The organism is Candidatus Omnitrophota bacterium (genome assembly GCA_021735655.1).
Classification (GTDB): Bacteria; Omnitrophota; Gorgyraeia; order Duberdicusellales; family 4484-171; genus JAHKAJ01.
Map to the genome: position 1 here is coordinate 1 of JAIPGM010000002.1, position 56,889 is coordinate 56,889.

General features: G+C 41.2%; 66 protein-coding genes and 1 pseudogene (1 of these 67 only partly in view). 66 read left to right on the forward strand and 1 reads right to left on the reverse strand.

The window, feature by feature from the left end; genetic code table 11:
• The 30 genes and pseudogenes from K9L86_00935 to K9L86_01080 form a co-directional block, all read left to right on the forward strand.
• A partial coding sequence (locus K9L86_00935; protein ID MCF7907433.1) for an MEDS domain-containing protein occupies positions 1–2,180 on the forward strand: 2,180 nt, incomplete at its 5' end.
• The gene (locus tag K9L86_00940; protein MCF7907434.1) at positions 2,177–2,806 is read left to right on the forward strand and encodes a response regulator; all 630 of its coding nucleotides are present in this window, start codon (positions 2,177–2,179) and stop codon (positions 2,804–2,806) included. The genes K9L86_00935 and K9L86_00940, both read left to right, overlap by 4 nt.
• 64 nt (positions 2,807–2,870) lie before the next feature.
• A complete protein-coding gene (locus tag K9L86_00945; GenBank protein MCF7907435.1) occupies positions 2,871–3,254 on the forward strand; it encodes a response regulator in 384 nt (127 codons plus the stop codon).
• An 8-nt stretch (positions 3,255–3,262) separates the two neighbouring features.
• Positions 3,263–3,679, forward strand: coding sequence for a hypothetical protein (locus tag K9L86_00950; GenBank protein MCF7907436.1), 417 nt, complete (start codon positions 3,263–3,265; stop codon positions 3,677–3,679).
• Position 3,680: 1 nt separating this feature from the next.
• On the forward strand, positions 3,681–3,821 hold the full coding sequence (locus K9L86_00955; protein MCF7907437.1) for a hypothetical protein: 141 nt from the start codon (positions 3,681–3,683) through the stop codon (positions 3,819–3,821).
• Positions 3,822–3,855: 34 nt separating this feature from the next.
• Positions 3,856–4,239: a class II SORL domain-containing protein gene (locus K9L86_00960; protein MCF7907438.1), complete on the forward strand. Its 384-nt coding sequence runs from the start codon at positions 3,856–3,858 to the stop codon at positions 4,237–4,239.
• 11 nt (positions 4,240–4,250) lie between these two features.
• On the forward strand, positions 4,251–4,439 hold the full coding sequence (locus K9L86_00965; protein MCF7907439.1) for a ferredoxin: 189 nt from the start codon (positions 4,251–4,253) through the stop codon (positions 4,437–4,439).
• 16 nt (positions 4,440–4,455) lie between these two features.
• Positions 4,456–4,881, forward strand: coding sequence for a ferritin-like domain-containing protein (locus tag K9L86_00970; protein MCF7907440.1), 426 nt, complete (start codon positions 4,456–4,458; stop codon positions 4,879–4,881).
• Between the two features lie 11 nt (positions 4,882–4,892).
• Positions 4,893–5,096, forward strand: coding sequence for a hypothetical protein (locus tag K9L86_00975; GenBank protein MCF7907441.1), 204 nt, complete (start codon positions 4,893–4,895; stop codon positions 5,094–5,096).
• 8 nt (positions 5,097–5,104) lie between these two features.
• A complete protein-coding gene (locus tag K9L86_00980; protein ID MCF7907442.1) occupies positions 5,105–6,769 on the forward strand; it encodes a 2-oxoacid:acceptor oxidoreductase subunit alpha in 1,665 nt (554 codons plus the stop codon).
• Positions 6,766–7,617 (forward strand): 2-oxoacid:ferredoxin oxidoreductase subunit beta, encoded by an 852-nt coding sequence (locus K9L86_00985; GenBank protein ID MCF7907443.1) that lies wholly within the window; start codon positions 6,766–6,768, stop codon positions 7,615–7,617. Before K9L86_00980 ends, K9L86_00985 begins: the two co-directional genes overlap by 4 nt.
• A 16-nt stretch (positions 7,618–7,633) precedes the next feature.
• Positions 7,634–7,843, forward strand: a pseudogene (locus K9L86_00990) (dodecin family protein).
• Complete coding sequence (locus K9L86_00995) at positions 7,820–8,059, forward strand: rubredoxin (GenBank protein MCF7907444.1); 240 nt, start codon at positions 7,820–7,822, stop codon at positions 8,057–8,059. The pseudogene K9L86_00990 and the gene K9L86_00995 overlap by 24 nt, the downstream one beginning before the upstream one ends.
• A gap of 1 nt (position 8,060) precedes the next feature.
• Positions 8,061–8,915: a thiol peroxidase gene (gene tpx, locus K9L86_01000; protein MCF7907445.1), complete on the forward strand. Its 855-nt coding sequence runs from the start codon at positions 8,061–8,063 to the stop codon at positions 8,913–8,915.
• Positions 8,915–10,201 (forward strand): dienelactone hydrolase family protein, encoded by a 1,287-nt coding sequence (locus tag K9L86_01005; GenBank protein ID MCF7907446.1) that lies wholly within the window; start codon positions 8,915–8,917, stop codon positions 10,199–10,201. The genes tpx and K9L86_01005 overlap by 1 nt, the downstream gene beginning before the upstream one ends.
• Positions 10,198–10,713 (forward strand): type 1 glutamine amidotransferase, encoded by a 516-nt coding sequence (locus tag K9L86_01010; protein MCF7907447.1) that lies wholly within the window; start codon positions 10,198–10,200, stop codon positions 10,711–10,713. The genes K9L86_01005 and K9L86_01010 overlap by 4 nt, the downstream gene beginning before the upstream one ends.
• Positions 10,714–10,747: 34 nt before the next feature.
• Positions 10,748–11,497, forward strand: coding sequence for a DUF438 domain-containing protein (locus K9L86_01015; protein ID MCF7907448.1), 750 nt, complete (start codon positions 10,748–10,750; stop codon positions 11,495–11,497).
• Between the two features lie 193 nt (positions 11,498–11,690).
• Positions 11,691–12,629, forward strand: a complete 939-nt coding sequence (locus K9L86_01020; GenBank protein ID MCF7907449.1) for an FAD-dependent oxidoreductase — start codon at positions 11,691–11,693, stop codon at positions 12,627–12,629.
• 281 nt (positions 12,630–12,910) lie between these two features.
• The gene (locus K9L86_01025; protein MCF7907450.1) at positions 12,911–13,402 is read left to right on the forward strand and encodes a hypothetical protein; all 492 of its coding nucleotides are present in this window, start codon (positions 12,911–12,913) and stop codon (positions 13,400–13,402) included.
• Positions 13,403–13,862: 460 nt separating this feature from the next.
• Positions 13,863–14,816 (forward strand): bifunctional oligoribonuclease/PAP phosphatase NrnA, encoded by a 954-nt coding sequence (locus tag K9L86_01030; GenBank protein ID MCF7907451.1) that lies wholly within the window; start codon positions 13,863–13,865, stop codon positions 14,814–14,816.
• Positions 14,813–15,427 (forward strand): TIGR04282 family arsenosugar biosynthesis glycosyltransferase, encoded by a 615-nt coding sequence (locus K9L86_01035; protein ID MCF7907452.1) that lies wholly within the window; start codon positions 14,813–14,815, stop codon positions 15,425–15,427. The genes K9L86_01030 and K9L86_01035 overlap by 4 nt, the downstream gene beginning before the upstream one ends.
• A complete protein-coding gene (locus K9L86_01040; GenBank protein MCF7907453.1) occupies positions 15,424–16,098 on the forward strand; it encodes a TIGR04283 family arsenosugar biosynthesis glycosyltransferase in 675 nt (224 codons plus the stop codon). Before K9L86_01035 ends, K9L86_01040 begins: the two co-directional genes overlap by 4 nt.
• Before the next feature lie 3 nt (positions 16,099–16,101).
• Positions 16,102–17,532, forward strand: coding sequence for an FAD-dependent oxidoreductase (locus tag K9L86_01045; protein ID MCF7907454.1), 1,431 nt, complete (start codon positions 16,102–16,104; stop codon positions 17,530–17,532).
• Position 17,533: 1 nt separating this feature from the next.
• The gene (locus K9L86_01050; GenBank protein MCF7907455.1) at positions 17,534–18,205 is read left to right on the forward strand and encodes a TVP38/TMEM64 family protein; all 672 of its coding nucleotides are present in this window, start codon (positions 17,534–17,536) and stop codon (positions 18,203–18,205) included.
• 9 nt (positions 18,206–18,214) lie between these two features.
• Entirely contained in the window at positions 18,215–20,224 is a 2,010-nt protein-coding gene (gene arsS / locus K9L86_01055; protein MCF7907456.1) for an arsenosugar biosynthesis radical SAM protein ArsS, read from the forward strand.
• A 393-nt stretch (positions 20,225–20,617) separates the two neighbouring features.
• On the forward strand, positions 20,618–21,583 hold the full coding sequence (msrB, locus tag K9L86_01060; protein ID MCF7907457.1) for a peptide-methionine (R)-S-oxide reductase MsrB: 966 nt from the start codon (positions 20,618–20,620) through the stop codon (positions 21,581–21,583).
• Between the two features lie 10 nt (positions 21,584–21,593).
• Positions 21,594–22,235: an HAD-IA family hydrolase gene (locus K9L86_01065; protein ID MCF7907458.1), complete on the forward strand. Its 642-nt coding sequence runs from the start codon at positions 21,594–21,596 to the stop codon at positions 22,233–22,235.
• 44 nt (positions 22,236–22,279) lie between these two features.
• Complete coding sequence (locus K9L86_01070; protein MCF7907459.1) at positions 22,280–23,329, forward strand: 2-hydroxyacid dehydrogenase; 1,050 nt, start codon at positions 22,280–22,282, stop codon at positions 23,327–23,329.
• Complete coding sequence (locus K9L86_01075; protein MCF7907460.1) at positions 23,268–24,095, forward strand: sigma-70 family RNA polymerase sigma factor; 828 nt, start codon at positions 23,268–23,270, stop codon at positions 24,093–24,095. Before K9L86_01070 ends, K9L86_01075 begins: the two co-directional genes overlap by 62 nt.
• A 64-nt stretch (positions 24,096–24,159) precedes the next feature.
• On the forward strand, positions 24,160–24,546 hold the full coding sequence (locus K9L86_01080; GenBank protein ID MCF7907461.1) for a DUF3568 domain-containing protein: 387 nt from the start codon (positions 24,160–24,162) through the stop codon (positions 24,544–24,546).
• Positions 24,547–24,548: 2 nt separating this feature from the next.
• On the opposite strand, the gene K9L86_01085 is transcribed toward K9L86_01080, so the two are convergent.
• Positions 24,549–26,684, reverse strand: a complete 2,136-nt coding sequence (locus K9L86_01085; protein ID MCF7907462.1) for an MMPL family transporter — start codon at positions 26,682–26,684, stop codon at positions 24,549–24,551.
• 112 nt (positions 26,685–26,796) lie between these two features.
• Here K9L86_01085 and K9L86_01090 point away from each other — a divergent pair, with 112 nt between their 5' ends.
• The 36 genes from K9L86_01090 to K9L86_01265 all read left to right on the forward strand — a co-directional run.
• Entirely contained in the window at positions 26,797–28,194 is a 1,398-nt protein-coding gene (locus tag K9L86_01090) for a PEGA domain-containing protein (GenBank protein MCF7907463.1), read from the forward strand.
• A gap of 13 nt (positions 28,195–28,207) precedes the next feature.
• On the forward strand, positions 28,208–29,854 hold the full coding sequence (locus K9L86_01095; protein MCF7907464.1) for a glycosyltransferase family 2 protein: 1,647 nt from the start codon (positions 28,208–28,210) through the stop codon (positions 29,852–29,854).
• Between the two features lie 2 nt (positions 29,855–29,856).
• Positions 29,857–30,900, forward strand: a complete 1,044-nt coding sequence (locus tag K9L86_01100) for a beta-galactosidase (GenBank protein MCF7907465.1) — start codon at positions 29,857–29,859, stop codon at positions 30,898–30,900.
• Between the two features lie 61 nt (positions 30,901–30,961).
• Positions 30,962–31,330 carry a rhodanese-like domain-containing protein gene (locus K9L86_01105; GenBank protein MCF7907466.1) on the forward strand — a complete coding sequence of 123 codons (369 nt, stop codon included), beginning with the start codon at positions 30,962–30,964 and terminating at the stop codon, positions 31,328–31,330.
• A 16-nt stretch (positions 31,331–31,346) separates the two neighbouring features.
• Positions 31,347–31,655: an Hsp20 family protein gene (locus tag K9L86_01110; GenBank protein MCF7907467.1), complete on the forward strand. Its 309-nt coding sequence runs from the start codon at positions 31,347–31,349 to the stop codon at positions 31,653–31,655.
• Between the two features lie 232 nt (positions 31,656–31,887).
• Positions 31,888–32,214, forward strand: coding sequence for a hypothetical protein (locus K9L86_01115; GenBank protein ID MCF7907468.1), 327 nt, complete (start codon positions 31,888–31,890; stop codon positions 32,212–32,214).
• Positions 32,215–32,323: 109 nt separating this feature from the next.
• The gene (locus K9L86_01120; GenBank protein MCF7907469.1) at positions 32,324–32,584 is read left to right on the forward strand and encodes a DsrE family protein; all 261 of its coding nucleotides are present in this window, start codon (positions 32,324–32,326) and stop codon (positions 32,582–32,584) included.
• A gap of 14 nt (positions 32,585–32,598) precedes the next feature.
• On the forward strand, positions 32,599–32,958 hold the full coding sequence (locus K9L86_01125; GenBank protein MCF7907470.1) for a TSUP family transporter: 360 nt from the start codon (positions 32,599–32,601) through the stop codon (positions 32,956–32,958).
• A 78-nt stretch (positions 32,959–33,036) separates the two neighbouring features.
• Positions 33,037–33,423 (forward strand): fluoride efflux transporter CrcB, encoded by a 387-nt coding sequence (gene crcB, locus K9L86_01130; GenBank protein MCF7907471.1) that lies wholly within the window; start codon positions 33,037–33,039, stop codon positions 33,421–33,423.
• Between the two features lie 14 nt (positions 33,424–33,437).
• On the forward strand, positions 33,438–33,770 hold the full coding sequence (locus tag K9L86_01135; protein MCF7907472.1) for a DUF190 domain-containing protein: 333 nt from the start codon (positions 33,438–33,440) through the stop codon (positions 33,768–33,770).
• Between the two features lie 16 nt (positions 33,771–33,786).
• Positions 33,787–34,269, forward strand: coding sequence for a tRNA (N6-threonylcarbamoyladenosine(37)-N6)-methyltransferase TrmO (gene tsaA / locus K9L86_01140; GenBank protein MCF7907473.1), 483 nt, complete (start codon positions 33,787–33,789; stop codon positions 34,267–34,269).
• A gap of 144 nt (positions 34,270–34,413) precedes the next feature.
• Positions 34,414–35,013 carry a DUF6088 family protein gene (locus K9L86_01145; protein ID MCF7907474.1) on the forward strand — a complete coding sequence of 200 codons (600 nt, stop codon included), beginning with the start codon at positions 34,414–34,416 and terminating at the stop codon, positions 35,011–35,013.
• A 7-nt stretch (positions 35,014–35,020) separates the two neighbouring features.
• A complete protein-coding gene (locus K9L86_01150) occupies positions 35,021–36,046 on the forward strand; it encodes a nucleotidyl transferase AbiEii/AbiGii toxin family protein (GenBank protein ID MCF7907475.1) in 1,026 nt (341 codons plus the stop codon).
• Positions 36,047–36,167: 121 nt separating this feature from the next.
• Positions 36,168–37,316, forward strand: a complete 1,149-nt coding sequence (gene miaB, locus K9L86_01155) for a tRNA (N6-isopentenyl adenosine(37)-C2)-methylthiotransferase MiaB (protein ID MCF7907476.1) — start codon at positions 36,168–36,170, stop codon at positions 37,314–37,316.
• Positions 37,309–38,046, forward strand: coding sequence for a tetratricopeptide repeat protein (locus tag K9L86_01160; GenBank protein MCF7907477.1), 738 nt, complete (start codon positions 37,309–37,311; stop codon positions 38,044–38,046). Before miaB ends, K9L86_01160 begins: the two co-directional genes overlap by 8 nt.
• Before the next feature lie 3 nt (positions 38,047–38,049).
• Positions 38,050–38,967 carry a tRNA (adenosine(37)-N6)-dimethylallyltransferase MiaA gene (gene miaA / locus K9L86_01165; GenBank protein MCF7907478.1) on the forward strand — a complete coding sequence of 306 codons (918 nt, stop codon included), beginning with the start codon at positions 38,050–38,052 and terminating at the stop codon, positions 38,965–38,967.
• Positions 38,960–40,228 carry a GTPase HflX gene (gene hflX, locus K9L86_01170; GenBank protein ID MCF7907479.1) on the forward strand — a complete coding sequence of 423 codons (1,269 nt, stop codon included), beginning with the start codon at positions 38,960–38,962 and terminating at the stop codon, positions 40,226–40,228. Before miaA ends, hflX begins: the two co-directional genes overlap by 8 nt.
• A 94-nt stretch (positions 40,229–40,322) precedes the next feature.
• Positions 40,323–40,673, forward strand: a complete 351-nt coding sequence (locus K9L86_01175) for an HPF/RaiA family ribosome-associated protein (GenBank protein MCF7907480.1) — start codon at positions 40,323–40,325, stop codon at positions 40,671–40,673.
• A gap of 85 nt (positions 40,674–40,758) precedes the next feature.
• The gene (locus K9L86_01180) at positions 40,759–41,499 is read left to right on the forward strand and encodes a hypothetical protein (protein ID MCF7907481.1); all 741 of its coding nucleotides are present in this window, start codon (positions 40,759–40,761) and stop codon (positions 41,497–41,499) included.
• Entirely contained in the window at positions 41,496–42,068 is a 573-nt protein-coding gene (gene grpE, locus K9L86_01185) for a nucleotide exchange factor GrpE (GenBank protein ID MCF7907482.1), read from the forward strand. Before K9L86_01180 ends, grpE begins: the two co-directional genes overlap by 4 nt.
• A gap of 2 nt (positions 42,069–42,070) precedes the next feature.
• Positions 42,071–43,978: a molecular chaperone DnaK gene (gene dnaK / locus K9L86_01190; GenBank protein ID MCF7907483.1), complete on the forward strand. Its 1,908-nt coding sequence runs from the start codon at positions 42,071–42,073 to the stop codon at positions 43,976–43,978.
• A 5-nt stretch (positions 43,979–43,983) separates the two neighbouring features.
• Positions 43,984–45,081, forward strand: coding sequence for a molecular chaperone DnaJ (gene dnaJ / locus K9L86_01195; protein MCF7907484.1), 1,098 nt, complete (start codon positions 43,984–43,986; stop codon positions 45,079–45,081).
• Positions 45,082–45,093: 12 nt separating this feature from the next.
• Positions 45,094–45,372 (forward strand): hypothetical protein, encoded by a 279-nt coding sequence (locus tag K9L86_01200; GenBank protein ID MCF7907485.1) that lies wholly within the window; start codon positions 45,094–45,096, stop codon positions 45,370–45,372.
• Between the two features lie 9 nt (positions 45,373–45,381).
• Positions 45,382–46,578, forward strand: a complete 1,197-nt coding sequence (locus tag K9L86_01205; protein ID MCF7907486.1) for a DUF1015 domain-containing protein — start codon at positions 45,382–45,384, stop codon at positions 46,576–46,578.
• Positions 46,579–46,580: 2 nt separating this feature from the next.
• Positions 46,581–47,411 (forward strand): acetyl-CoA carboxylase, carboxyltransferase subunit beta, encoded by an 831-nt coding sequence (gene accD / locus K9L86_01210; protein ID MCF7907487.1) that lies wholly within the window; start codon positions 46,581–46,583, stop codon positions 47,409–47,411.
• A 33-nt stretch (positions 47,412–47,444) separates the two neighbouring features.
• On the forward strand, positions 47,445–48,548 hold the full coding sequence (gene ugpC / locus K9L86_01215) for a sn-glycerol-3-phosphate ABC transporter ATP-binding protein UgpC (protein ID MCF7907488.1): 1,104 nt from the start codon (positions 47,445–47,447) through the stop codon (positions 48,546–48,548).
• 106 nt (positions 48,549–48,654) lie between these two features.
• Entirely contained in the window at positions 48,655–49,800 is a 1,146-nt protein-coding gene (locus K9L86_01220) for a sensor domain-containing diguanylate cyclase (protein MCF7907489.1), read from the forward strand.
• On the forward strand, positions 49,782–50,750 hold the full coding sequence (locus K9L86_01225; GenBank protein MCF7907490.1) for a GGDEF domain-containing protein: 969 nt from the start codon (positions 49,782–49,784) through the stop codon (positions 50,748–50,750). The genes K9L86_01220 and K9L86_01225 overlap by 19 nt, the downstream gene beginning before the upstream one ends.
• A 98-nt stretch (positions 50,751–50,848) precedes the next feature.
• Complete coding sequence (locus tag K9L86_01230) at positions 50,849–52,285, forward strand: hypothetical protein (GenBank protein ID MCF7907491.1); 1,437 nt, start codon at positions 50,849–50,851, stop codon at positions 52,283–52,285.
• Between the two features lie 16 nt (positions 52,286–52,301).
• Complete coding sequence (locus tag K9L86_01235) at positions 52,302–53,258, forward strand: phosphate acetyltransferase (GenBank protein ID MCF7907492.1); 957 nt, start codon at positions 52,302–52,304, stop codon at positions 53,256–53,258.
• A gap of 10 nt (positions 53,259–53,268) precedes the next feature.
• A complete protein-coding gene (locus K9L86_01240) occupies positions 53,269–54,375 on the forward strand; it encodes an acetate kinase (protein MCF7907493.1) in 1,107 nt (368 codons plus the stop codon).
• A complete protein-coding gene (locus K9L86_01245) occupies positions 54,372–54,734 on the forward strand; it encodes an aspartate 1-decarboxylase (protein MCF7907494.1) in 363 nt (120 codons plus the stop codon). The genes K9L86_01240 and K9L86_01245 overlap by 4 nt, the downstream gene beginning before the upstream one ends.
• On the forward strand, positions 54,697–55,227 hold the full coding sequence (gene def, locus K9L86_01250; GenBank protein ID MCF7907495.1) for a peptide deformylase: 531 nt from the start codon (positions 54,697–54,699) through the stop codon (positions 55,225–55,227). The genes K9L86_01245 and def overlap by 38 nt, the downstream gene beginning before the upstream one ends.
• Complete coding sequence (locus tag K9L86_01255) at positions 55,196–55,396, forward strand: DUF6485 family protein (GenBank protein ID MCF7907496.1); 201 nt, start codon at positions 55,196–55,198, stop codon at positions 55,394–55,396. The genes def and K9L86_01255 overlap by 32 nt, the downstream gene beginning before the upstream one ends.
• Before the next feature lie 5 nt (positions 55,397–55,401).
• Positions 55,402–56,334 (forward strand): FAD-dependent oxidoreductase, encoded by a 933-nt coding sequence (locus K9L86_01260; GenBank protein ID MCF7907497.1) that lies wholly within the window; start codon positions 55,402–55,404, stop codon positions 56,332–56,334.
• Positions 56,334–56,889, forward strand: partial view of a flippase-like domain-containing protein gene (locus tag K9L86_01265; protein ID MCF7907498.1) — the 5' portion only. 416 nt of this gene lie beyond the right edge of the window; 556 of the gene's 972 nt are visible here — the first part of the coding sequence; the start codon lies at positions 56,334–56,336; its stop codon lies beyond the right edge, outside the window. The genes K9L86_01260 and K9L86_01265 overlap by 1 nt, the downstream gene beginning before the upstream one ends.

Sequence of the window (56,889 nt, forward strand, 5' to 3'; positions counted from 1 at the left end):
GGCGAGTAGTGGCAGATATAACAAATAACATGAGTTTGCGTAAGACCGGCATAAAGGTGGTTGGAGATATGCCCTGGGGATCGCATCTATGCCAGTTTTACCATACTAAAAGAGATTTGCTTGAAATACTCTTACCTTATTTTAAGGCCGGATTAAAGAATAACGAATTTTGTATGTGGGTGACTTCCGAGCCTCTAGGCACTAAAGAGGCAAAAGGCGCACTTAAGAAAGAGGTAAAAAACCTGGATAGGCTGATTAAAAAGGGGCAGATAGAGATACTGGATTATAGCCAGTGGTACACAAAGGGCGGCAGGTTCAATGCCGATAGAGTATTAGCCGGCTGGGTAGAGAAAGAGCAGCAAGCCTTAAAAAAAGGGTTCTCTGGCCTGCGTCTTACCGGAAATACCTTCTGGCTGGAAAAGGCAGACTGGGAGAATTTTACCGAGTATGAAGCTAAGGTCAACAATACTATTGGCGGCCGCCGGATGCTGGCTATCTGTACTTATTCTCTGGATAGATGCAGCGCATCCCAGGTCATAGACGTTGTCAATAATCATCAGTTTGCCCTGATAAAACGCAAGGGCAGGTGGACTTCCGTTGAAAGCTCATCGTACAGAACGGCAATAAATAATTTAGAAGAGATGAACCGTAGATATCAATTGCTTATTGACAATATACGTTTACATATCGCCGTGATAGACAAAACTGGGAAATTTACCGTGTGGAACAAATATTCGGAAGATTTATTCGGATATACAAAAAGTGAGGCCATTGGGAAGCTTAAGCCAGGGGACATACATATTTCCCGTACGGATGCCGCAAGGGTTATCCGCGGCGCGAAAGAAAAAGGTATTTTTGATGATGAAGTTAAGTTAAGGCGCAAAAATGGCTCGCTTGTAGATGTGCATTTGGTTGTGGTGCCTAATAAAGATCACAAGGGTAATGTAATAAACTACCATGGATTTGGCGAGAACATCACCGAACGTAAGCATGCTGAAAGATTTCTACGTCAATCACACCACGGGCTTGAAAAACGCGTTCAAGAGCGCACTCGAGAGCTAAAACAGCTAAACAAGGCTTTGGAAGCGGCAAAGGATAATCTTAATAGAGCCCAACAAGTGGCACATATTGGAAGCTGGTATCTCGATATAGCGGATAATGCCTTAGCCTGGTCTGATGAAACCTATCACATATTTGGGTTAAATATAGGGTCACCGCTTGATTACGCGAAGTTTCTTGAGATCGTTCATCCGGAAGACAGGGAGTATGTTAATATAAGTTGGCAGAACGCCCTACGTCAAGGGTTCTATGATATAGAGCATCGTATAGTGGTGGCAGGGAGAATAAAATGGGTCAGAGAAAGCGCCCAAGTAGAATTTGATAAGAGAGGTAAGGCTATTAGGGGCATAGGCACGGTACAGGACATTACTGAACAGAAAGAGCATGAAAAGAATACCCGTAAGCTCCAGCAGGAATTAACTCACGTCTCACGGGTTACGACGATGGGAGAACTTACCGCGGCCTTAGCACACGAACTTAACCAACCCCTCATGGCCATTATGAGCAACGCTCAGGCAGCACAGAGATTCCTGGCTAAGAGCAATCCGGATATAAATGAAATCAAAGAAATACTTTCTGATATTGTCAAAGACGATAAGCGGGCAAGTGATGTTATCAATAAGCTCAGAGCATTAATAAGAAAATCCGATATCGAGTTTACAATATTAAATATTAATGATGTTGTCAATGAAGTAGTCTCTCTTGTACACAGTGATATAGTTATAAGGAGTATAACCTTAAATACAGAACTCAGTGACAAAAATCTTTTTGTGAACGGGGACCGGATACAGTTGCAGCAGGTTATTTTAAATCTTATTCTCAACAGTTTTGAGGCAACGAAAGATGTTGATTCCAAGAGGGTTCGTATTCGCACGGCAAAAGAGAATGATGAGTCGATTGTCGTTAGTTTTGAGGATGCGGGAACCGGAATTGATGAAGAAAACCTGAGTCGTATCTTTGAACCATTTTTCACGACTAAGAAAGAAGGCATGGGAATGGGGCTGGCGATTAATAAAGTGATTATTGAATCTCATGGCGGCACCTTGTGGGCAGAGAATAATCCCGATAAAGGAGCGACGTTTTATTTTACTTTGCCCATAAGTAAGGAGTGTTCTAAATGAGGCGGCCGCTTCCAATTGTATTCATCGCCGACGATGATCCATCGGTGCGTAAAAGCTTGGAGAGGTTAATCAAGTCGGCGGGATTTAAAGTGGAGGCCTTTGCTTCGTCGGAAGAGTTCCTTCAACGGAAAATCCATAAAGGAGCCCCAGCTTGCTTAGTACTCGATGTGCGCATGCCGGGATTAAGCGGCATCGATCTTCAAGGAGAACTTGTTCGAAAGGGTATTTTGCTGCCGATCATATTTATTACCGGCCACGGTAGCATTCCTATGAGTGTTAAGGCGATGAAAAACGGCGCCGTAGATTTTTTACCAAAACCCTTTGGTGAAGAAGAACTGCTTTCAGCAATAGACCGGGCAATAGAAAAGTGCGGACAGATGCAAAAAAATGACGCGGAAAAGGCAAAAATCCAGCGCCGGGTCAAGACCCTTACCCCAAGAGAATACGAGTGTTTACGCTGGGTAATTACGGGAATGCTGAATAAACAGATTGCTCCTAGATTAGGTGTTACAGAGAAGACGATTAAAGTTCATCGTGGTCGCCTGATGCATAAAATGCAAGCTGTATCGGTTGCCGACCTTGTCCGCCTTACCCAAAAGTGCGGAATAACCCCAGCCAAAAAGTAACTCGCCCCCTATTGGACTAAGGTCCAATTTACAGCATTTCTTCACTCTGATATCATCACTACTGATGATCAAGATTAAACCAAAAATCTACATAGTTGACGATGATGAGTCCATTCGGCGAGCCCTGAGCCGTCTCATGAAATCTACCGGCTATGAGGCGGAAACGTTTGATTCGGCCCAGCTATTTTTGGACTCTGTTCCTCCCGATACTCAAGGTATCTTGATTTTGGATATTCGCATGCCGGATATAGACGGTTTTGAACTTCAAAGAAGATTAAACGTTTCGCGTTCTAAGTTGAGGATTATTTTTATTACCGCACACGCTCAGGCAGGAGACCGTGAACGTGCGATGAAAGCTGGCGCGAAAGGTTTTTTGCAGAAACCATTTAACGAAACCTCGCTCTTAGATTTGATAAATTCTATATCCATTGAGAAGGATAAAAGATAGGAGGGGGCATGGAATCTAAAATACTGATTATGGATGAAGATGAAGAATTTTTAAAATGGGTTGAAAAAATATTAGCTTTAGCGGGTTATAACACTTTTGCATCTAGCAAAGAAGCCTTTGTAAACGGTAATTTTTTTGGAATAAAATTTGATACTGTGCTGGTGAAGTTCGATGAATTTGAAAATAAGGAATATCATTTGGTTGATAAATTACGCCAGATGTCGAACAGAATTATCCCGATCATAGAAAAAAAATTGTTTTCCAGAAATGCGATTTTAAAACTATTTGAAACACTGGGGATTAAAAAATATCTTTTAAAGCCTTTTAATCCCTTGGATGTAATTGCCGCAATTGAGATGATTCCAGAAGTAGAATATCCGGAAAATGCAGTAGAAACCATAGCTGTAGAAAAGGGAGGTGGTTAAAATGGGGTGCAATAGCTGCGAGCCAAAAAAGGATAATAAAGCAATATATGTATGTACAGCATGTGGCAAAGAGGAGATAAGGGAAGTTAAAGATGGCGAAGTGGTAAAGAGCTGCTGCGGACAGCCGATGAAGAAAAAATAATAGTGAAAAGCTATATTACAGGAGGTGGTAAGCGATGGAAAAGACATGGACATGCCAGGAGGATATTTTGTGCGGGGTTAATGAGCCAAAGGATAAAGCTAATCCTACAGACCTTGAGAAGAAACATATTCCTATAATAGAAGCACCGGACAAGGTTAAAAAGGATGAACTTTTTGAGATTAAAATTGAGATCGGAAAGTTATTAGCCCACCCTAACGAACCGGCTCATTTTATAGAGTGGATCGAACTTTATTGTGGGCACACATTCTTAGGGAGAGCGTCTTTAAGCGGCGGTGCAAGCTATCCAACAGTGACTTTTCAGGTGAAACTAAGTCATGCTCACGGGCCGCTGAAAGCCTGGGGAAAATGTAATATACATGGTTTGTGGGAAGGCCTGAAAACAATAACTGTAGAATAGGAGGTATCATAATGAAAGCGATCGTAAATCAGGAAACATGTACAGGTTGTACTTTATGCGCTCAAGCCTGTCCGGATATCTTTGAAATGGATGGTGAAAAGGCAAAAGTTCTTGTTGACGTTGTAGCGAAAGATAAAGAAGAATGCAGTAAGAAGGCAGCCGATGAATGTCCGGTTACGGCCATATCTATAGAAGAATAATGAAAGGAGGCGAGAGATGGCGAAAATAACGAAAGAGAAACTGATTGAGCTTCTTAATAAGGACTTGGGTTTAGAGTATACCGCGTGTGTGCAGTATACCCAGCATCAAGGGGTCCTAAAAGGCGCGATGTATCAGAACATGCAGAAAGAGCTGGTTATCCACGCCCAAGAAGAGCTCGCGCACGCGACAACGATTGCGGCTCAAATAGACTATTTGGGAGGCTTTCCGACCGTTGATATGCCGCTGCCTAAAACCTCTAAAGAAAACGAAACCATGCTGAAACAGGATCTAGAAGGGGAAAACGACGCTATTGCAAGGTATATAGTGAGGATAAAACAGGCTGAAGAACTGAATCTTTATCACTTAGCCCAGCAGTTAAGAAATATCCTGGCTGTTGAGCAGGAACACGCTATGGATTTAGAGCAGGCCCTGGGTAAATAAAAATGGTTGTTTTGAAAAAAAAGAGAGCTAGACAAAAGGTGTTTCTTTATGGCCAGAACCTCAAGCCGGAAGATATTCTTATTTATCTACCAACTGCCTTTAGGCAGAAATTGACCAAAAGGCAAGCTAACTATCTTAAGCAGGCTTTTTTTAAAACGGTTCTAGCCTACCAAAAGAAAGAAGAGCAGGATTATTTAAATAAAATGCTGGTTTAGGTGAGAAGATGCAAGAGTTATCTATATTGATCGGTGGCAAGGCCGGTTTTGGCATAGACCGTTCGGGTATGGTTTTAGGCCGGCTTTTAAACAGGCTGGGGTATCGCATTTATATATACCGCGATTATCCTTCACTTATCCGTGGAGGGCACACCTTTTCTGTGATACGTGCCTCAAAAAACAGGATAGCTGCTTACGCTGACAAGGTGGATTTTGTTTTAGCTTTAAATAAGGAGACACTCGATTTACATAAAGATAGGCTAAAAAAAGATTGCATGTGTATTTATGATTCTGAACAAACAGATGCAATGTCCGGTCTTTGTTGCCTGGGGCTACCATTGAGTAAGTTCCTTAAAATAGAAAAAGCGCCCGAGTTGATGCGTAATACTTGTATGCTTGGCGCACTGACAAAAGCTATCGGCCTAGACTTTGAAATTTTAGAAGATGTCCTGAAAAAAGAGTTTTCTCAGAATGCCGATCTCAATATAAAAGTTGCCAGAAGGGGCTTTGAAGAAGCTAAAGAACTTATTAAGATAGATCCTTTGAATAGGGAAAGTTTGCCGTTACTTACTGGGAATCAGGCCATTGCCTTGGGATTGGTCAAAGGAGGCCTAAGGGCCTATGTTTCTTATCCGATGACTCCCAGTTCTCCGATATTACATTATCTGGCGAATGTGGCGGATGATTTTAACTTGGATGTGGTTCATCCGGAAAGCGAAATAAGCGTTATACTTATGGCGTTAGGTTACGCGTATGCCGGTAAGAAAGCGGCAGTAGGAACATCGGGCGGCGGTTTCTGCCTTATGACCGAAGGCTTAAGTCTGAGCGGTATGGCTGAATTACCCGTTGTAATAGTCCTTGGCCAGCGGCCGGGCCCGTCAACGGGTCTGCCTACCTACTCCTCGCAGGGAGATTTACATTTTGCCTTGAGCGCCGGCCATGGTGAATTTACGCGTTTTGTTGTCGCGCCCGGTGACGCCGAAGAATCATATTACTGGTCGGCGATGTCCATGAATATCAGTTGGAAATATCAGATCCCGGCTATAATTCTTACTGACAAAGAGTTAGGGGAAAGTACATCAAATTTCGATATATCGTTAATCGGAAATGTATCTGAAGAAGAAATAGCTATGCGGGATGGAAAATTGCCTTATAAAAGATATGCACTTACAGATAACGGCATTTCACCTTTAGCCTTCCCCCCGGTTAAGAATGAAATGATCAAAGTAAACAGCTATGAGCATGACGAATTTGGTATAACCACAGAAGTACCGGAAGAGACCATAAAGATGCAGGAAAAACGATTGCGTAAAGAAAAATTTTTAGCAGAGGAACTTGAGGGGGTCAAGGCGGTAAATGTATATAATGGCAAGAGAGATGACATCGCACTTCTTTGTTGGGGTTCTAACAAGGGCGTCGGTGTTGAAATTGGAGAAAAGTTAGGAATAAAAGTCATTCAGCCGGTTGTGCTTAATCCTTTTCCAATAAAACAATTTCAGCAGGCTCTATCAGGAGTAAAAAAGCTTATTTCAGTAGAAAGCAACGCAACCGGCCAGCTTGCGAGACTCCTTAATAATTATGGTATTAGCGTTGATGAGAAAATTCTGAAATATGACGGCAGGCCATTTGGCATTGAAAGATTAGAAGAGAAGGTAAAAGAGGTGATAGCATGACTTCCCAGAACTTAGAAACTAACGCTAAAAACACATGGTGCCCGGGCTGCGGTAATTTCGCTATTTTAAATTCCATAAAAGCGGTCTTAAAAAGTATCCGTGAAGAAGGAACGTCTTTAGAGAATGTGGTATTGGTCTCCGGGATCGGTTGTCATGCTAAAATAGTTGACTATATAAACGCGAACAGTTTCTATTCTATTCACGGAAGAGCCACACCAGCAGCCGAAGGAATTAAACTCGCGAATCCAAATCTTAAAGTTATAGGTTTTGCCGGTGACGGTGACGCTTATGGCGAAGGATTGGAACATCTGATATTCGCCGCTAAGCGGAATATCGATATTACTATGATAATACATGATAATCGTGTATACGGGCTTACAACTGGCCAGTATACCCCTACATCTCCGCTTGGTTTTAAAGGCCGTTCGACTCCCGGGGGAAGTAAGGAACGCCCGATTAACCCTCTTGAACTTATGCTGGCCAGCGGCGCGACTTTTCTTGCCAGAGGTTTTTCACATGGAATAGAACAGCTCAAGAAAATATTTAAGGAAGCGATAAACCATAAGGGCTTTGCTTTGGTAGATGTACTTCAAGTTTGCGTTACCTTCTATAACATGTATGAGTACTACGATAAACGAGTGTATGAACTAAAAGATCATGATGCAGGAGATTATGCCGAGGCGCTTAATAAAATAAAGGAATGGAATTATCACGATGATTCGAAGATAGCGCTTGGTGTATTATATAAAAAAGAAAGTCCGACTTTTGAAGAGGGGCTTTCATCATCCGGAAAAAGCGAAATAGACGTTGATTCAAACATAAAAAGCATACTGGCTAAAACTATTTAATTGTGAAGGAGGGGATATGAGAGATCATGTTTATAAAGTTGTTGAGCTTGTCGGGTCTTCAAAAGCCACCATAGAAGATGCGGTTAAAAACGCTCTTTCCAAGTCGTCGGAATCTATCAGAAATTCACGATGGTTTGAGGTTAATCAAATAAGGGGGGAAATAGAAGACGGCGAAGTATCGTATTGGCAGGTTGGGTTAAAGCTGGGGTTTACAGTCGAAGGGAGCAGCCGGAAAGAAGAGGTACCTGTCGAAACAAGTAAAAAAGCGGCAAAAACAGGGAAATACCAATGCAAGGTTTGCAGCTATATCTATGATCCCGAAAAAGGTGACCCGGATAACGGCATAAAAGCGGGGACCTCTTTTAAAGATTTACCCGATGACTGGAAATGCCCGGAATGCGGTGTAAACAAGGATCAATTTGAAGAAATGAAGGGAGAGTAATATGGATAGAAGAATTACCTTGAAGTCAAAAACACTGTTTTTGGCAGGCAGGAGAGTCAAAGAAGGAGACTCGGCGTCACAATTTTATGCAGTTGATAGCGAGCTTAAGGAAGTTAAACTAACTGACTACAAAGATTCTATAAAAATCATCACCTCTTTTCTTTCTCTGGATACACCTACTTGTAATTTGCAAGTTAAGGAATTTAACAAAAGGGCTAGCAAGTTGGCAGAAGATATTGTTGTTATCGGCATCAGCCAGGATTTACCTTTCGCCCAAAAGCGCTTTTGTGAGGCGAATAAAATCGAGAAGGTAATAACTCTTTCTGATTACAAAACCAACTCTTTTGGCATTAATTACGGCCTTTTGATTAAAGAACTGCGCCTTCTGGCCCGTGCGGTTATTATTGTAGATAAAAACAATGTCATTCGTTATGTTTCGATTGTTCAAGAGGCAAGTGATGAGCCGGATTACCAGTCAGCGCTAAAGGCACTAAAAGATGTGATCGAAAAACCATTTCTTAAGGGATCCCAAGAGAGGCCTTCTCATTGTCTTCCCTGTGAAGCCGGTACCCCACCGCTTAAAGAGGGCCGCATAGAGCAGTTAATGGCTACTGTTGAGGGCTGGGAACTTATCGAAGGCAAGAAAATAAAAAAGACTTTTAAATTCAAAGATTTTATTGAGGCCAAATATTTTTTGGATATTATTAGCGTCATTGCCGAAGAGCAGGGCCATCATCCTAACATCACGATTATTTATAATAAAGTAACGATTACGCTTACCACTCACGCTATCGGCGGGCTTAGCGATAATGATTTTATTATGGCTCAGATCATAGATGAAATAGGGGGGGCCTGATGAAAAGAGTCATAGCGATATATCGTTGGGGACTCATATTGATAACCGGATTTGTTTTATTATTTTTGCCGAAACTTGCCCAAGCCGAGATACACGCTGAAACTATAGAGTATAAAGACGGCGAGGTTATTTTGGAAGGGTATCTTGCTTATGATGACTCAATAAAAGAAAAACGTCCCGGGGTTTTAGTCGTGCATGAGTGGACAGGCATAAACGATTATATAAAACAACGTGTTAATCAATTGGCAGAAGAAGGTTATATAGCTTTTGCGGCTGATATTTATGGTAAAAGCATCAGACCGCAAAATAAGGAAGAAGCGGCTAAGCAGGCGGGCATTTACCGTGCCGACCGTAAACTCATGCGCAGAAGGGTACAGGCGGGTTTGGCCTGCCTTAAAAAAAATCCGATCACCGACCCTTCGCGTATTGCCGCGATAGGTTATTGTTTCGGCGGTGGCGTGGTCTTGGAGCTTGCCCGAAGCGGAGCTGATGTCGAGGGAGTGGTAAGCTTTCATGGCAACCTGGATACTCCTAACCCGGAAGACGCCGGAATGATAAAAGCGAAAGTGCTGGTTCTTCATGGTGCCGATGATCCCCATGTTCCAATGAGACAGGTAAAAGATTTTGAGAGGGAAATGGACCGGGCAAATGTGGATTGGCGCATGGTAAGTTACAAAGGCGCTGTCCATAGTTTTACGAATCCGGCGTCCGGAAACGATCCTTCCACGGGCGCGGCTTACAACAAAGAAGCGGATATGAATTCATGGAAAGAAATGATTGCCTTCTTTAATAAAATATTTCACGATTATAATTGGCCTTTAGAGGCTATGGCAAATATTACCGATACTAGTGGTAAAGAAGTAGGGAAGGTGCTGTTTAGGGAAAACGAAGGCCGCGGAGTAACCATAGATTTAAAGCTACATTCATTTTTACCGGGCAGGCACGCTTTTCATATACATGAATTTCCTGTTTGTGATGCGCCGGACTTTAAATCAGCAGGAGGGCATTTTAATCCTTATGGAAAACAGCATGGGTTTCTGAACGAAAAAGGCCACCATGCCGGGGATTTGCCAAATATCATTGTAGAGGAAAATGGTAATTGCCAGATGTCTTTCACTACGACACAGATAACTTTAAGAAAAGATAAGGAAAATTCTATATTAAGAAAGTTTGGGACATCTCTGGTGATTCATGAGCTGCCGGATGATTATTTCACCGATCCGGCCGGAGGCGGCGGCAAGAGGCTTGCCTGCGGAACAATAAAAGAAGTGGAGGTAAAAAGGTGAAGATAGCAGTATTAGTAGAGGATCATTATCAGGTTTTGGAGGTTTGGTATCCATATTTACGCCTTAAGGAAGAAGGTATAGAAACGGTTTTCGTCGGACCGGGACGGAAAAAAGAATACGGTAGCAAGGAAGGCTATCCTGCCCCCGAAGAGACATCGGTAGAAACAGCTAGTGTGGATGATTTTGACGGGGTGATTGTACCCGGCGGTTACGCTCCTGACTTGTTGCGAAGGTCAAAGAAGATAGTCGATTTTGTGAAAAATATAAATAAACAAAAGAAACTTGTTGCCGCCATATGCCATGCCGGTTGGGTCTTGGTTTCCGCCGGCATATTGAAGGGAAAGAAGGCGACCTGTTTTTCCGCCATAAAAGACGACGTCGTCAATGCCGGCGCGGAATTTATCGACAAGGCGGTCGTTGTTGATGGCAATATAGTAACATCCCGCACTCCGTATGATCTTGGGCCGTTTTGCCGAGAGATCATAAAATTTCTAAAGAGTAAGGGACGTTAAAAACAAATTTGTAGTTTAGCGGAGGAGGTAGATCATGGATAAAGCCGATAGATTAGCCGGCCTTTTAAAGCGGCTCAATACCGGGGAAAATCCGGAAAGCGTGAAGAAGGAGGCCAAAGAATTCTTGGCGGCCCTTGACCCGAAAGACCTTTCATTGGCAGAGCAGAAGTTGATTGAGGCCGGGCTTTCGTATGAAGACTTACGTAACCTCTGTTGTGTCCACATGGAGGTACTTAAGGGCCAGCTGGAGAATATGAAGATAAAATTAAGCCCGGGGCATGTGATCCATACAATGGTTGCCGAGCACGATATGATTTTGGGGTTTTTAGACCAACTTGAGAAGGTGAATAACAACATTCAGAAAATGGACCGATTCAACAGTGACAGGGAAGAATTTAAAGAATTAAAGCATATTGCCGAGCATCTTGTCGGTTCCGAACCGCATCACAAGCGTGAAGAGGATGTCGTATTCCCTGAGATGGAAAAGAAAGGGGTCTCGGCGCCGCAGAAGATAATGAGGATGGAGCATGAAGTACTGCGCGCCCGCAAGAAAGACCTTCTTGGTTTGGTGTCGAAGGCGCAGGTGATGGATTTTAACGAATTCAAAAGTGAACTCGCGGCAACAGCGGGTTATATAATGTTTACTCTGCGTGAGCATATTTTCAAGGAAAACAATATTCTTTACCCCACGGCCATTGAAATCATTGATGAACAAGAAAGCTGGGATAGAATGAAGAAAGAGTGCGATACGATAGGGTACTGCTGCTTTACTCCGGAGCGGTGAAGGCGGCCGGCGTCCGATTCCATCCCTGCCCGCGTGCTAGCCTGAAAATGCGCTCATCATTAAAGGGGCGGATGAAAAAGATTCAGAACACCCCATAAAAGAAATGGTACGTTTCGGGGTAGAGGGAATAACTTTTGCCGAGGCTGTCAAAGATTCCTAAGTTGTTGATATCTTAAGGGGGGGGTGAGACGATATGGCTGATGATTACGACGTGATTATCATCGGTGGCGGCCCTGCGGGATTAACCGCAGGTATCTACGCCGCCCGGACCGGATTATATACGCTGGTCATCGACAAGAATATTCTTGCCGGTGCATTAGGCTCTACGTCAAGAATAGAAAATTACCCCGGCATTCTTAAACCGTGTTCCGGCCGGACGCTGATCGGTAAACTCCGGCGGCAGGCTCAAAAGTTTGGGGCTGAGCTTGTGCGAGAGCGCGTGTTACACACCGAACTGGAGGGTCCCGTCAAAAAGGTCGTTTCCGAAGCCCGGGAATACCGCTCTCGTAGCCTGATTGTCGCCAGCGGGGCCATGGGGAGGAAGGCTTCGGTGGACGGCGAAAAGGAGTTCCTGGGCAAAGGGGTGAGTTACTGCGCGGTATGTGATGCGCCTTTCTTTCGCGGCAAGAAGGTTGCCCTGGTGGGAGGTATCGAGGAAATAAGTCAGGAGATCGGGGTTATCGCCAAATTCGCCAGTGCGATATATATTGTAAGTCTTCAGGCGATAGATAGTCCAGGGAAGAAGACGATCGACTTCGCTGATAACCTTACCGTTTTCACTAACCACCGGTTGAGCAAGATCTATGGGGCAAGGGCCGTTGAGGGTGTTGAAATAATCTCGGCCGGGGGCCAGCGAAAACAGATCGCGGTCGATGGGGTATTTATGTATCTGCACGGCAATCGGCCGCTGGTCGATTTCCTTGGTGATCATTTGAAAACTGGAAGCGATCGCTGTTTGATTGTAAATAGAGAGGATATGTCTACTTCCCTCGAAGGGGTGTTCGCTGCCGGCGATGTTATATGTACCAGGATCCGCCAGGCTGTGGTCGCGGCTTCAGAGGGGTGCATTGCCGCTCTTTCGGCGGAGAAATATATTATGCAGAGGCGGTCGCCTCGTGCGCAATGGCACTGAGCTTGCCGATGAGCATCTGGTCGCGCAAAAGCTGCGGCAGAGGATCGAGGAGGCCGTGGAGCGCTTGCCGCTCAAATAGCGGGTGACTATCATTCTGCACGGTCCGGAGGGTTTTCTGTTGTCGATGCCGGGGTATCCTTCCTGAACGGCAGGATAAAATTGAACAATTTCTCTTCAAAAAAACATAAATTTATTGTACCCTTTCGCTTTTTTCGGCATCAAAATATACATAGGGAAGGTGAGTAAAATAGTGGGGCCTAAAAGAATATTATATGAAAAATATGAAGGTATTGGGGAATATGGTAAAAGCTGGAGATTTATTAGCGGGGGCGCTTTGCGCGGAAGAAGCCCGGGCTCGCTTGAGTGACTATCTTGCCGGAATGATCGGAAACGGAAGAGTTCGAGCGAACTTTAGAGCTTTTTCTAAAGAGGCAATCTCCGCGCAGCAGGAGTTGATCGATTCCCATAAGGGGTTGTTTCCATGTCCGCGAGAAGGAAACGATTTTTGTAAAGCGTGCCGGGCGAATCCGGAAAGCTTCTCACTCGCCGGAGCCCTGCAGTATGGTGTCGAATTAAGCCGGGAGGGGATAGCCTGCTATAAGAGGCTTTCGCGGGGAGCACGCCACACAGACACTAAAAAACGCCTCGGACGGCTTCTCGCGCAGCAGAAGCGCTACCAAAAGTTTCTAACGAGAGAGCAGCGGTTTGACCGCAGCGAGAATGAAATTTTTAGCTTAGGTTTCTCTACTAAAGAGAGCATACTTGATTCCTGAACAGCGGCCCTTAAAGAGGCATTCGGGATAAAAAAAGGGGGGGGTGATTACGATGGCCAGACTGAAAAATATCAAGGAAAAGGCTAAGCGGGTAATCGAAAAAGCAAAAAGTAAAATGAAATGTAAATGTTGAAAGGCCTTGCTGTTAAAGGGAGTGCATTACAAATGAGATGAAAAACAAAAAGGTCAGAAGTGACTCATCTGCGCAAGATTGCCATTGAATAGCCAGCTAGCATCGTAGCAAGAAAGACTCAAGATCCTCTGCCGACGCTTTAAAAAAAGGGGGTCTTGAGTTTATTTTTTCCCTTATTGGACCAAGGTCCAATTTACATCATTTTTTCATTTTGATAATATCTATGTGTCAATTTAGGGCGGAGCATTCTCCGACAGAAGTTAACTTAAAAATAGCCTAAAAATTAGGCAAAAGAGTATGCCGGGTTGCTGGGAAATTAGCTGAAAAATGAGTAATTTAAGGACAATCAAAGAACGAATATTCAAAGCGAAGGATTTCGTCATCGCCTGCCACCGGAATCCCGATGGCGATTGCATTGGTTCTCTTTTAGCCTTAGGTTTGGGCTTGAAAACTTTAAAAAAAAGAGTGATTATGGTTTCTCAAGACGGGGTGCCTTTAAGCTATAGAGGGCTACCGGGGGCCAATAAGATAACTAGAAGATTAGGGAAAGTGCCGGATATGGCCATAACCGTGGATTGCAACTCAAAAGAAATGGTTGGCAGGCCGTTTAAGACTATACGGAAAGCAAAGTATTTATTAGAAATAGACCACCATGAATTTAGGGAACCATATGGCAACATGTTTCTCATAGACACAAAAGCGGCGTCTGTAGGCGAAATGGTTTATAAGTTATTGTATTATTTAAGAATAGGCATAACCAAAGAAATAGCCGAAAATATATTAACTTCTATAATTGTTGAGACTAATTCATTCCGGCTTCCTACAGTAAAGCCGGCTACTTTTAACATTTGTTACAAACTCCAGAAAACCGGAGTGGACTTTCATAAAATTTCCGAAACAGTTTATTGGTCGAAAACTAAACAAGCAGTAATACTTTCCGGCATCTGTATGTCCAAACTCGAATTTTCGCGAAACGGTCAAATAGCCTGGTCAATAGTATCAAAAAAAGATTTTTCCAGCGTGAAGGGCAGGGACGAAGACGTAGACCCCGTGGCTAACGATATACTTGCGATAAAGGCGATCAAGATAGCAGTTTTATTCCGGGAAAAGAGCCAAAATATTTTAAGGGTAAGTTTAAGAGCAAAAGGAGGCATAAATGTTGCCTCGCTTGCTTATAAATACGGCGGCGGCGGCCATTTTGATTCTGCCGGGTGCCAGATCACTAATACTAAAAAAGAGATCAGAGGTTTTATCGAAGCGGCCAAGCGGTTATTGAGATGAAACGTATACTTATTGTTTTTGCCAAAGAGCCTCAGGAAGGCAGGGTAAAAACCCGGCTGTTGGACTGTTTATCCGCTAGAGAATGCCTTAAGCTTTATAAGAAGTTGTTAAAAAATACGGTCAGCTTAGCCAGAAAAGTAAAATGTAGCGGAAGAATTATGGCTTATGATTCTTATAATCAAAGGGCGCCTTTTCTCGAAAGAATAGCTTCGGATTTTACATTTTATAAACAGGCTGGAAGAGGCCTCGGAGCAAGAATGTTTGATGTTTTTAAAGCGATTCTTAAAAGTAATACTAAAGCGGTGATTATCGGCTCGGATTCACCGAATCTACCGATAAATTATATAGACCGAGCTTTTGAGAAACTTAGTAAAAACGATCTTGTCTTAGGCCCCGCCGATGACGGCGGCTATTATCTCATTGGCCTTAAACAGCCATGTAAAAAATTATTCGAAAATATAAAATGGAGCTCTGGTACGGTGTTCGATAGAACGGTCAAGAAGGCAAAAAAACTAAAGAAGAAGACCACTGTTTTGGATTATTGGTATGACATAGATGAGCCAAAAGATTTAAAATATATTAGAAAAAAGCCTGAAAGTGTTGATCGATGAAAGTATCAATAATTATACCAACCTATAATGAAGAAAATAGTATCGAGAGTACTTTAGGGCCCTTGATCGGTGAAAATGGTTGTGAAGTCATTGTTGTGGATGGATATAGCAAGGATAGGACAAAGGAGATCGTCCGTAGCTACCCGGTTATTTTTAAGCAGGCTGGTAAAAATAGAGCTAATCAGCTCAATGCGGGCGCCGGCATTGCCGGCGGGGATGTTTTAGTGTTTCTTCACGCTGATTGTATTTTGGAAAAAGGTGGCTTGCCGGCAATTATAAATAGTGTTAAAAAGGGGTTTATCGGCGGATGTTCCTCGCAAAGAATAAATTCCTCGGCTTTAATTTATAGGTTCATTGAGGCGTCAGGAAATATCCGGGCAAAGCTCTCTCATATCTTTTACGGCGATCAAGCCATTTTTGTCAGAAGAGACATATTCCAAAAAATTGGCGGCTTTGACGATGTCGCCCTGTTTGAGGATATTATATTTTCCCGAAAACTTAAAAAATACGGCAAGACCTGTACTTTAAAGAATAAGATATTTACATCTGCGCGGCGCTGGGAAAAACAGGGAATCATCAAGACGACCTTGATTAACTGGCTGGTCAGTATTGGATTTTTTTTTGGTATCGCCCCGCATATTTTAAAGAAAATATATTCTGAGGTACGGTGAGTTATGAAATATGATTACGATTTGATTATTCTAGGCGGAGGAGCTGCCGGATTGTTTGCTGCCAGTGTGGCTAATACTTTGGGAGCAAAGGTAGCGATAGTTGAAAAGCATAGATTAGGCGGGGATTGTACCTGGTACGGATGCATACCGTCTAAAGCGCTCATTAGATCAGCACAGGTTGCTCATAATCTATGCTGCCCGGAGAAGTTTGGTTTATCTTTAAAGAGGGCCTGCGGCATCGAAGCCGGTTCGGTGATGGCGCATGTCCGGGATGTAACTATTGAAATCGCCGCTCATCATAAGCCCGAGGATCTAAGAAAGAGAGGGATCGAGATCATCTTCGGTAGCCCTCATTTTATAGATGAAGCAACCGTTAAGGTCAGCGATAAGATATATAAAGCGAAAAAGTATATCATTTGTACAGGTTCTCATCCGTTTATTCCAACCATAGAGGGCTTAAGGGAAATAGATTATTTGACTAACGAAACCATATTTGATTTAAAAGAGCTGCCAGGAAGCTTAATTGTTTTAGGCGGCGGGCCGATCGGCATAGAGCTGGCCCAGAGCCTTAAAAGATTGGGTGTTGAAGTCTCGGTAGTGGAGATGTTAGATAGAATTGTTCCTAAAGAAGACAGAGAAGTAGCAGAAGTTTTGGAGCAAAAGCTAAAAGCCGAAGGCATCAGGCTTATGACATCTCATAAGGCGGTTAATTTCGTCAAAAATACTGATAAAATAACAGTAACCCTGGAAGATAAGGGAAAAAATAAATCAGAAATCAGCGCCGATAAAGTTTTGGTCGCGGTGGGAAGGGCTGCGAATATAGCGGGGCTTGATTTAGAACGCTGCGGTGTAAATCACGATAAAAAATCAATTGAAGTAAACAAATTTTTGCAGACAACCAACAAGAATATTTTTGCAGCCGGAGATGCGGTCGGCCCTTATATGTTCAGCCATGTAGCAGCTTATCAAGCTTCGATCTGCGTAAGAAATGCGATGTTTAAAAGATTAGCCTGGCAGAAAGCGAGTTATGAAAATATTGCCTGGGCTACTTTTACCGAACCGGAAGTCGCCCATTTGGGATTGACCGAAGAAGAAGCGAGAAAAAAATACAAGAAAATAAAAATTTACAAGTCGGATTATATTAAGTCAGACCGGGCGGTTACTGATTTAGAAAAGGACGGTTTAGTCAAAGTTATCTGCGAGCGAAACGGCAATATAATAGGGGCGCATATTGTTGGAGCCGCTGCCGGAGAAATTATCCAGGGCCTTTCAATAGCTAAATCCCAGAAAATACCTTTAAGTAAAATTGCCCAAACAATTTTTGTTTACCCTACTTTATCAGAGCTGATCAAGAAAACTGCGGCCTTGAATTTAGTCGAAAAGATGCAAAACCGGCTTATAAAGTTAGCTCTTAAAATAATGAGGCAAAATTGATATGGAAAAAAAGCGATTCGTCAAATCGCCATGGTTTAAAACTATATTTATAGTCGCTGCGCTTGTTGTGGTAATCATAGTCTTAAGGGCTGTTAATGTTGATTTTTCTAATATTAGCGAGGAGAAGTTCAAAAACTGGATTGAGTCTCTCGGTATCTGGGGGCCTCTAGCCTATATTGTGTTATATATTTTGCGGCCGCTTATTTTATTTCCGGCTGCTGTTTTTTCGGCTGTGGCTGGTATTATCTGGGGAACCGGCCTGGGATTTCTTATTCTTTTGATCGCCGCTAATTTATCAGCAACAGTGGAATTTATCTTCGCTCGGTATGCTGCACGTCAGATCATAGAAAGACATCTCGGCCAAAGAGCAGCCACACTTGACAAAAAAATTCAAAAACACGGGTTCGTTACCGTGCTATTGATACGTTTGATACCCAATCTGGCCTGGGACATCCAGAATTTGACTCTTGGTTTAACCAGCCTGAAGCTCCGGGATTACTTTTTGGCCACACTTATCGGGATCATCCCCGGGTCTTTTGCTTTGGTATTTTTTGGCGCATCCTTTATAAAGGTTATTTATAACCCCAAGAATGTTTGGATTTTGGGAGTAGCCATTTTAATTTTCGCCGGTATTTATTATTCCAAGAAATATATTGCCAAGAAACACGGATAGAGGTTTTTCATGAACCCTTTTTTGAATGTTTTAGAATCACAAAATATACCGAAAGAATCCTGTTTAAAAAGAGCAGAGTTGACCACCCTGCAGGTTAATATGGGCGACCTTTGCAATCAAAGCTGTTCGCATTGTCATGTGGGCTCCTCGCCCCAGGGAAAGAAGATCATGCCGCTGGAAGTGGTTGACCGAATTTTAGAGTTTCTTTCAAAAAACAGAGGGCTGATATTGGATATAACCGGCGGCGCGCCGGAACTCAATCCCAATTTCGATTATTTCCTTGAGAAAGCAAGGCCGCTGGCCAGGGAGATTGTCATAAGGTCGAATCTGACCGTGTTTTTTGAACCCGGTAAAGAATACTTGCCCGAATTTTTTAAAAGGAATAACATACATCTTATATGTTCACTTCCCTGTTATGAGGAAAAAAATGTAGACGCCCAAAGAGGCCTGGGTGTATTTGAAAAGAGTATAAAAGCGCTTCAGCTGCTAAATAGCTGTGGATACTCTCAAGATAAAGAACTGGTCTTAGACCTTGCATATAATCCTAAAGGTATAAATCTGCCTCCTCAACAGGATATCCTTGAAAGAGAGTACAGAGAAAACCTTAAAAAAAGTTACGGAGTGGAATTTAACAGACTCGTTGCTATGACCAACGTTCCGATAAAAAGATTCAAGGAATATTTGGAAGCCAACGGCGAATATAGTAATTATGTCCGGCTCCTGGAAGATAATTTCAATCCTGATACGGTTACCGGTATTATGTGTCGGCGGTATCTCAGTGTAGGCTACGACGGAAAATTATACGACTGCGATTTTAACCAATCACTTAACTGGGCTTTAAAGGACGAGAAGGCTAAGCCTCTTAGTATAGATAAAGTAGATATAAAAGATATTGAAAACAGAGATGTTATGGTGGGGGAGCACTGTTTTTCATGTACCGCAGGCTTCGGTTCAAGCTGCCAGGGAGCGCTTGACATTAAGGAAACCGTAAAAGCGTATTACGGCAAAGTCCTTAAAACCACAAAAGACCTAAAGACGACCGCCTGTTGTTCAGTAGATGCTATGCCTAAAAAGCAAAGAGAATACTTGGCTAAAATCCACCCCGAAATTTGTGATAAATTTTATGGCTGCGGCTCTCCTATCCCACCGCTTTTAAAGGACCTAAAAGTTTTGGATTTAGGTTGTGGCACAGGCAGGGATACTTATCTGGTTTCACAGATGGTAGGGAGCAGGGGTTTTGTTATCGGCGTCGACATGACCGATGAACAACTCGATATAGCGAGGAAGCACATTGATTACCAGACAGAAAAATCCGGTTTTAAAAAGCCTAATGTTGATTTTAGGAAGGGTTATATAGAAAACCTAAAAAGTGTCGGTATAAAGGATAACTCTATAGACTTGGTTATATCAAACTGCGTTATTAATCTTTCACCGGATAAGATAGGGGTGTTCTCGGAAGTTTTCCGTGTCTTAAAACCGGGAGGTGAATTTTATTTCGCCGATGTATTCTGCGGCCGCCGGATGCCGGAACACCTCAAGCATGACTCGGTACTTTACGGTGAATGCCTGGGAGGGGCGCTTTACATAGAGGATTTTCGCCGTAGTTTAAGAAAAATCGGCTGTTTGGATTATAGAGTAGTAACTTCCCGAAGAATAGCGCTTAACAATAAAGAAGTTGAAGAGAAAGTCGGCGGGATTGATTTTTACTCTATGACTATACGGGCTTTTAAGCTGGATGATTTGGAAGACATCTGCGAAGATTATGGCCAGACTGCTGTTTATCTTGGCACGATATCCGGATGCGCGCACCAATTCAAACTTGACGATCATCATCTGTTTTTTACCGGCAAACCGATGCTTGTGTGTGGGAATACCGCTTCAATGCTTTCAAATACACGGTACGGTAAACATTTTAAAATAGTTGGAGATAAAAGCCGTCATTTTGGGCCGTTTCCCTGTGGGCCAACTCCCGCGGCATCAAAGACCGATGTAGTCAAAACCGGCGGCAGTTGTTGTTAATAAGATATAACCATTCCGCCGCGTCGGCGGAAAAATTTGCTATCTGAAACACCTTTGTTCTATTAGCTTATTTTAATACGGTCAATTCCGCCGACGCGGCGGAATTGGTTTGACAATACGGTAGATTAAACAAGGAAGTAAATAATGAACTCTACACCCGAAGAAATCAGAGATATGGAACATATGCACAGGAAAATGAGCTATAACCAGATTACGGAGTATATTTACGCGGGAAACAACCTGTGTTGTCAGACACATTTTGAGATGGAGTTATTAGCAAAAGGAATTTCCGCTAAATACAGTGCAAAAAGCCTTTTTAGTTAATTATACCGGGAGGTCCTGATGTCAAAAAAACAATGGTTTATAATATTATTTTTAATAAGCGGGGTATTTATGAGGGATAATTCATTAGCTGAGGAAAATTTGAAGAAGGCTACATTTGCCGGAGGATGTTTTTGGTGCATGGAGGCGGATTTTGAGAAAGTCAAAGGTGTCGAGAAGGTGATTTCCGGATATACCGGCGGGGCCGGTGAAAACCCGGTTTATGAAGATTACAGTCAAAAGGGGCATATTGAAGCCGTGGAAATTTATTACGATCCTTACCGAATAAGTTATCGGAAATTACTGGATATTTTTTGGACCAAGATAGACCCGATTGATGCCGGCGGCCAGTTTTGCGATCGGGGCCAGGCTTACACCACAGCGATTTTTTACCATAACCGGGAACAAAAGCAGTTGGCTGATGAATCAAAACAGCGGTTGGAGGAGTCAGGCAGATTAAAACAGCCCATTGTTACTAAAATCATCAAGGCCGGCAAATTTTATCCGGCTGAAGACTATCATCAGGATTATTATAAAAAGAACCGGTTAAGATATAAATTTTACCGGTTTAACTGCGGCCGCGATCAGCGTCTCAAAGAGATCTGGGGCCGGGTTAGCAAGGATGAGTTAAGAAATAGGTTAACTCCGATGCAGTATAAAGTTACTCAAGAAGACGGCACAGAACCGGCGTTTAAAAACCAATACTGGGATAATAAAAGAGAGGGTATCTATGTTGATATTGTTTCCGGCGAGCCGCTGTTTAGCTCTTTGGATAAATTCGAATCCGGCACTGGCTGGCCAAGTTTTACCAAGCCGCTTGAGCCAGACAATATTGTCGTAAGGGAAGACAGGAGCTGGTTTTCGCTGAGGACGGAAGCAAGAAGCAAACAGGCCGATTCGCACCTTGGCCATGTATTTGATGACGGCCCAAAACCCACGGGGTTACGCTACTGCATAAATTCAGCGGCTTTAAGGTTTATTCCTAAGGAAGATTTAGAGAAGGAAGGGTACCCAGAATATAAAAAACTTTTTGAATAGGGGTATAAAAATGAAAGCCGTAGATTCAATTATTTTTGATCTTGACGGAACGCTGGTTGACTCAAAAGAAGATATAGTAAATGCCGTCAATTTCACTTTAAAAAAACTGGGCCTTAGCCAGAAACAAGCTGATGAGATCGCCTCCTATATCGGTACGGGCGCCGAAGACCTAATCAGAAAGGCAATCGGTGATAAAAACAGAGATCTGTTTGATAAGGGGATTTCTATATTCGAGGATGATTACAAAAAGCACTCGGCAACAAAGAGTAAACTTTATCCGCACGTGGAAGAGGTTTTAGAGTATTTTAAAAATAAAAATCTTTTTATTGTCACTAACCGAAAAAAAAATATGGCACAGATCACTTTAAACAGTTTAGGGATTAATAAATATTTTAAAGATGTCGTAGGCGGGGATGATGAAACCTGCCTGAAACCCTCCGCATGTTCATTGGAGAAGGCTTTAGGAAACGTCCAAGACAGAAAAAGAATCATTATAGTCGGGGATATGGATTTGGATGTGCTAACCGGTAAAGAAGCCGGCATATTGACCTGTGCTGTCACTTATGGAATAGGGAAGAGGGATGATATAGTCAAGGTAAAACCGGATTATCTAGTCGATGATTTGTTGCAACTTAAGGAGATAATTAGATGATCTATGGCAAAAATCTATGAGAATATGGATATAAGGGAGAAGATATGGACAACAATAAAAAAATATTTCTTTATGATTCGAAGCCTTATGATCAAGAAGCTTTTGATCAGGCCAATAAAAAGCATGGTTTTGATATCCAGTATTTCAATGGGCATCTAAACCATAATACAGCTTGTTTGTCTAAGGGCAGTGATGCGGTTTGTGCTTTTGTTAACGATACAATAGATAAGCCGGTAGTGGAAGTTCTTAAAGAGTGTAATATCGGCTTAATTGCCTTACGCAGTGCCGGATATAACAATGTTGATTTAAAGGCAGCTTACGGCACTATCCATGTGGCCCGGGTGCCGGGGTATTCTCCTTATGCGGTGGCCGAACACGCCAGCGCTCTTTTATTGAGCCTGAACCGGAAAACTCATAAAGCTTATCACCGGACACGCGAGGGAAATTTTTCAATCAACGGCTTGATCGGCTTTGACCTTCACGCTAAAACCGCTGGGGTTATCGGAACCGGAAAGATCGGGCGTTGTTTGATATCGATTCTGAAAGGCTTTGGGATGAAGGTCCTGGCCTATGATGTTTATCCCGATGAAGAATATGCAGAGGCTAGCGGCATTAGCTATACGGACTTGCCCGAGCTGTATGCTAAATCGGACATTATTTCTCTGCATTGCCCGTTAAACAAAGATACCTACCATTTGATCGACAACCAAAGTATAAACCAGATGAAGCCGGGTGTTTTTTTAATAAATACCGGCCGGGGAGGCCTGGTAAAAACTCAAGACCTCATTGAAGGGTTAAAGAGCGGTAAAATAGGCGCTGCCGGCCTGGATGTGTACGAAGAAGAAAGCGAGTATTTTTTTGAAGATTTTTCAGCTTCGATGATCAGCGATGATATCCTGGCCCGGCTTTTGACCTTTCCCAATGTACTTATCACATCACATCAGGGATTTTTCACAAAAGAAGCGTTGAGCAATATTGCCGAAACTACTTTAGCTAATATTAAAGAGTATTTTGAAGGAGGTTTTTTAAAGAATGAAATCTGTTACCGCTGCGATAAACAATGCTGCAAGAAACAAAAACAGCGCTGCTTTTAAGCAGAAACTAAAGAGTATTTTTATCGCTTACCAGGATAAAATTTATGGCCTGGCTTTGAGTATCTGCCGCAATCCTAAAGACGCCGAAGATATCACTCAAAATACATTCAGTAAGATTATTCTTAATTTGGATAAATTCCGCGGCCAATCCAATATTGCTACCTGGATTTACCGGATTAGCTATAACGAAGCTTTGATGTTTTTACGGAAAAAGCGCCGCGATTTGAGGTTACAGGACAATATCGATTATCATATCTTAAAAGACAGATCCGCGGTATTGGCGGATTGGCCGTTGCTTCCTGATGATTTATTGGTGAATAAAGAATTACACCGGAAAATCAATTCGTCCATACAAAGGCTGGATCTTAAGTATCGCTTACCCTTGTTGTTGCATCATGTCCATGGCTTAGCGATAAAAGAGGCAGCTAAAGTTTTAGATATAAAGGCCAATTCCTTTAAAACCAGGCTCCATCGGGCCTATCTAATGCTGCGGGGCGAGCTAACCGCCTATTTCGCCGATGCTCGGGAGGAAAAAATCGGTTTTAAAACATTGGTTTGCGATCGTTCGCTTAAATTCATTTATGATTATTCTTGCAATAAGCTCGGCAGCCGGCAGCGTTTAAGATTCGACCAGCATATTAAAGATTGCCGTCCCTGCCGTAGTTTTCTAAACGATTATCAGCAGGCAATAAAAATAACTCAGTCTTTACAGTGTCGTGATTTACCAGAAGCGCTTCGGGAAAAACTAAAAACTCTTTTTACTTAAATAATAGATATTTGAAACTTTTTTTATTTTTTAACATCTAAATCAGAATAAGGAGGTGAGGGTTATGTTAAGAAAGATATGTTCGTTGGGCCTTGGTTTGGTAATGTTGTTTAGCCTGTCTGGATGCGCCTTGCTTTTAGCCGGGGCTGCCGGCGGCGCCGGAACAGCATTTTGGCTGGGCGGTAAGTTGGAAAGCGAAGTAGCGGCTAGTTACCAAAGGACTATCGATGCTAGCAAGCGAGCCTTGAGTTCGCTGGGTATGGAGATAGTTAAAGAAGCAAAATCAGATGAGGTTACTCAGATTCGCAGTGAGTACACTGATGGTAGAAAAGTCTGGTTAGATATCCGTAAGTTTAGCGAAAAAACTTCAAAGTTGGAAATTCGCGTTGGTGCCAAGGGTGATCAGGCAGCATCAACTAAGCTGTTGGAGCGGATCAAGAAATACCTTTGATTTTAAGCTTCACAGGTTTTCCGGGTAAAGACATTGCAGATGAACCAAGGCATAAGGTAAAGGGCAATTAAGGCGGCCATCAAAGAACCGGCGATTATAATACCGCCAAAGCGTTGAGTAGGCGGAAATTGCGAAAAAAGAAATACCCCAAAACCGAGGCCGATGATCAACAGAGTGTTAAATACCGGGTTCCAGAGATAAGTTCTTACTTTTTCCCAGCGCCGCCGGGTAGTTTTTTCTTCGGCTTTGATCCGGCGCCAGTATTTGACCATGTGGATCATCGTATCAATGCCGATAGCAATAGCCACATTCAACGAAGGAGCAGCCACTATATCCAGAGGCATGCCGATTAAGCCAATAGCGCCCAAGCTAATTAGGGGGATTATTAAAATTCCTAAAGTCATCGATAAACTTACTGGCAGCGAACGGGAAACCAGCCAGCTGATCAGGAAAAAAATAAACAACAATCGGAACAAGCCGAAGACCAGGCTTGAGCTTACTAGTTTTGCCAGGCGCCCCTGCAAGGCGTAGACCCCGCCGGTGATTTCCGGGACAAAGCCGTTTTCGCGTACCAGTTCTTTTAATTCAGCAATGATTTCTAAACGGGTTTTTGTCCGTCCGGTTTCTTTCATCCGCAGTAGAAAAAGCCCGTTTTTTCGGTCAGGGCTGATAAAGATTTTTCCGATTTCGTTATGGCTGGGTTTTTCCATAATATTCAGAAGCCAATCCCAGCCTAAAAAGAAAGAAAAGGGATGTTGTCTGGCCTGAGCCATTAAAACCGGCAGCGAGATCACACTGCCGACAGCTTGGTGTTTTTCTAAGGCAGTCTGGAGCTGCCATAATTGATTATAGCTTTTGGTGTTATTCAATTTATTTCCGCTTTCAGTCTTTACCACGATAATCAAAGGGTTACTGCCGCCGCTTTGATCAATATAGCGTAAGCCTTCAGTGATCGGGTCACTCTTTTTAAAATAACTGAATATTGAAGGGTCATTTTTCAACCAGGCTAAGCCCGGCAAAAGTAAGATGCTTAAGCCGATTAAGATTAAGCGAAAAGCTTTTTTTCGCACTTTTACTTTCTGATAAATAAACTGTTCGCTTTCTTCAAAATAATCATTTTTTACCTGGGAATTTTGAACCCGGCTCAAAAATAAAGGATAGATTAGATAGGCGCAAGCCATGGCGATAATTGCGCCCAGAGCGCCGGATATCCCTAGTTCACGCAGCGGCTTTGCTGGCACGGTAATTAAGCTTAAAAAGCCCAGTAAAGTTGTAAACATACTCCAAAATGATGGGCTTAAGGTGTATTGAATTGATTTCTTTATCCGTTGTTGATCGCCAGAAGTATAAGCCAGATGTTTCCAGTTATAGGTAAGAAAGATTATATGCGATAGAGTAAGTACAAAAGTAATCGTAGTTAAGTTTGCCGTAAGCAAGCCGATCTTAATATTAAATACTTTAGCTGCGATTATAGTCAGCATGGCGGCGTTAAGGCAAGCTAAGAGTGTCCCGAGCAAAATAGACCAGGAACGGAAAATAAATAACATTAATCCGGCGAAAACCAAAAAAGTCAGCAAGGTAAACAGCCGGAAATCTCTAACTAAATTTTTTTGGATTAGTTTTGTGATGTAGGGGGCTCCGGAAATTCGCAGCCGGAAATTATCGCCGCTAGCTTTGTTTACTAGTTTTTCGATTGCCGTAAGGTTTTCTTCCAGGCCTTGGCCGGGCAGCACAGCAATGATGTTAGTGGATTTTTGATCATCGGCGATTAAAAGGCGCCGCCAGAGAGGGCTTTTTAAGCCGGTAGCAAAATCTCCCGGGCCGGTAGCCAGGCTGATCACACTGATTATTTGCGGTAGAGCATTGATTTTGGCACTTAGATCTTCAACTTTTTTAAGATAAAGCGGTGAGTCGATTTTTCCTTCAGCGCTGATGATCAGCTGATCATCCTGCCGCTTGAATATTTTTGAAATTCGGCCTTCAGCTTGAGCCTGAGGATCGTGGCTGGAAAAAAAGAAGTTTTGGTCTACTTGGGGGGTTAAATCGATATATTTAGCGATAACAAAGATATTGGCGGCGGTTAAAAGAATAATTAAAATAAATTTTAATTTTAAGGCCGCAGTTATTGCTTTAAGCATAGTTCTAGTTTAAATTATATTTTTACTTAGTCAACCGCTAAATCAGCCAGATTTTCGTATTGGAAGCGCCGATATATGCTATAATAAGAGCAAAAATAATCAAGGGGCGATTATGCAGTTAGCACGCAAAATTCTTTTTTATTTTTTTGTTTTGGCCTATTTAGTCCTCTGTCCTTTGCTTATTTTCTATTCTTTAGGCTATATTTATCAACCAAAAAAGAAAGATATTTCGCAAACCGGCCTGATCCACCTTGTCAGTATTCCGGCCGGAGCCCAGGTTTATCTGGATGGCCGGCGTTTCAAAGATAAAACTCCGGCTACGATCAGCGAACTTAATCCGGGAAGCTATCGGGTAAAGTTAAGGCTAAAGAACCGCCGGCCTTGGGTTCATGAGGTAACGGTTAAAGCGGGAAAATCAGCGGCTTTTAAAAATATTCTCCTTTTGCCGCACAGTTTCGATAAAACAACTATCGGCCCCAAACGGGTTTATACCAATTTATATTCGCTAAAAAATTCCGACTATCTGATTGTTCAGCAAGGCCCCCGGCTTAAGGAATTTTATGTTTATGACTTAGCCGAAAAAAGTCTCAAAACCATTATTGATAAGGATTCTCAATATGCCGAATTAGCGGTGGAGCGTTTATTCAGCGCTGCCGGCAGCACTTATCTGATTATCTACGGCGGTTCTTTATGGGACCGGCAGTATTTGCTTATTGATTTTAAGGAAAAAAAGCCCGGTTTAAAAGAAATAAGCCGGCTTTTTTCTCGGCATCCCGATTGGCTGGTTTGGTCGGAAGATTTACCTGAGGATATTTTTTCTATTTATGGCGTCGGCCTCGACCGCTTGGACATTAAAAATTTATCGCTCTATCCGCAGTATTTTGAGAACATTAAGGGCTTTGGCTTGATGGATAAACAGTTTTATGTCCTGGGCAAGGATAACTTGATCAGAAAATTAAGCCTGGATAAGCAGGAGGAGGCTATTCTATTTGAGGATGAACATTTGGGCCGGGAGTTGTTCGCCAAATCAGGGTTTTATCGCATAGAGCCGCTTAATAAGGATAAGCTTATTTTTTGGGGCCGGCGCGGTGACCTGGTGATGACTGTGCCGCCTTATGCCATTTTTGATCAGGGGGTTTTGGGCATGGAATATGAGCGGTTTAACAGCCGGCTTCTGTTCTGGACCAAGCATGATATCTGGCTGGCCGAGTTTAACGGCCAGGCCCAAGACGATGTTTTATTCAGGCAGCGCCTGCGCCTTAATAAGATATATGAAGGGGGCTTTAATTTAAGCCAATGCTTTTGGGTTTATAGCGCAAGCAATTTGCTGCTTAAAGACAAAACCGAGATTTATCTTTTGGGCTTAACTCCGGACGGCCGGCACCATAGAGAACATATTGTCAGCGCTAAACAAAATACTGAAGTATTTTACTATGAGCCTGAAGGTTGTTTGTACTATTTAGATAAAAAGGGGGCCTTGGTGAAGCTTAAGCTTTTAGCGGCTGATTAGTAATAGAGATATTATGGATTTTCAATATTCACGCCAGGGGGTTAAAGGTAGAGAAAAGAGTTGGCAGCGGTTTCTGGAGGTTCTGCCCGGGTTCCTGAGCTGGACAGTGATTATCGGAATAGTGGTGCTATCGGTGTTACAGCCTTTAACGGCGGCGGTGGTCATGATCGCTTTTCTGCTTTATTGGCTGCTGCGGCTTATCTACATGAACATTTTTCTTTTGCTTTCGTATACCCGTCTGGAGATCGAAAAAACTACTGATTGGCAGGAGTGTATTGCCTCTGTGGACCGCTTGAAAGTCCAGACGCCGGTTTTCTGCGGCCCGGCTAAACAGCGCAGCCTAAAAGAAACAATTGCCGCCCGTATCCATTACCGGCAATTGAGGAAGCTTAAAACAAGCAAGAACCTGCCGCCTTCCTCGGAAAATATTTACCACTTGCTTATTTTGCCGGTTATCCGCGAAGCCCGGCAAGTGGTTGAGCCGGCTATTGAAGCGGTTAAGCAGGGGAGTTTTCCGGCCGAAAGATTTCTGGTAATCATTGCTCTTGAGGATTCAGCTTCCCAGAAAGTCAAGCAGCAGACGGATGAACTGCGGGAAAAATATAAAAACGTTTTTTTAGATTTTTTAGTCATTTTACATCCGGAAAACCAACCCGGGGAAGCTAAAGTTAAGGGGGCCAATGTAAGCTTTGCCGCCCGCCGGGCTCAAAGTTTTTTCAGCGCCAAAGGCATTAAGCCGGAAAATATCCTGGTATCCTGTTTTGACGCCGATACAGTGGCCAATCCCGATTATTTCAGCTGTCTTACTTATCATTATCTGATAAATCCTCTTCGCCTGCAGTCAAGCTATCAGCCGATCCCGGTTTATCACAATAACATTTGGGAGGTTGCCGGTTTTGCCAGGATCCTTGATATCGGCACTTCTTTCTTCCAGCTGATCGAAGCAACTAATCCCGGTAAATTGGTTACTTTTTCCAGCCATAGTATGAGTTTTAAGGCCTTGCAGGATGTCGGCTACTGGCCGGTGGATATGATTTCTGATGACTCGGCTATTTTCTGGAAGGCATTTATCCATTATCAGGGCAATTATCGGGTTAGGCCCATTTATACAACAGTTTCTATGGATATTGCTGCCGGGCCAGGCCTAAAGGAGACTTTTACCGCAATTTATAAACAGAAGCGGCGCTGGGCCTGGGGAATAGAAAATTTTCCGATTGTGGTAAGAGGATTTTTTCAGGTAAAAAAAATCAGTTTCAGCCGCAAGCTAAGTTACGGTTATAAATTGCTGGATGGTTTTGTCTCCTGGGCTACCTGGTCGTTTTTGTTATTACTCGGCAGCTGGCTACCGGCATTTTTTGCTTCTCGGGAATTTTCTTCCAGCACGGCCTATTACCTTGCCCCGCGCATCCGCGGGATTATGTTTAGCCTGGCTTCAATCGGAATTATTATTTGTACGGTAATAAGTTTATTACTGCTTCCCCGAAGAGAAGGTAAACACGGAATCCTAATCGGGGTCAAACATATACTTGAATGGTTGTTTATCCCGGTGGCGCTTTTATTCTTGAGTGCCATACCGGCGCTTGATGCCCAAACCCGCCTTATGTTCGGAAAATATATGGAGTTCTCGGTAACCGGAAAATACCGTAAATCAAAATCCTAAACGTGAAAAGAGCTGTCAAATTTGCTTTATTTATTTTTCTCTTGATAATCCCGCAAAAGACTTACGCTGAAGAAGTAAAGGTGGGGGTTACTTTCAGCCAGGTGCAGTGTGAGTATTTAGATTTGAATTGGCGAAAGATTTATAAAAAAACCATGGCTTTGGATTTAGATGTCATCCGTTTAGGGGCTTATTGGAGCCGGATTGAGAAAAGCCGCGATAAATTTGATTTTAGCGAACTTGATTGGCAGATTCAGCAGGCAAAAGAAAATAATATCCCGGTATTGCTTACTGTGGGAATGAAAGCGCCGCGCTGGCCGGAATATTTTATCCCGGCCTGGCTGATGAAGGATTTATCTTTTCGTTTTGGCTCAGCAGTTTCCGATCGAAAAATTATTAAGGAGCGTAGTCTGCTCTTTATCCGGCGGGTAGTTGAGCGCTACAAAAAGGAAGCTATCATTGTTGCCTGGCAGGTAGAAAATGAACCATTGAACAGAGCCGGCCCCAAGGATTGGCGGATACGGAACGATTTTTTGCAAGAAGAGATTGATCTGGTAGAGAAACTGGATACGAGAAGCCGTCCTATCGTTATAAATGCGATGACTTATCTTAACCGAATATTAAGATTTTTTAACCGGCTTATTTACACCAAGAATCCGGTCTATCAGATAATCGATATTGCTGATATTCCTGCTTTTAATATTTACTCGACTATCGGCCATAAACTCATTGGCCAGAAAATCTGTTTTTTGACTGTTCCTCAAAAACGTTTAAAATACCTTAAACGCTTTGTTGATTATGCGAAAGCTCAGGATAAAACGGTCTGGGTTACTGAGCTTCAGGCCGAACCCTGGGAGCCAGGGGAATTGGTGCATATCCGTAAGGAAGCAGCGATTACCTGCAGAGCCGAAGATTTCCCGGTTAGTTTTGGGGAGCTGGAGTATTTAGGGGTGGATACGGTTTTTTTCTGGGGAGTTGAATACTGGTTTTACCGGATGCAGTATTATAAAGATAAAAGCTGGCTGGATGCTTTTGAGCAGATACCTTAATCTAATTTTTGAAACTTTTCTTATTTTTTAGCATCTAAATTAAGATAAGGGGGTGAGGGTTATGCTAAAAGAAATAAGCCGGGAAGAATTAAGCGATTTGATCGAATCAGGAGAAGATTTTAAATTAGTGGATGTTTTGAGCCGGGAAAGCTTTGCTAAAGGGCACATTAAAGGGGCGGTTTCAATTCCCTTAGCAGAAATCGGCCGCAAATCCGCTAAGTTACTTAAAAAGAGGGATAAAATTGTAACTTATTGTGCTAGTTTTGAGTGTTCAGCCAGCACTACGGCTGCCAGGAAATTGATAGCTTTAGGTTATAAAAATGTTTTTGACTACAAAGGCGGGCTAAAGGATTACCAAGAAGGCGGCTTAAGCCTTGAAACCGGTGCAGGCCAGGCAGACAAAAAATGCACTGTTTGTGGAGGAGCTTAAGGAAAGGAGGCTTATCATGAAACAAGAAAAAATGAAATTCCGCGTCTGTCCGTCGGTGAGTATGAACTACAGCGATGATGGTAACAGCATTACCACTGAAATAGACTTGGCTGGAGTTAAGAAAAAAGATATCTCTTTAGAGAGTGGTAAAGCTGGTTTTTGCTTGAAGGCCGGCAAGGAAGACCTGATTTTTGACTCTTGTTATCGGTTTTGCGAAGAGGTAGATGCCGAAAAAATTAATGCTGAATTTCGCAATGGCATGTTGAGGATAACTGCACCGGTAGAAAAGAGCTTTTTACATGCCAGAAAGATTTCGGTTCACTAAGAAAAAAAAGGGGGGTAAAAATTTTTAAGCCCCCTTTTTTTACTGTCCTCAAGCTAGCTATATCCTGTTATAATAGTTGCCTATGAGAATCTACATTCGTATAGCCGATGGCCGATTTATGGTAAGTCGATGATGCCGCTCGTCACGGCGTTGGTGGAGTAGACAACACGCACCGTCATCCTGAGGAGGAGTGAAGCGACGACGAAGGATCTCAACAAAATTGGAGGGTAAAATGAATGTTTTAGAAAATATCCCGTATAATGACGATAAAATGGGGAATCGCAAACTGGTCGATGAAAAGCACCTGCTTGTTATGCAAATAGCGTTAAAGCCGGGGCAAAGTGTGCCTCAGCATAACGCTAATTCAAACGTTCATCTTCTGGTTGTAAGGGGCAATGATTTAACGGTCAATCTTGACGGTGCTGATAATCAGGTTAAGAAAGGCGATCTATTGCCGGTCGCCTTTCAAGCGCCGATGATCATTAAAAACACCGGCAGTATTGACGCCACATTTTTAGTGTTTAAAACGCCCAATCCGTCAGAAATGGGGACGGTATAGCGTGAAAATCAGGGATAGTGGAATGCCGGATAAGGGGATGTGGAAAGGTTTCTTTTTCCCTGCTCAAACGTTAGAAACGCTCGAATTCAATAGCGGTGTTCGCGATGCTGTGGAATTTGGGTGTGGCTATGGCACATTTACGATTCCGGCCGCTAGGATCATTAAAGGTGTGGAGTATCAAAGCATAAGCACCGATAAATTCAATACTATTGAGCAGGCAGAGAAGTTTATGCAAGATGGTGGCAAAATACTTGCCTGCGGAACTTGTATTAAATCTCGCAATCAAGAAGGCACCGAAATGTGCCCGATCAACACGATGAAGGACATGTACGATATCGTTAAAGAATCTGATAAGGTAGTAACCTTTTAAAGGGCGGTGAACATATGATAAATATTTTACTTTATATTTTAATCGGCCTATTCGCGGGCGCGATAAGCGGTTTAATTGGAATAGGAGGGGGAATCATCATTGTTCCCGCCCTTATTTATCTCTTTAAGTTTTCTCAGCATGCAGCTCAAGGGACAACTTTGGCGATGTTAATACCGCCTATTGGCATACTGGCGGCTTTAGCGTATTATAAGCAGGGACACGTTAATTTTCCGGTGGCAGGATTTATATGTTTGGGATTTGTTATCGGCGGATTCTTAGGCGCGAAATTCGCGGTAGGATTTCCGGAAGTTGTGTTAAGAAAAATATTCGGAGCGTGTCTTTTGGGTATAGCGAGTTATATGATTATTAAATAATCGATAGGCGATGGGGTTCGCCGTTAACCGCCTCAACAGGCTGATAACTCCTACTTAAATGAAAGGAGGGATTTGTCTATGTTGAGGCTTTTTTATATTGCTTTTGGTGGCGCCGCTGGCGCTTTATTGCGCTATTGGGCTTCAGGGCTGGCACATAGAATCGGAGGCAGTAGTTTCCCGTGGGGGACATTGAGCGTTAATCTCATAGGATCTTTTCTTATAGGTTTTTTATGGGGAATGTTTGAATCCGTTATCGTTTCCCAGAATACGCGAATTCTGATTTTTATTGGATTGCTTGGTTCTTTTACGACATTCTCCACGTTTTCGCTGGAGAGCTTTCACCTGATCCGGGACGGTGAATACGGTCTTTTCATAGCAAATATATTATCGAGTTTTGCATTAGGTATATTACTAGTTTTTGCCGGATATTTTTTAAGCCGTTTTTTATTTAACATAGCGCGCTAAAGGAGGGACTAATCATGAAACTGCCTGAAGAAGGAACATTGTTAAGGATATTCATAGGGGAATCCGACAAGTATAAGGGCAAGCCGTTATATGAGCAGATCGTTCTTAAAGCCAGAGAACTAAACTTGGCAGGAGCCACAGTTTTACGGGGGCTTATGGGTTTTGGGGCGGACAGCCACATGCATTCGGCTAAAATCTTGAGGCTTTCCGAGGATTTGCCGGTGATTATTGAGCTTGTGGATACTGAAGAGAATTTAAACAAGCTCCTGCCTTTTTTAGATGAAACCGTGCAAGAAGGGCTGATTACGCTTGAAAAGGTTAGAGTCATAAAATACCGTCATAAGTAGGGAGATAAATTTTAAAATGAAAAAATCTATTACAATTAAACCCATAGGCATCATAAATACGCCGTATAAAGAATCCAAGGGTATGCCTATTCAGGGTAAGTTTAAAAGGGGAGTTTTTGGCACTGCCAAAATATTTCCTGAATATAAAGCGGGCCTAAAGGATATCAAAGGTTTTTCGCATGTTATCTTGATCTATCATTTTAACCGCTCGAAAGAGGAACGTCTAACAGGCAAACCGTTTCTAGAAGATACCGAACATGGAATATTTGCAATACGCAGCCCGCACCGGCCAAATCATATAGGTTTCTCGATCGTGAAATTAAAGAGCGTAAAAGGGAATACCATTACTTTTATGGAAGTCGATATTTTAGACGACACCCCGCTTCTGGACATCAAGCCTTACGTCAAACATTTCGACAGCCGGGATAAAGTCAAGAACGGTTGGATCGATAAACACTTCAAAACCGGCAAAATCCCAAAGCGCACAAGACTGGAATAATGTTCACTTTTTCCTAATGTTCACTAATTAGTGAACATTAGATAGTTGGTTTTTGGCTTTATAAAATTAAATAACTCGAAGAAATAGCTTGACATCCTGTCACAAATAATATATACTTTTTGTGACAAAAGCGAGGTATATAAAATGTCGCAAAGCATTGAGAATAAAGTAGTTAGCAGGATTTATGGTAAGAATAGGGGTTGGGTATTCACTCCAAATCACTTTCTTGACCTTGGAAGCCGTACAGCCGTGGCTCAAGCCTTGGGGCGGTTGGCAAAAGCCGGTACTATTCGCCGATTGGCACATGGACTATATGATTATCCTGAGAAACACCCTACGCTGGGCGATCTTCCGCCTAACTATGAGCGGATAGCCCAAGCTTTGGCAGGAAGGGATAGTTTAAAAATTCAGCCATCGGGGGCGTATGCCGCCAATCTGCTCGGGCTTACTGAGCAGGTTCCTGCAAAGATTGTTTTTCTGACTGACGGCCCTAATCGCAAAGTACAAATAAACAAACAGCAGGTTGTCTTAAAAAGGACAACTCCTAAAAATATGGCCACTGCCATGCGGGTGAGCGGTCTGGTTATCCAGGCTCTGCGTCATTTAGGCCAAGATCATGTGGATGATAAAATAATCGGGATGCTTAAGAAAAGATTATCCAGCGATGACAAGCGTCAGCTTATAAACGACCTTCGTTACGCTCCTGTATGGATAGGAAATATATTTCGGCAATTACAAGGATAAGAAGCCTGTGGACAAATTCGTATTATTGAGTGATAAAGACAAACGCGCCTATTTCGAAGTAGCCGCGGCTGACTTGAATGTAATGCCACAGCTTATTGAAAAGGATTTCTGGGTTTGTTGGATACTCAGGACCCTTTTTTCGTTACCGTCATCAGGCAGTCACTTGACATTTAAGGGCGGTACATCACTTTCAAAATGCTATGACGTTATCAGGCGTTTTTCAGAAGATGTCGATATTTCGATAGAAAGGTCTTTTTTATCAAGCCAACAGGCCATTGAACCTAAAAAACAAGAAAGTAACAAAGAAAACCAGCGAAGACTTGAAAGGTTACAGTTAGCCTGTCAAGCAAAGATCAGCGGCACTCTAATCCCAGAACTGAAAAAAAGTATTGCCGCTATTCTGACCGATAGAAAAAAATGGAATCTCGAAATCGATTCTAACGACGCATTAAAGCAGACAGTTTTGTTTACTTTCCCACACGCTTTGACAAATAGTATGGAAAGCTACGTAAAGGCCGCTGTTAAAATTGAGTTTGGTTCCAGAGCCGACCATTGGCCTGTTGAAAATATGGCTGTTACGCCATATGTTGCTAATGTTTCAGACGATGTGACTATTGAAGGTGCATCAGTGCGTGTTTTAGCCGCAGAGCGGACCTTTTGGGAGAAAGCGACCATACTTCATATGATATATCATTATCCTGAAGGTAAGAATGTGCCTCCGCGGATGTCGCGGCACTATTATGATTTATTCGCGATGGTAGATTCTTTTGTATACAAGAAATCTTTAGAAAAAATATCGCTATTGAAACATGTATCCGATCATAAGTCTTTATTTTTTAAAGCTAACTGGGCGCATTATGAAGAGGCTAAACCGGGCAGCTTGCGGCTGGTGCCGCGCGATGACCAAATAAGCCAGTTGAAAACTGATTACCGACAAATGCAACAAATGTTTTTTGAGGATCCCCCGTCATTTGAGAGTGTTTTAGAGAAACTAAAAATAGCGGAAGATAAGATTAGCAGGGTCAAACAATGAATTACTGGTGGACGGCAGATTATCACTTTTCGCACGCCAAAGCTATTATGATAGCCGATGAACGATCGGGATTTTTATGATATTTTTGCAATAGAATAACGAAAAGTAGCATTTAGTAGACATGAATAACCCAAAAAACTCAATAAAAAAGGCAGTCTACATCCGTACCTTCGGATGCCAGATGAATGATCGAGACTCTGAGGCTCTTCTAGGCCTTTTTGTTGATTTGGGGTATTCTGTAGCTAAAGAGCCTAAGGAGGCCGATGTAATATTAGTTAATACTTGTTCGGTGAGAGAGCATGCTGAAGACCGGGCCCGTTCTTTTTTAGGTAGCCTACAGAAGCTCGCTGAGCGCCGGCGTTCCCGAGGCGCTAAACATAAGATAATTGGGCTTATTGGTTGTATGGCTCAGAATACTGGAGAAGAAATATTTAAAAGAATGCCCTATGTTGATTTAATCTGTGGACCTGGCTGTCTAGATAGAGTCGTTGCTTATATTCAAAAGATAGAGAAAGAAAAAGTTCGGATTCTTGACTTAGAGGATAAGAAACGTAAAAGTGAATTTTATCAAGGTTCCTATCGTATTGAGAGCGACCATGCCCAAGTTGTGATATCAACCGGCTGTTCTAATTATTGTTCATATTGTGTTGTTCCTTATGTACGTGGTGAGTTACGCTTGCGCAAACCCAAAGATATCATTGATGAGATAAAGCAGAATATAGCTTTAGGTATTTCGAAAATTACTTTGCTTGGTCAAAATGTTAATGATTATTTTTTTAATCAGCGGGTTAATTTTGTTGAGTTACTTAATCGAATCGAGGCAATAAATGGATTAACCGAGTTAAATTTCATTACTTCGCAACCAAGGAATATTCCTAAAGGTTTATTCGAGCTGATGGCAAAGAGCGATAAAATATCAAAGCATTTGCATTTACCTTTTCAGTCAGGATCAAATCGTATTTTAAAGGCGATGAAACGAGGTTATACGATTGATAAGTACTTGCAAATAGTCTCTGATTATAAGAAAATAGTAAAAGGTACCTTGAGTACCGATGTCATTGTTGGCTTTCCGACTGAGAGCGATGAAGATTTTGCGCAAACTAAGGAAGTTTTAGAAAAGGTGCGTTTCTCGAGTGCTTATATTTTTAAATATTCACCACGGAAAAGGGCAAAAAGTGCTAAGTTAATTGATGATCTAGTTCAGAGCGAAAAAGTTAAGAGGCACAAGATATTGCTCGATCTGCAAAGGAAGATTTCACGCGATGGTTAAAAGAAGTAAGGTTTGGTTTTTACTTATTTTTTATTTTTGTCTTGTTGCTAATGTTTGGGCAGTTTCTTTAGAGGAGGCCCAACAAGATTATCTTTTGGGTAATTATGAGGAAGCGATAGTTAAGGCCCGCCGTTTGCATGAAAACGATGAAACCCTTTATTTTTTAGGTTTAGCTTATACTAAAACCGCAGACTATGAACGGGCCAGAGCATATTTAGATAAATTGATTGATCGCTTCCCGGGGTCAGATTTTCGTAATCTGGCTATGATGAAATTAGCCGATACTTATTTTTTACAAAAAGACTATGATAAGGCTAAAGAACTTTATCAAATTATCGAGAGTAAATGTTTGAAACTCGAGAATCCATCTTTGCTTTTTCTTCGCTTGGCTCAAATTGCCAGCCGCCGGGGAGAGTGGGAAGATAAAGGCAAATATTTAGAGTTGATAAAGAAAAAATATCCTAATAGTCCGGAAATGTATTTTGTTAAAACTTTGGAGGAGTATGGTGACTTTTTTACTATTCAGGTAGGAGCCTTTAGTCAGAAGAAAAATGCAGTTTTACTTAAGGATGAGGTAACTTGTGAATCTAAGGCTTACATTGTTGAAGGTAAGTCTGGGGCCTATCCGATATATAAGGTGAGGGTAGGCAAATTTAAAAAGCGATATGATGCCGACAAGGTTGCCCAAGATTTACGTAGCCAGGGATATCCTGCCAGTATTTACCCTTAATTTATGAATCCGATTATTTGTATAGTTGGTCCGACCGCCTCCGGGAAAACTCAAACTAGTTATCTATTGGCTCGTAAGCTTGGTGTTGAGATTATTTCTTGTGATTCGATGCTTATCTATCGGGAGCCTTCAATCATTACTTCAAAGCCATCGCACCAGCTATTAGCCGAAGTTAACCATCATTTTATCGGAATAACTTCGGTTAGCGAAACTTATAGTGTGTTTGATTATTTTCGTTTGGCCACCGAAGCAATTAGGGCTCTTTATTTTAAAAATCAATCTCCGGTAGTTTGTGGCGGAAGTGGCTTATATTTCAAAGCTATAATTGACGGTATTTTTCAAGGGCCGGGGAAAAATGATCAATTGCGCGAGTCTTTAATGAGAACTGCCGAGACCTACGGTAAACAATATCTTTATGAGGAGTTAAAAAAAGTAGATTCGCCGGCAGCAATGAGAATTTCTCCCAATGATTTAAGAAGAACCATCAGAGCACTTGAAGTCTATTATGAAAGCGGCATGCCGATGTCTCAAAAACAAACCTTTTCTTTTGGGTTATGGGGAGATTTGCCGATTAAGATATTTGGTCTGCGGCTTAAGCGTAAAGAACTATATCACCGGATTGAAGAAAGGGTTGATCAGATGTTTGTTGAAGGCGCCGTAGATGAGGTTGAAGCTTTAAGACAGGGCAATTTGAGCCTTACTGCCGAGAAGATAATTGGGGTAAAAGAAATTTCTGAGTTTTTAGATGATAAGGTAACTGAGGCTCAGGCTAAGGCTAATATGAAGAAAAATACTCGCCATCTAGCTAAACGTCAAATAACTTGGTTTAAAAAAGAAAAGCGTATCGAGTGGATAGATATTGATGAACAAACTCCTAAACAAACTGCTGAATTAATCGAGTCACGAATTAGCAATGCATGAAACCATAAAAAAAGAAACCGCACTCTTGGTCGTGGTTAAAGAACCTAAAGAACTTTGGCTTTTTGAGGATTTAGCCTCGGAGTTTAAAAATTTAGTTATTTCTTCGGGGATTGAAGTGACTGAAGTTGTTTTAGTGAAACTGGCTCAGCCTAACCCTTCGCTTTATATTGGAAAAGGCAAGGTAGAAGAGATTAGACTTAAAAGGGAGGAGCTAGGGGTCGACGTAGTAATTTTTAACGCTAATTTGAAATTTACTCAACAGAGGAATCTGGAAGAAATATTAAATGTTAAGACCATTGATCGTACCCAGCTGATTTTAGATATATTCGCCAAGCACGCCCATAGTCAAGAAGGAATACTTCAGGTTGAGCTAGCTCAGTCTCAGTATCTCTTGCCGCGACTTAGAGGAAAAGGTATTGCTCTTAGCCGTTTAGGTGGTGGCATCGGGACCCGGGGCCCGGGTGAAAAAAAGCTTGAGGTTGATCAGAGAAAAATTTCCGATCGGATAAGTAAAATTAAAGAAGAACTTCATGATCTAGGACAACATCATAATCTGATGCGCAAGCGGCGCGATAAGGCTAAAGAACATATGTGTTCTTTAGTTGGCTATACTAATGCCGGAAAGACTACCTTGTTTAATCTTCTAGCTCAAAGTGAGCAGGTAGAATCAGCCGGCTTGTTTACAACTTTAGATACAGTAACTCGTCAGTTTTCCTTAGCTGTTGGCCAAAAAGTAGTACTATCAGATACAGTAGGGTTTGTTTATAATTTACCTCCGAACCTAGTTGAGTCTTTTAAAACTACTCTTGATGAGTTGCAGTATTCAGATGTTTTATTACATTTAGTTGATCTGAGTAGTAAAAATTTCTTGCAGCTTAAGGCAGCGGTTGATAGTATCTTGACGGATTTAAAACTTGATTTAAAACCGACAATTGTTGTTTTTAACAAGATTGATAAAATTTCCTCCCGAGAGGTTGAATTTTTAAAAAAAGATTATCCTAAGGCGGTTTTTATTTCTGCTAAGAGTGGTTTGGGTATAGAGGAATTAAAACAGGTAATTTCAATCAATATTTTTAAAGATACCCTAGAGGTTATAGCCAGGGTACCATTTGATCATATGGAAATTGTTAACTATTTGCATAAAAATTGCGAGGTTTTGGAAAGCAACTATGAAGATAAAGAGGCTGTTTTTCACTTAAGGCTAAAGCGGGACAAATTAGATTATATTAAAAATCAGGGGATCAAGACAAAGAAAGCTTAGATACTGTTAAAATCAACAGTTGAATGATTGGTAAAACGCGGTAGAATTAGTTTCTTAGGTGAAGAGTTGTAACTAAACAAAAAAGGGAGTTGTAATGCGAGTTGATGTTTCTTTTAAGTATCTCAAGAAAAGCGATTTTATTAACAATGTTTTAGATAATGGTTTCAAAAAGATTGAGCGTCGGATTAAGATGTTTCGGCGCAACGACCCAATACATATTTCAGTACACCTAGAGAAGAACCCTCATAAGGAGCAATATTTTTGTAAATCTCACGTTTATCTGCCTTCATCAAAAGTTTTAGCTGCTAACGAAAAGGGCACCAAAGTTTCTTTGGCCATAAATAAGACCTTTTCGGCTTTGAGCAAGCAACTAGATAAAGAGAAACATAAGTGGCAAAAGCAGCTAAGAATCCGCCGTCAGAAGGACTCTTTTGACTTTGAATAAAATAACAATTTTTTCTTGACGAGGCTGAAGCGGTGTGTTAGGATACTTAGCACTCTAAGAGCTAGAGTGCTAAAGGAGATTGATTATGGTACGAAATATTGATAGCCAAGAAAGAGAAAATGAGATTCTCGGCTTAATTATTGAAAGTTATATTGAGCAGAGTAAGCCGATCAGTTCAGCTTATTTATGTGATAATCATAAGCTTAATTGTTCACCGGCAACGATTAGGAATGTAATGCTTTCTTTAGAGAGGAAGGGGCTCATTTCTCATATTCATACTTCAAGCGGCCGCGTGCCGACTAAGCAGGGTTTTAAGCACTACGTAGAAAGTTTAAAACAGGAAGAGCTTCAAAAGCAGCAGCCATCTAATCTTGATTTTCATTCACTTCCTGAGTCCAACATTGAAGAGGCAATTAATTATTCTTTAGATAGTTTAGCCAGTCTGAGTGGTTATGCTTCGTTGATTGCTGTTTCTGGACAGGATGAGCGGTTTTCTTATCGAGGGATGCGTTTTATATTAGAGCAGCCGGAGTTTGAGGATATCTCCAAACTCCGTCATATAATCTATGCTCTTGAAGTGAGGATGATCGATTTTCAGCATCTTCTTTTTGACTATATTGATGAGAATATAAAGATACTTATTGGTGATGAGATCGGATTCGAAGAGATTTCTGATTGTTCTTTGATAGTCTCGGGAATTCACGAAAAAGGGGTTGCTCTTTCGCTGGCTCTTTTGGGTCCGATGCGGATGAATTATTCCAAAGCCGCATCATGTCTAAACTCAGTGAGAAATCAGCTTCGTGAAGTTGTTGAGGAGTTCGTATGACCAAGAAAAATAAAAAACAGACTTCAAAGGAAGAAGCGTTAGAGAAAATTCAAAAAGAGTGTGATGAGCTTCGCGATAGATACTTAAGGCTTCAGGCGGAGTTTGATAATTATCGTAAACGTTCATTGAAAGAAAGGGGTGATTTTGTTAAGTTTGCTAACGAAGGTTTAATTGTTGAGCTGTTAGGCATTCTTGATAACTTCGAGCGTGGCATAAAAGCAGCAGACCTAAAGAAGGATTTTGACCTTTTACATCAGGGTGTGGACATGATTTCAAAACAGCTGCACGGATTGCTAGAGAGCAAGGGTCTAAAGCGAATAAAAGCACTGGGTGAGAAGTTTGATCCACATCAACATGAAGCAATGCAGGTAGTTGAGACTGAAGGTGTCGAGCAGGACATGGTGATTGAGGAGATGCAACCGGGCTATTTGCTGAATGGGCGTATAGTCAGGCCAGCCAAGGTTAAAGTTGCTAAGGCAAAGGAAGAAAAAAAGGAAGACGCAGAGGAAGATATAATAGAAGATCAAACAGAAGAAGTGATAGAGGAAGATTTTAACAAGGGAGGTTAATTATGGCAAAAGTAATTGGAATTGATTTAGGGACATCTAACTCATCAGCTGCAGTAATGGAGGGTGGCAGGCCAACAATAATTCCATCAGCTGAAGGAGCTGGCGTTGCAAGTGGAAAGGCTTTCCCTTCGGTAGTTGCCTTTACTAAAGATGGCCAGCGATTGGTTGGTGAACCAGCCAGGAGGCAGGCTTCAGTTAATCCCGAAGGAACAGTCTTGGCGGCCAAAAGAAAAATTGGAACAAACTTTAAATTCAGCGTTTATGGTAATGAATATACACCGCAGCAGATTTCAGCCTTTATTTTGCAAAAGATAAAGCAAGATGCTGAGAGTTATCTTGGTGATACGGTAACCGAGGCAGTGGTGACTGTACCAGCCTACTTTAATGATAATCAACGCCAAGCTACTAAAGATGCTGGAAAAATTGCCGGTTTAGAGGTTTTGCGAATTGTCAATGAGCCTACGGCGGCTTGTCTAGCTTATGGATTGAATAAGGTTGGTAAAGAACTCAAGATCATGGTTTTTGACTTTGGCGGTGGAACTCTAGATGTAACGGTTATGGAAATGTGGGCTGAAGGGGGCTTTAAAGTTCTCTCAACCTCCGGTGATACTCATCTTGGCGGAACTGACATGGACAAGGTTTTAATCGACCATATTGCCGAAGATTTTAAGAAACAGTCGGGCATTGATTTACGTAATGACAGTATGGCTATGCAACGTTTACGTGAAGCAGCTGAAAAGGCAAAGATAGAGCTTTCCAGCACCTTGACTACTGAGATAAATTTACCTTTTATTACTGCTGATCAATCAGGCCCTAAGCATCTTACAATTTCACTCAATCGAGCTAAAGTCGAAGAGCTAGTTACGCCAATTATTGATAAGTGTAAGGCTCCGCTTCAGCAGGCTTTAGATGATGCTAAGTTGTCAGGTGGCGATATTGACAAAATTATAATGGTCGGTGGACCGACTCGGATGCCGATTGTTCAAAAGTTTCTTGAAGATTATGTCGGTAAAAAGATTGAACGGGGTATTGATCCGATGGAGTGCGTTTCAATGGGTGCTGCAGTCCAGGCATCAATCATCAAGGGTGATACTAAAGATGTTTTGCTTTTGGATGTTACACCGCTTTCTTTAGGTATTGAAACTCTAGGCGGAGTATCAACTAAATTAATCGAAAGAAACACAACGATTCCGACTAAGAAGAGCCAGGTTTTTTCAACCGCTGAAAGCAATCAGCCGGCAGTTACAATAAGGGTTCTGCAAGGGGAGCGGCCAATGGCTAGTGATAATATTGAGCTTGGTCGGTTTGACTTAGTGGGAATCCCACCGGCACCACGCGGAGTGCCCCAGATAGAAGTTACTTTTGATATTGACGCTAACGGAATAGTTCATGTTACCGCCAAAGACAAAGGTACCGGAAAAGAGCAGTCAGTTCGGATAACTGCCCCGGATAAGTTATCTGAGGCTGATGTTGAAAAAATGGTTAAAGAGGCTGATAAGTATGCCGATGAAGATAAACAACGAAAAGAAGCAGCCGAGTTAAAGAATAAGGCTGATACTTTAGTTTATTCGACTGAGAAGTCGCTTAAGGACTACGGCGATAAGATTTCTGAAGGTGACAAAACTGATATTCAGAATAAACTTGATGCTTTAAGGGAGACTTTAAAGTTAAAAGAAGCAACTAAAGAGCAGATTGAAAAAGGCCTTGATGAATTAACTAAGGCTTCTCATAAGCTAGCTGAACAGGTTTATAAGGCTCAGAGTGCTCAGCAACAAGGGGCTCAAGATGCCGGAGCCGCTGGCCAAGGTCAGGCTGGCCCAGAAGCTAGTCAGCAACAAGATCCACAAACTGGCTCAAAAGATGATAATGTTGTTGATGCTGAATATAAGGAAGAAGATAACAAGCAGTAATCATAATGAGTACTGCTAAAGATTATTATGAAGTTATTGGGTTGAGCAAGGGTGCGACCGTTGATGAGGTTAAGAAGGCTTATCGGCAGTTGGTAATGAAGCATCATCCTGATCGAGTGCCTGAAAATCAGAAAAAAGTCGCTGAAGAAAAGTTTAAAGAAATCTCTGAAGCATATGCGGTTTTAAGCGATCCTCAGAAAAAGCAGCTTTATGATCAATATGGTCATGCTGGAATAGACTCTCGTTATTCAACTGAAGATATTTTCCGCGGCGCAGACTTTTCAAGTATATTCGGCAATGCCGGCGGAGGCCTTGGTGGAATTTTTGAGAGCTTATTTTCTAACTCTGGAGTGTTTGGTGGATCGGGATTTTCTGGATCTGGCCGGACGCGTTCCGGCGAGGATCTTCAGATTCAAGTTACGATAAGTCTCGATGAGGCCTACCGAGGCGTAGAAAAGGATATTTCCTTTGGCCGGAATGATAATTGTTCCCATTGTTCAGGAAGTGGTGCTGAACCTGGATCAAGGAAGCAAACTTGTTCTACTTGTCGGGGAAGAGGCCAGGTTAGCGCAGGGTTGGGAGGTTTTATTAATTTTGCTCAAACCTGCCCTAATTGCCAAGGTCAGGGCGAGATTATTAAAAATCGCTGCAAGAAGTGTTCAGGAGCCGGCAGGATAAAGGTTAAGAAAAATCTTAAAGTTACTATTCCGAAAGGGGTTGATAGCGGATCGGTTTTACGCCTAAGGGCTGAAGGAAGTTGGGCATCTGGAGCTAGAGGTGATTTATATATTTACATCAATGTTAGAACCCATCCGCAGTTTAAACGCCAGGGTGATACGATACTTTGTGCGGTAAAGTTAAATGTTATCCAGGCAATACTGGGAGCTGAAATTGAAGTTCCTACTTTGTCTGGCAAAGTTATGATGAAGATTCCGCCAGGTACCCAGCCCAATACGGTATTTAGGTTAAAAGGAAAAGGAATAATTGATTTACATTCAAAACGTCCGGGAGATGAGCTTATCGAAGTAGAAATAGAGATACCTAAGAAGCTATCTTCTCGAGAAAAAAAGCTCATTGAGCAATGGGCAAAATTAATAGGATGAGGGAGTGATAATATGCCAACTTACGATTACCAATGTTTAGATTGCGGAGATCATTTTGAACTTTTCCAGAATATGAGCGATAAAGTGCTCAAGGCTTGCCCGAAATGTAAGGGTAAAGTTAAAAGGTTAATTGGCTCAGGGAGTGGTTTGATTTTTAAGGGAAGTGGATTTTACGCAACAGACTACAAAAAACAGAATAAAAGTTCCAATAGCAAAAAGGTATCTTCGCCAGATTGTTCTGGATGCAAGGATGCTCCTAAGTGCCCGCAAGGCAAGATAAACAAAGAATAAGGAGGTTTTATGCCTAAAACAGTAAAACCGTTAAAGGCTACTTATTATAATCCGGCTATCTTTAAGGACTATTCTAGATTGGTTTCTCCACCTTATGATGTAATTAATAAAGACAAATTAAAAAGTTTACGTAAAAAGTCTCCCTATAATTATTCCCGAGTTCTTTTGGCTGATCGAGGTGACTATAAGCAAGTAGCCGTCCGGCTTAAGAAATGGCTGGATTCACAAATACTAGTTGACGATCAGAGCGAGAGTTTTTATATTTATGAGCAGACTTTTAAGGTTGAAGGGAAAACTTTTCGACGTTTTGGTGTTTTTTCTCTTTTACGGATGGATAAAAAAGGTATTTTTCCTCACGAACATACCTTAAGTGCTCCGAAAAAAGATCGTAAAGCAATAATTGAATCAACTAAGGCTAACTTAGGTCCGATATTCGTTATCGCTACTAAAGAGCTGAATAAATTAAAGAAAGTCTATAATAACTGTCGTCAGCAAAAGCCTCTCTTTAAGTGTCAAGATAGCTTCACCGGTTTGAATAAGGTTTGGAAGATTTCCGATAAGCGGCAGGTTGCCAGTATTTGTCAGGATATTTCTAATTCAAAAATAGTTATCGCTGACGGACATCATCGTTTTGAAACTTCTTTTAATTATTTTAAAAATAATAAAGATAAATTTAAAGATTTAAATTATGTTTTGGCTTATATTACTCCGCCGCAAGAGGGATTAGTAATTCTGCCTACTCATCGGGTTTTAGCTGCTAATAAATCAACAGCATTGATTCCTGATAAATTAAAGAAATATTTTCGTATTGAGAAAATTTCAAAATCAGGGTTGGATAAAAAGTTGAAGTCCCGAGGGCCTTTTTGCCTGGGCCTATATCATCAGGATAAATTTTTATTTTTAGAGTTGAAAGATGAGCGACTTTTAGATAGAATACCCAATAAACTTTTTCGGCAGTTAGATACTTATATTTTTCATAAATTGATATTGCCGATGTTTAAGTTAGACGGCGCAATTGAATATACCCATAGTCTTGCTGAGGCTAAAAAAATGGCCGGTAAAACAAAAATCGGTTTTCTTTTACGGGCAGTACCTTTAGAAACTGTGTTAAAAATATCACGAAAAGGTTTTAAGTTTCCCCAAAAATCAACATATTTCTATCCGAAAATTTTATCGGGTTTGCTGATAAGGAGGTTTGGAGTTTGAGAATATTTAAGAAGACTTTTGGTGGCCCGAAGAAACAGAAGAAAAACATTCCTGACGGCTTGTGGAGCAAATGTCCGAGCTGTTCGCATCTTGTTTTCAATAAACTATTAGAGGAAAATTCAAAGGTTTGTCCAAAATGCAGCCATCATTTTTTGCTTACTTGCTGGGAACGAATAGCCTTGATGACCGATAAGGATAGTTTTAATGAGATATCAGCTGGGTTAACCTCACGTGATCCGCTTGAATTCGCCGGCCCTAAGACTTATCGTACTAAACTAGAGGAAGCAACTAAAGCAACTGGATTAAAGGAAGCGGCTGTAGTCGGTGAGGCTAAAATAGAGGATAAACCAATTGCTTTGGGTGTCACTGATTCTCGTTTCATTATGGGCTCAATGGGTTCGGTGGTTGGTGAAAAAATAACCCGGATAGCCGAACTTGCTTTAGCTAAACATATTCCTTTAATAATTGTTTCTGGTTCTGGTGGCGGAGCAAGGATGTATGAGGGCATGCTTAGCCTTATGCAGATGGCAAAAACTAGCGGTGCCTTGGCGAGGCTTAAAGAGGAAAATATTCCCTTTATTTCAATTCTTACTAATCCGACTATGGCCGGAGTTATGGCTTCTTTTGCCGGTTTAGGCGATGTAACTATTGCTGAGCCCGGTGCTTTAATCGGGTTTACTGGTCCGCGAGTAATTAAACAAACGATAAAACAGGATTTACCTAAGGGGTTTCAGACTTCAGAGTTCAACTTAAAGCACGGAATGATCGATATGGTCGTGCCAAGGAAAGAGCTGAAAGCAATTTTAGCTAAATTGCTTTATTATTTATCTTGACATAAATCCCTTTAAAACTTACAATTTTAACTTATGGCTGAAGTAGTTTTAAAAAATATCACTAAATCTTACGCTAGCGGAGCTGACGCGGTTAAAGATATAAACCTTAAAGTAGAGGATAAGGAGTTTGTAGTTTTAGTTGGTCCCTCTGGTTGCGGTAAATCGACTACTTTGAGGATGATTGCCGGCCTTGAGCAGCCAACCAAAGGCGAAATTTATGTCGCTGATAAATTAGTAAATGAAGTTCCGGCAAAGGATAGGGATATTGCCATGGTTTTTCAAAACTATGCTCTTTATCCTCATATGAACGTTTACAATAATATGGCTTTTGCTCTGAAGTTACGTAACTATTCTCGTGAAGATATAGATACTCGGGTTAAAGATGCTGCTGAGATTTTGGGAATAAGTGCCTTAGTTGATAGAAGACCGCGACAAATTTCCGGTGGTGAACGCCAGAGAGTTGCCGTCGGAAGAGCAATCGTCCGGAAACCTCAAGTATTCCTTTTTGATGAACCCTTGAGTAATCTTGATGCTAAGATGCGGGTTCAGATGCGAACTGAGATTCATAAGCTTCATTTAAAAATTCAGACCACAATGATTTATGTAACTCACGATCAAACTGAGGCTATGACTTTAGGAGATCGAATTGCAGTAATGAAGGATGGTGAGATTTTACAATTTGATACACCGCTGAATGTTTATGATAATCCAGTCAGTAAGTTTGTTGCCGGATTTATTGGTTCACCGCCAATGAACTTTATGAATGGTAAAATGGTTAAAGATGATTCTGGTCTTTATTTTGACGAAGGAAGTTTTCGGGTCAGAGCTTTAGATGAGATGTATGAAAAGCTAAATGCTTATGCCGGAAAAGACATTATTTTTGGAATACGTCCAGAAAATATTTACGATAAACTTTTTGCTTCTTATGCAACTGCCGATAATACCCTAAGTGTCCTTTGTGAGGTTATGGAAACTATGGGTTCGCAAAACCATCTTCATTTCTCTACCGGAAAACACACCCTGATAGCTGTAGTTGAAGCCTCTAATAAACCTTCTATCGGAAGTATGGTTGAAGTAGTTTTCGATATGAGGAAAGTCCATTTTTTTGATCCTTCAAACGAACGTATCATTGTATAAGCGTAATATTCTTATAAGCTTACCGTTTCTATTAATAACTTCAGTCATTTTATCTCTCCATCCCAAAGGGGGACCTCTCTTTTTAATTCCAGCCGCAGTCAGCATTGTGATATTTATAGTTGTCTGCAAGATCCGAACTTTTATTATTTCTCAGCATCAAGGTGAATTTGAGAATTTTGATGAAAAAATAAATATTTTAAATAAAAGCATCGAAGAGAAAAATAAGATTTTGAACTCGTTTCCTAAAAAAAGTGAGCGAGCTTCCTTCCTTTTTGATATTTCTAAGAGTTTAATTGAACTAATTGAACTGGAAGAAATTTTTAATTCATTAATTAAAATCCTGGAAAAACTTTTTCCCGAAGCCGACAGTATTTTGATTTTCAGTTTTGACAAGGAAGGCGGGGCCTTAGAGCTTAAGCACTCTCTGAAACGTAAATTTAATACGATAAAAGAGAAAAAAGGCAGTAGCTTGGATAACTGGGTATTACATCAAAATCGTTCGCTGTTGATTGAAGATATTACTAAAGATTTTCGTTTCGATGCATCTAAGCTTACGGCTTATTATGAGCGTCGAGCACATTCATTCGTTTTAAGTCCTTTGTCGGTTGGCCGCAGGTCATTGGGGTTGGTGCGGATTGAAAGCCAAAGGCCAGGGGAGTTTTCTTTAGACGATTCAAGGCTCCTGCGGAATGTTTGTGATTTGGGCGTAGTGGTTCTGGAGCGTTCAGTTCTTTTTAAAAAAATTAAGGAGTTAGCCACCAAGGATGCTTTAACCGGACTATTTGTGCGTAGTTATTTTTCAGAGTATTTTTCGAGAGAATTAAAACTTATTCAGCGCCAAAACGGTAGGCTAGGCCTGATTATGCTTGATATTGATGATTTCAAAAAAATAAACGATACTCATGGTCATGTAGTGGGTGATTTGGTTATAGTGAAATTAGCTGACATTTTGCAAAAGAGTCTCACTAAAAGATCCGGTATAGTTTCTCGGTTTGGTGGAGAAGAGTTTACATTGCTTTTGCTTGAAATCAGCCTTAAAGAGCTTGTTGCTTGCGCTGAGGAAATTCGTTATGCAGTCGCGGCAGCCAATTTAGCATTTCGCAGAAAGAAAATTCAGTTTACAGTTTCTTTAGGGGCGGCTCTTTATCCGGACAATGCTACAACGCCTACTGGATTAATTGAGGAGGCCGATCGAGCACTCTATAAGGCTAAACGGGAGGGTAAGAACAAGACGTGTTATTCTGGACAGTAATAGCTATTGGGGAAGTAATTTTTTTAATCGAGGCTATTGTTTTTTTAGTTTGGTTCCGTAGTCAGGCTAACAAGAAGCGAGAAAATCTGTCTAAACAGGTTGCAAGTTTAGAAGCATCCGAATTCCAAATAAGAACAAAACTTGATAACTTGGAATCTATTCTTGCTGAGCGTTTTCTTTTTTATGATATGACCCGCCGGCTCGCTCCTTTACTTGATAAAAAAGAGCTTTTTGCTAATTTTTTGCAAGAGTTAAGCTATCTTGGTCCGATTGAGACAATGGAATTGTCGACAGAAATAATGCCCGAGGAGTACTTGAGGTTTGAACTAGGCAAGGGGGTTAGGGAGGTATTGTATTTAAAGACAAGCTCAAAGAAGGTTGCTGAATATGCTTCTTACTTTGTAAAGATATTGCGTTTATGTCTTGAGCGTATTCGTCTTTATGATCGATTACAGCAGCTGTCTATTTACGATTCTTTAACTAAGATTTATAATCGTCGCCATTTCATGCAAAGATTTCAAGAGGAATTTGAACGGGCTAAAAAGTTTAAGCATAATTTGGCATTCCTAATGATTGATATTGATCATTTTAAAAAAGTTAATGATACCTATGGTCATTTAGTCGGTGACGTAATCTTAAGAGAGGTTGCTCGTTTGATTAAAAAGAGTACAAGAGGAATAGACTTAGTAGCTCGTTTTGGCGGAGAGGAGTTCTCGGTAGTTTTGCCGGAGACCGACAAAGGCGGCGCAATTATGCTGGCCGAGCGTATTAATCAACATATTAATCGAGCACCAATTAGTGCTTTTGACGAAAAAATTATAACAAAGGTAAGCGTTGGGGTTGCCTCTTACCCTGAGAATGCGGTTAATTCTGATATTCTTCTTGAAGTTGCTGATAAGGCTCTTTATAAGGCTAAAATTTCCGGTCGCAATCGGGTTTCTTGGTTTTAGATTAAAAACATCTCAGTTTATACTATTTAATATTATAAATAATTAAGATTGATATTTTCAGTAATTTGTAGATAATAAGATACTTAAGGAGTTAATTAATGAGCAAAGACTTAGAAAAATATTTGTTGGCGGCTATAGGTAAAGAAAAAGATAGCCTACCCAGCGACAATCCTTATCGGGATGTTGGCTTTGACGGGGAGAAACGACGCCTGGGTTGGATACTTCCGGCATCCTTCATAGAGATAGAGAAGTCCTTAAGGGCATTGGCGCCTATTCTAGAAAACAAAGAAACTTTTATTTTTGTTGGCATGGGTGGCTCAATAAATGGAATAAAACCCCTACTTTCTTTGTTTAAAAATAAACAGTTTTATACTTTCGACAATTTAGACCCTAAAGCAGCTTCAGAACTTATTTCAAAGGTAGCTGATTTTAACAAAACTTTAGTTGTTTCGATATCTAAATCAGGCACAACTAAGGAAACTCAGCTTTTAGCTAAAACCTTACAGGAGTTATTTTCTAAAAAATTAGGATCGGACCAATGGCAGAAGAACTTTCTTTGGTTGAGCGATAAGCCTTCTTTTGACAAGCTCAATGATTTAGGTTGGCAGGGTGTTGCCAAAACTCCTATTCAGTTTGATTCAGAAACTGATATTGGCGGCAGATTCTCTTCACCGCATACCTGTATTTTTTTCTTACCGCTATTTTTACTTTTAGGTCAAGATTTAGATAAACTGAAAAATGTCTATGATGATTTTGTTTCTTTGCAGGAAGCAACTAGGGCGGAGGCCTGTCGCAAGGTTGAACAATATCGAGATACCAAGGAAGCTTACTTTTCTCCTTTAATTGATGAGATTCTAGGTAAATCTTTTTCTTCTTGGATAGTTCAGCTTTTCCAGGAATCTTTAGGTTCAAAAAGCACCCAACTCGCAGTCAAGACTATAACTAACTTAAAAGATACAGATCAGTTTTGTTCTTTAAGCTTAGATTTAGAGATTAGCGATAAGGTAGTTGAGCTTATGGAGCAAATGTATTTTTTCCAAGTGTTTATTGCTTATTATTCAGCTTTAAAAGGAATAAACTTTGTTACTCAGGAATTTGTTGAAAAGTATAAACAAGAGATGGGTCGTTTAGAAGGAGCCAGTGGCGAAAACCAGTCGCCGCAAGTAGTAAATTTAGAAGATATTATTAAAGATTTACGGTCGAAGATAACCGAAAGGCAATGCTTTATTGAGGTGGTGCTTTATTTTTATCCTGATTCTGAGTTCATTGAGGCGACTAAGTCTAGATTGGAAAAAGAATTCCCGGACAAACAAGTTTTAGTTTTTGTTGGTAGCGATTGGAACCATCAATCCTATCAGGCTGCTTTCGGCGCTAAAGATACTTTTTATGTTTTACTTACCTTAGATCAATATGCTCAAAGGGCGTCAGTGGTGAGCGAGGCAACAAACGATCGTAACATAGGAGCCTTAAAGCTTATTGCTCAAGCGACCTACCTTACTTTGAAAGACAAGTCAATTTTTTCTGTTTTTAAATAGTTATTAAGGAGGATTTATGGATGAAATTATCAAGAAACTATGGGGTCGGGCAAAAAGTGATCCTAAGGTAATAGTTTTTCCGGAAAGCCAGGATGAACGAGTTATTGAGGCGGTTAAGCGCATTGAACAGGAAAAAATAGCCAAACCTTTACTACTTACTCCGGATAATCTTAAGCCAGAACATCAGGAAGAGTTTGCTAGTATTTTTTTTGAACGCAAGAAGGCAAAAGGGGTTACTTTTGAAGAGGCCCGAGAGCTCATGAATAATCCTTTATACTATGGGGCGATGATGACTCGCTATGGCAGCGCCGATGGTCTTGTTGCCGGAGCCGCATACACCACTTCCTCGGTTTTAAGAGCAGTCCTTGGCTGTTTGGAGATTGATAAGAGTGCGGGGGTGCTTTCTAGTGCTTTTATCATGATTGTTCCTAATTGTTCTTATGGTGAGAATGGTGTTTTTGTTTTTGCTGACTGTAGTGTGATACCTCAGCCGAGCAGCGGGCAGCTTGCAAATATTGCTATTTCCAGCGCTAGATTTACAAGTAAAGTACTTGGGGTTACACCTCGGGTTGCATTTTTAAGTTTTTCAACCAAAGGAAGCGCTAAGAATAAGTCAATTCAAAAGGTGAAAGAGGCGGTCGAAATTGCCAAATCTAAGAATAGTGGATTTTCAATTGATGGAGAGCTTCAGGCTGACAGTGCTTTAGTACCTGAAATTGCCGCCAGAAAGCTTAGTGAAAGTGAAGTTGCCGGAAGAGCTAATGTTTTAATTTTCCCCGATTTAGATTCCGGAAATATTTGCTATAAGCTGACCCAGCGTTTAGCCAATGCTAGAGCGATTGGCCCGATTATTTTAGGAACCGTGCAACCTTGTAGTGATTTATCGCGCGGCTGTGACGTTAATGATATCGTTGACTGTGCTGCAGTTACCGTAATAAGAGCTCAGGAAAAAAGCAAAACAGCTAAGAGATAAGAGAGTCGGTATGAAAATATTGGTCATAAATTGTGGTAGCTCATCAATAAAGTATAAGCTTTACACTAAAGGCAGCGATCGGCCGTTAGCTAAAGGTCTTATTGAAAAAATAGGTGAAAAAGGTTCAAGCGTAAAAAATCATAGCCAGGGGATTAAGAATCTTGTTTCGGATATTCTTGAGAGCAAAATTATTAGCAGTCTAGACGAGATTAAGGTAATTGGCCATAGGGTTGTTCACGGGGCAGAGACTTTTAGGCAGCCTCATTTGATTGATTCAAGAGTAATTAAAAAAATTAAGCAGTGCTCATCCTTGGCGCCGCTTCATAATCCGGCTAATCTAGCTGGAATTTTTGGCTGTCGGAAGTTATTTCCTCAGATACCACAGGTAGCAGTTTTTGATACTGCTTTTCATCAGAGTATATCCAAAATTGCCTATACGTATGCTATAAACAATAGTTATTATAAGAAACATAAGGTAAGAAAATATGGATTCCATGGAAGCTCGCACCAGTTTGTCGCTAATCAAGCAGCTAAGCTTCTTAAACGCCGATTATCCAAGTTAAAGTTAATTACTTGTCACTTAGGGAACGGTTGCAGTATAGCTGCTATTGATAAAGGTAAATGCGTAGATACTTCGATGGGTTTTACTCCCCTAGAGGGCTTAGTGATGGGAACTCGTTCCGGCGATATAGATGTAGCTGCTGTTTTTTATATTATGAAGAAGGAAAAGCTATCGGTCTCAGAAATGGATCGGATTTTAAATAAAGAAAGTGGGCTTCTAGGTGTTTCAGGGATAAGTAATGATTTTCGTTTGATTCAAAAGGCAATGGTTCGAGGTTCAAAGAGTGCTAAATTAGCTTATCAGGTTTTTGTTCATAGAATCAAAAAATATATCGGAGCTTATCTTTTTATTTTAGGCGGAGCCGACGCGATCTGTCTTACCGGAGGCATTGGTGAGAACTCTCAAAGAGTGATCGATGGTTTAAGAAGGGATGTTTCAAAGTTTTTAAGAAAGAAAACAGAAGTTTTAGTTATCCCTACTGATGAAGAGCTAATGATAGCGCACTTGGCTTTAGAAACCGTAAAGCCAAAATTAAAAAAGAGGAAGAAAAAATGATGAGGACAATGCTTAAATCAAAAGTTAGCTATGCAGTTTTAACTGATTTGCAGCTTTATTACAAAGGGAGTATAACTGTTGATCAGGCGATAATGGAAGCTGCCAATTTAAAGGAAGGCGAGCAGGTCGATGTCTTAAATGTGAACACCGGCGGACGTCTGCAGACTTATGTAATTAAGGGTGAAAAAAACAGCGGTACGATTTGTTTGAATGGGCCGGCGGCACGTTTGGGATTTAAAGGCGACAAAATTATAATTATTTCGTATGCGGCCTATTCTGAAGAAGAGTTAAAAGGCTTTAAATCACAGTACGTGGAGTTAGATGAGCAAAACAAAATTAAGAATACATACCTGGCCTGAGAAGATTTTACGCAAGAAGTGCAAAAAAATTAAGGTGGTTGACGATTCGATACGTTCCCAGCTTTCGGAGATGTTGACCTTAATGCGGGTGACTGATGGCTTTGGTTTAGCCGGAAATCAGGCGGGCTTAGACGCTTCTTTAATCGTGGTTGGGATTGAGGATAGCGTATTTAAGCTGGTTAATCCTAAAATTATAAAGCGGGAAGGGTCGATATCTTTCCCTGAGGGATGCTTAAGTTTTCCTGGCTTAGAGATGGAGGTTAAGAGGGATAATAAAATTTTGATTTCTGCCTTGAATGAGAACGGCAAGAAAGTCGAGATTGAAGTCGAAGGGGTGCTTTCAGTTATTTTTCAGCATGAAATTGACCATATCGAGGGAAAAGTTTTTATTGATCGAGTTTCTTTTTTGAAAAGATTGCAGATTGCTCCCAAGCTAGCAGCGATTACCAGGAGGACAAGAAATGTCTTGCGAAAACAAGAAAAAAAACACTGATTTTTGTAGTTGCAGTTATCCTGGTTGTCCGCGAAAAGGGGTTTGTTGTGAGTGTCTGCAGTATCATTTAGCTAATAATGAAATTCCCGGATGTCTTTTCCCGCCTGAGGCTGAAAAAACCTACAATCGTTCGAGAGACTATTTTATTTCTATTTGTAAGGATAAATAATAACAATGAACGATCCAAAAGATTTAATTATTGTGGGAGCCGGTATAGCCGGAGTAAGTGCAGCTATTTATGCTAAACGGTCTGGGCTCGATTTTTTAATTTTCGAGCCTCAAGCTGTTGGCGGACAACTTTTGCTTATGCAGGATATCGATAACTATGTCGGTATTGGCTTAGGTTTGAAAGGTGTCCAGATGGCTCAGACTTTAGTTAAGACTTTGGATGATTTAGAGATCGAGGTCATCAATGAACGAATAAGTAAAGCTGAATTCGAAAAGGATCAGGTTATTTTTCAATCAGAAGATGCTACTTATATTGCAAAAACAGCTATTATTGCAACTGGGGCTAGTTTTAAAAAATTAGGTTTGGCCAAAGAGGCTAAATTTACTGGCAAAGGTATATCTTATTGTGCGGTTTGTGATGGTTTCTTTTTTAAGGGAAAAGACGTAGCCGTGGTCGGCGGTGGTAATACAGCAGTTGAAGAGGCTTTGTATCTTTCGGACATTGCCAATAAAGTTACCCTTATTCATCGTCGCGATAAGTTAAGATCACTTGATTATTTACAGAAGCAGCTTTTGGCTAAAGATAATGTAGAGATTGCTTACAATAGTGTAGTGGTTGAGCCCAAGGGTAAGGAGCTATTAGAGGAAATCATTATTGAAGATAACCTAACTAAAGATAAGCGTACCATAGCTTTACAGGGGTTATTTGTTGCAATCGGCATTAATCCAGCAACTGAAATTTTTAAAGAGTTGGTAGCAAGAGACGATAAAGGTTTTATAATCACCGATCAGGAAATGAAGAGTTCTTGCGATTTAGTTTGGGCTTGTGGCGATTGCCGCAAGCGTCCCCTAAAGCAGCTGATAACGGCAGCCTCAGAAGGTGCTACAGCTGCCCTCAGCGCCTATAAGCACATTAAAGGTCATTATATAAGTTCCTAATGTCTAAGAAGAAGAATTTCTTTCTAATTTTTAAAGTTGTTGTAACTATAGCAATTCTCTTTGCTCTTTTTAAGCTAGTACCCTATCAGAAAATAATCGAAGTTTTCAAAGATTCAAATAAAATATATCTTTTTTATGCTGCACTTATTTTCTTTAGTTGTTATTTTATTGCTGCCTGTCGTTGGCGCTTTCTTCTTTCTTCTCTAGGCGTTGACATGTCTTTTAAAGAAGTTTTCTATGCTTTTTTCTCAGGTCTGTTTTTTAATTTATTTTTTCCGTCTTTTGTTGCCGGTGATGTATTTAGAAGCATGAGTATTTCCTATCGCCACGGCTCAGCAAAAAAAGTTGCCTCGTCGGTGCTGATGGATAGATTCAGTGGTGCGATAGCTTTGGTTTCAGTTTCGGCGATAGCCTATTTTTTCGGCAGAGATATTTTGAATGACCCTCAGATAATTGTAGCCATAGCTATTCTTTGTTTGATAATTGTGTTTTCGTCTTTAGTAATATTTAATCGGAAAGTCTTTTTATTTTTAACTAAGATTTTTAGAAAAAATG

Excerpts from the sequence above, each read along its gene's own strand:
- K9L86_00940 (MCF7907434.1), top strand. The coding sequence starts at position 2,177 with ATGAGGCGGCCGCTTCCAATTGTATTCATCGCCGACGATGATCCATCG.
- K9L86_00945 (MCF7907435.1), top strand. The coding sequence starts at position 2,871 with ATGATCAAGATTAAACCAAAAATCTACATAGTTGACGATGATGAGTCC.
- K9L86_00950 (MCF7907436.1), top strand. The coding sequence starts at position 3,263 with ATGGAATCTAAAATACTGATTATGGATGAAGATGAAGAATTTTTAAAA.
- K9L86_00955 (MCF7907437.1), top strand. The coding sequence starts at position 3,681 with ATGGGGTGCAATAGCTGCGAGCCAAAAAAGGATAATAAAGCAATATAT.
- K9L86_00960 (MCF7907438.1), top strand. The coding sequence starts at position 3,856 with ATGGAAAAGACATGGACATGCCAGGAGGATATTTTGTGCGGGGTTAAT.
- K9L86_00965 (MCF7907439.1), top strand. The coding sequence starts at position 4,251 with ATGAAAGCGATCGTAAATCAGGAAACATGTACAGGTTGTACTTTATGC.
- K9L86_00970 (MCF7907440.1), top strand. The coding sequence starts at position 4,456 with ATGGCGAAAATAACGAAAGAGAAACTGATTGAGCTTCTTAATAAGGAC.
- K9L86_00980 (MCF7907442.1), top strand. The coding sequence starts at position 5,105 with ATGCAAGAGTTATCTATATTGATCGGTGGCAAGGCCGGTTTTGGCATA.
- K9L86_00985 (MCF7907443.1), top strand. The coding sequence starts at position 6,766 with ATGACTTCCCAGAACTTAGAAACTAACGCTAAAAACACATGGTGCCCG.
- tpx (MCF7907445.1), top strand. The coding sequence starts at position 8,061 with ATGGATAGAAGAATTACCTTGAAGTCAAAAACACTGTTTTTGGCAGGC.
- K9L86_01005 (MCF7907446.1), top strand. The coding sequence starts at position 8,915 with ATGAAAAGAGTCATAGCGATATATCGTTGGGGACTCATATTGATAACC.
- K9L86_01015 (MCF7907448.1), top strand. The coding sequence starts at position 10,748 with ATGGATAAAGCCGATAGATTAGCCGGCCTTTTAAAGCGGCTCAATACC.
- K9L86_01020 (MCF7907449.1), top strand. The coding sequence starts at position 11,691 with ATGGCTGATGATTACGACGTGATTATCATCGGTGGCGGCCCTGCGGGA.
- K9L86_01025 (MCF7907450.1), top strand. The coding sequence starts at position 12,911 with ATGAAGGTATTGGGGAATATGGTAAAAGCTGGAGATTTATTAGCGGGG.
- K9L86_01030 (MCF7907451.1), top strand. The coding sequence starts at position 13,863 with ATGAGTAATTTAAGGACAATCAAAGAACGAATATTCAAAGCGAAGGAT.
- K9L86_01035 (MCF7907452.1), top strand. The coding sequence starts at position 14,813 with ATGAAACGTATACTTATTGTTTTTGCCAAAGAGCCTCAGGAAGGCAGG.
- K9L86_01040 (MCF7907453.1), top strand. The coding sequence starts at position 15,424 with ATGAAAGTATCAATAATTATACCAACCTATAATGAAGAAAATAGTATC.
- K9L86_01045 (MCF7907454.1), top strand. The coding sequence starts at position 16,102 with ATGAAATATGATTACGATTTGATTATTCTAGGCGGAGGAGCTGCCGGA.
- K9L86_01050 (MCF7907455.1), top strand. The coding sequence starts at position 17,534 with ATGGAAAAAAAGCGATTCGTCAAATCGCCATGGTTTAAAACTATATTT.
- arsS (MCF7907456.1), top strand. The coding sequence starts at position 18,215 with ATGAACCCTTTTTTGAATGTTTTAGAATCACAAAATATACCGAAAGAA.
- msrB (MCF7907457.1), top strand. The coding sequence starts at position 20,618 with ATGAGGGATAATTCATTAGCTGAGGAAAATTTGAAGAAGGCTACATTT.
- K9L86_01065 (MCF7907458.1), top strand. The coding sequence starts at position 21,594 with ATGAAAGCCGTAGATTCAATTATTTTTGATCTTGACGGAACGCTGGTT.
- K9L86_01070 (MCF7907459.1), top strand. The coding sequence starts at position 22,280 with ATGGACAACAATAAAAAAATATTTCTTTATGATTCGAAGCCTTATGAT.
- K9L86_01075 (MCF7907460.1), top strand. The coding sequence starts at position 23,268 with ATGAAATCTGTTACCGCTGCGATAAACAATGCTGCAAGAAACAAAAAC.
- K9L86_01080 (MCF7907461.1), top strand. The coding sequence starts at position 24,160 with ATGTTAAGAAAGATATGTTCGTTGGGCCTTGGTTTGGTAATGTTGTTT.
- K9L86_01085 (MCF7907462.1), bottom strand. The coding sequence starts at position 26,684 with ATGCTTAAAGCAATAACTGCGGCCTTAAAATTAAAATTTATTTTAATT.
- K9L86_01090 (MCF7907463.1), top strand. The coding sequence starts at position 26,797 with ATGCAGTTAGCACGCAAAATTCTTTTTTATTTTTTTGTTTTGGCCTAT.
- K9L86_01095 (MCF7907464.1), top strand. The coding sequence starts at position 28,208 with ATGGATTTTCAATATTCACGCCAGGGGGTTAAAGGTAGAGAAAAGAGT.
- K9L86_01105 (MCF7907466.1), top strand. The coding sequence starts at position 30,962 with ATGCTAAAAGAAATAAGCCGGGAAGAATTAAGCGATTTGATCGAATCA.
- K9L86_01110 (MCF7907467.1), top strand. The coding sequence starts at position 31,347 with ATGAAACAAGAAAAAATGAAATTCCGCGTCTGTCCGTCGGTGAGTATG.
- K9L86_01115 (MCF7907468.1), top strand. The coding sequence starts at position 31,888 with ATGAATGTTTTAGAAAATATCCCGTATAATGACGATAAAATGGGGAAT.
- K9L86_01125 (MCF7907470.1), top strand. The coding sequence starts at position 32,599 with ATGATAAATATTTTACTTTATATTTTAATCGGCCTATTCGCGGGCGCG.
- crcB (MCF7907471.1), top strand. The coding sequence starts at position 33,037 with ATGTTGAGGCTTTTTTATATTGCTTTTGGTGGCGCCGCTGGCGCTTTA.
- K9L86_01135 (MCF7907472.1), top strand. The coding sequence starts at position 33,438 with ATGAAACTGCCTGAAGAAGGAACATTGTTAAGGATATTCATAGGGGAA.
- tsaA (MCF7907473.1), top strand. The coding sequence starts at position 33,787 with ATGAAAAAATCTATTACAATTAAACCCATAGGCATCATAAATACGCCG.
- K9L86_01145 (MCF7907474.1), top strand. The coding sequence starts at position 34,414 with ATGTCGCAAAGCATTGAGAATAAAGTAGTTAGCAGGATTTATGGTAAG.
- miaB (MCF7907476.1), top strand. The coding sequence starts at position 36,168 with ATGAATAACCCAAAAAACTCAATAAAAAAGGCAGTCTACATCCGTACC.
- K9L86_01160 (MCF7907477.1), top strand. The coding sequence starts at position 37,309 with ATGGTTAAAAGAAGTAAGGTTTGGTTTTTACTTATTTTTTATTTTTGT.
- miaA (MCF7907478.1), top strand. The coding sequence starts at position 38,050 with ATGAATCCGATTATTTGTATAGTTGGTCCGACCGCCTCCGGGAAAACT.
- hflX (MCF7907479.1), top strand. The coding sequence starts at position 38,960 with ATGCATGAAACCATAAAAAAAGAAACCGCACTCTTGGTCGTGGTTAAA.
- K9L86_01175 (MCF7907480.1), top strand. The coding sequence starts at position 40,323 with ATGCGAGTTGATGTTTCTTTTAAGTATCTCAAGAAAAGCGATTTTATT.
- K9L86_01180 (MCF7907481.1), top strand. The coding sequence starts at position 40,759 with ATGGTACGAAATATTGATAGCCAAGAAAGAGAAAATGAGATTCTCGGC.
- grpE (MCF7907482.1), top strand. The coding sequence starts at position 41,496 with ATGACCAAGAAAAATAAAAAACAGACTTCAAAGGAAGAAGCGTTAGAG.
- dnaK (MCF7907483.1), top strand. The coding sequence starts at position 42,071 with ATGGCAAAAGTAATTGGAATTGATTTAGGGACATCTAACTCATCAGCT.
- dnaJ (MCF7907484.1), top strand. The coding sequence starts at position 43,984 with ATGAGTACTGCTAAAGATTATTATGAAGTTATTGGGTTGAGCAAGGGT.
- K9L86_01200 (MCF7907485.1), top strand. The coding sequence starts at position 45,094 with ATGCCAACTTACGATTACCAATGTTTAGATTGCGGAGATCATTTTGAA.
- K9L86_01205 (MCF7907486.1), top strand. The coding sequence starts at position 45,382 with ATGCCTAAAACAGTAAAACCGTTAAAGGCTACTTATTATAATCCGGCT.
- ugpC (MCF7907488.1), top strand. The coding sequence starts at position 47,445 with ATGGCTGAAGTAGTTTTAAAAAATATCACTAAATCTTACGCTAGCGGA.
- K9L86_01230 (MCF7907491.1), top strand. The coding sequence starts at position 50,849 with ATGAGCAAAGACTTAGAAAAATATTTGTTGGCGGCTATAGGTAAAGAA.
- K9L86_01235 (MCF7907492.1), top strand. The coding sequence starts at position 52,302 with ATGGATGAAATTATCAAGAAACTATGGGGTCGGGCAAAAAGTGATCCT.
- K9L86_01240 (MCF7907493.1), top strand. The coding sequence starts at position 53,269 with ATGAAAATATTGGTCATAAATTGTGGTAGCTCATCAATAAAGTATAAG.
- K9L86_01245 (MCF7907494.1), top strand. The coding sequence starts at position 54,372 with ATGATGAGGACAATGCTTAAATCAAAAGTTAGCTATGCAGTTTTAACT.
- def (MCF7907495.1), top strand. The coding sequence starts at position 54,697 with ATGAGCAAAACAAAATTAAGAATACATACCTGGCCTGAGAAGATTTTA.
- K9L86_01255 (MCF7907496.1), top strand. The coding sequence starts at position 55,196 with ATGTCTTGCGAAAACAAGAAAAAAAACACTGATTTTTGTAGTTGCAGT.
- K9L86_01260 (MCF7907497.1), top strand. The coding sequence starts at position 55,402 with ATGAACGATCCAAAAGATTTAATTATTGTGGGAGCCGGTATAGCCGGA.